61 protein-coding genes (2 of these 61 cut by a window edge) are annotated in these 55,433 nt (G+C 60.8%); 41 read left to right on the top strand and 20 right to left on the bottom strand.

Features of this window, described 5'->3' with window-relative positions; translation table 11 throughout:
* The 24 genes from MU848_RS07690 to MU848_RS07575 form a co-directional block, all read left to right on the top strand.
* Positions 1-349: the 3' portion of a terminase gene (locus tag MU848_RS07690; protein WP_247231079.1), read on the top strand. The gene continues 140 nt to the left of window position 1, outside the view; the window shows 349 of its 489 coding nt (coding positions 141-489); the start codon falls outside the window, past its left edge; it ends in the stop codon at positions 347-349.
* The gene (locus tag MU848_RS07685) at positions 315-2,309 is read left to right on the top strand and encodes a phage terminase large subunit family protein (protein WP_247231078.1); all 1,995 of its coding nucleotides are present in this window, start codon (positions 315-317) and stop codon (positions 2,307-2,309) included. The genes MU848_RS07690 and MU848_RS07685 overlap by 35 nt, the downstream gene beginning before the upstream one ends.
* Before the next feature lies 1 nt (position 2,310).
* Positions 2,311-2,529, top strand: coding sequence for a phage head-tail joining protein (locus MU848_RS07680; RefSeq protein ID WP_247231077.1), 219 nt, complete (start codon positions 2,311-2,313; stop codon positions 2,527-2,529).
* On the top strand, positions 2,529-4,043 hold the full coding sequence (locus MU848_RS07675; protein ID WP_247231076.1) for a phage portal protein: 1,515 nt from the start codon (positions 2,529-2,531) through the stop codon (positions 4,041-4,043). Before MU848_RS07680 ends, MU848_RS07675 begins: the two co-directional genes overlap by 1 nt.
* Positions 4,040-6,211, top strand: a complete 2,172-nt coding sequence (locus tag MU848_RS07670) for a ClpP-like prohead protease/major capsid protein fusion protein (protein WP_247231075.1) — start codon at positions 4,040-4,042, stop codon at positions 6,209-6,211. Before MU848_RS07675 ends, MU848_RS07670 begins: the two co-directional genes overlap by 4 nt.
* 72 nt (positions 6,212-6,283) lie before the next feature.
* On the top strand, positions 6,284-6,514 hold the full coding sequence (locus MU848_RS07665) for a hypothetical protein (RefSeq protein WP_247231074.1): 231 nt from the start codon (positions 6,284-6,286) through the stop codon (positions 6,512-6,514).
* Positions 6,515-6,520: 6 nt separating this feature from the next.
* On the top strand, positions 6,521-6,859 hold the full coding sequence (locus MU848_RS07660) for a DUF2190 family protein (protein ID WP_247231073.1): 339 nt from the start codon (positions 6,521-6,523) through the stop codon (positions 6,857-6,859).
* Between the two features lie 51 nt (positions 6,860-6,910).
* Positions 6,911-7,147: a hypothetical protein gene (locus MU848_RS07655; protein WP_247231072.1), complete on the top strand. Its 237-nt coding sequence runs from the start codon at positions 6,911-6,913 to the stop codon at positions 7,145-7,147.
* A 3-nt stretch (positions 7,148-7,150) separates the two neighbouring features.
* On the top strand, positions 7,151-7,453 hold the full coding sequence (locus tag MU848_RS07650) for a hypothetical protein (protein WP_247231071.1): 303 nt from the start codon (positions 7,151-7,153) through the stop codon (positions 7,451-7,453).
* 2 nt (positions 7,454-7,455) lie between these two features.
* Positions 7,456-7,878 (top strand): hypothetical protein, encoded by a 423-nt coding sequence (locus tag MU848_RS07645; RefSeq protein WP_247231070.1) that lies wholly within the window; start codon positions 7,456-7,458, stop codon positions 7,876-7,878.
* 19 nt (positions 7,879-7,897) lie between these two features.
* Entirely contained in the window at positions 7,898-9,130 is a 1,233-nt protein-coding gene (locus MU848_RS07640) for a hypothetical protein (RefSeq protein ID WP_247231069.1), read from the top strand.
* Between the two features lie 7 nt (positions 9,131-9,137).
* Positions 9,138-9,848: a hypothetical protein gene (locus MU848_RS07635; RefSeq protein ID WP_247231068.1), complete on the top strand. Its 711-nt coding sequence runs from the start codon at positions 9,138-9,140 to the stop codon at positions 9,846-9,848.
* 123 nt (positions 9,849-9,971) lie between these two features.
* Positions 9,972-10,640 (top strand): DUF6441 family protein, encoded by a 669-nt coding sequence (locus tag MU848_RS07630; RefSeq protein ID WP_247231067.1) that lies wholly within the window; start codon positions 9,972-9,974, stop codon positions 10,638-10,640.
* A 28-nt stretch (positions 10,641-10,668) separates the two neighbouring features.
* Entirely contained in the window at positions 10,669-11,157 is a 489-nt protein-coding gene (locus MU848_RS07625; RefSeq protein WP_247231066.1) for a hypothetical protein, read from the top strand.
* A 164-nt stretch (positions 11,158-11,321) separates the two neighbouring features.
* Positions 11,322-14,963 carry a phage tail length tape measure family protein gene (locus MU848_RS07620; protein ID WP_247231065.1) on the top strand — a complete coding sequence of 1,214 codons (3,642 nt, stop codon included), beginning with the start codon at positions 11,322-11,324 and terminating at the stop codon, positions 14,961-14,963.
* A gap of 9 nt (positions 14,964-14,972) precedes the next feature.
* Positions 14,973-15,335, top strand: coding sequence for a hypothetical protein (locus MU848_RS07615; protein ID WP_247231064.1), 363 nt, complete (start codon positions 14,973-14,975; stop codon positions 15,333-15,335).
* The gene (locus MU848_RS07610) at positions 15,332-16,138 is read left to right on the top strand and encodes a hypothetical protein (RefSeq protein WP_247231063.1); all 807 of its coding nucleotides are present in this window, start codon (positions 15,332-15,334) and stop codon (positions 16,136-16,138) included. Before MU848_RS07615 ends, MU848_RS07610 begins: the two co-directional genes overlap by 4 nt.
* Entirely contained in the window at positions 16,135-21,030 is a 4,896-nt protein-coding gene (locus tag MU848_RS07605; protein WP_247231062.1) for a hypothetical protein, read from the top strand. The genes MU848_RS07610 and MU848_RS07605 overlap by 4 nt, the downstream gene beginning before the upstream one ends.
* Positions 21,027-21,494, top strand: coding sequence for a hypothetical protein (locus tag MU848_RS07600; RefSeq protein WP_247231061.1), 468 nt, complete (start codon positions 21,027-21,029; stop codon positions 21,492-21,494). The genes MU848_RS07605 and MU848_RS07600 overlap by 4 nt, the downstream gene beginning before the upstream one ends.
* Positions 21,495-21,513: 19 nt before the next feature.
* A complete protein-coding gene (locus MU848_RS07595; protein WP_247231060.1) occupies positions 21,514-21,912 on the top strand; it encodes a hypothetical protein in 399 nt (132 codons plus the stop codon).
* A gap of 19 nt (positions 21,913-21,931) precedes the next feature.
* The gene (locus MU848_RS07590; protein ID WP_247231059.1) at positions 21,932-22,486 is read left to right on the top strand and encodes a hypothetical protein; all 555 of its coding nucleotides are present in this window, start codon (positions 21,932-21,934) and stop codon (positions 22,484-22,486) included.
* A 26-nt stretch (positions 22,487-22,512) separates the two neighbouring features.
* Complete coding sequence (locus tag MU848_RS07585) at positions 22,513-22,893, top strand: hypothetical protein (RefSeq protein ID WP_247231058.1); 381 nt, start codon at positions 22,513-22,515, stop codon at positions 22,891-22,893.
* A 69-nt stretch (positions 22,894-22,962) separates the two neighbouring features.
* Positions 22,963-23,478: a TIGR02594 family protein gene (locus MU848_RS07580; protein ID WP_247231057.1), complete on the top strand. Its 516-nt coding sequence runs from the start codon at positions 22,963-22,965 to the stop codon at positions 23,476-23,478.
* The gene (locus tag MU848_RS07575) at positions 23,475-24,020 is read left to right on the top strand and encodes a hypothetical protein (RefSeq protein WP_247231056.1); all 546 of its coding nucleotides are present in this window, start codon (positions 23,475-23,477) and stop codon (positions 24,018-24,020) included. The genes MU848_RS07580 and MU848_RS07575 overlap by 4 nt, the downstream gene beginning before the upstream one ends.
* Here the strand turns inward: MU848_RS07575 and MU848_RS07570 are convergent.
* Genes MU848_RS07570 through MU848_RS07560 form a run of 3 tightly spaced genes read right to left on the bottom strand, consistent with a single transcriptional unit; the run spans position 24,001 to position 24,865 of the window.
* Complete coding sequence (locus MU848_RS07570) at positions 24,001-24,330, bottom strand: hypothetical protein (RefSeq protein ID WP_247231055.1); 330 nt, start codon at positions 24,328-24,330, stop codon at positions 24,001-24,003. The genes MU848_RS07575 and MU848_RS07570 overlap by 20 nt on opposite strands.
* 40 nt (positions 24,331-24,370) lie before the next feature.
* On the bottom strand, positions 24,371-24,565 hold the full coding sequence (locus MU848_RS07565) for a hypothetical protein (RefSeq protein WP_247231054.1): 195 nt from the start codon (positions 24,563-24,565) through the stop codon (positions 24,371-24,373).
* A gap of 12 nt (positions 24,566-24,577) precedes the next feature.
* Entirely contained in the window at positions 24,578-24,865 is a 288-nt protein-coding gene (locus MU848_RS07560; RefSeq protein ID WP_247231053.1) for a hypothetical protein, read from the bottom strand.
* A gap of 95 nt (positions 24,866-24,960) precedes the next feature.
* Between MU848_RS07560 and MU848_RS07555 the strand changes: the two genes are divergently transcribed.
* Positions 24,961-25,620, top strand: a complete 660-nt coding sequence (locus tag MU848_RS07555; protein ID WP_247231052.1) for an SOS response-associated peptidase family protein — start codon at positions 24,961-24,963, stop codon at positions 25,618-25,620.
* 159 nt (positions 25,621-25,779) lie between these two features.
* Here the strand turns inward: MU848_RS07555 and MU848_RS07550 are convergent, their stop codons facing one another.
* Positions 25,780-25,965 (bottom strand): hypothetical protein, encoded by a 186-nt coding sequence (locus tag MU848_RS07550; RefSeq protein ID WP_247231051.1) that lies wholly within the window; start codon positions 25,963-25,965, stop codon positions 25,780-25,782.
* The gene (locus MU848_RS19000) at positions 25,962-26,087 is read right to left on the bottom strand and encodes a hypothetical protein (protein WP_281494317.1); all 126 of its coding nucleotides are present in this window, start codon (positions 26,085-26,087) and stop codon (positions 25,962-25,964) included. Before MU848_RS19000 ends, MU848_RS07550 begins: the two co-directional genes overlap by 4 nt.
* A 440-nt stretch (positions 26,088-26,527) precedes the next feature.
* Between MU848_RS19000 and MU848_RS18995 the strand changes: the two genes are divergently transcribed.
* Positions 26,528-26,659, top strand: coding sequence for a hypothetical protein (locus MU848_RS18995; RefSeq protein ID WP_281494316.1), 132 nt, complete (start codon positions 26,528-26,530; stop codon positions 26,657-26,659).
* Positions 26,660-26,682: 23 nt separating this feature from the next.
* Here the strand turns inward: MU848_RS18995 and MU848_RS07545 are convergent, their stop codons facing one another.
* Entirely contained in the window at positions 26,683-27,687 is a 1,005-nt protein-coding gene (locus MU848_RS07545; RefSeq protein ID WP_247231050.1) for an ATP-dependent DNA ligase, read from the bottom strand.
* Between the two features lie 612 nt (positions 27,688-28,299).
* On the opposite strand from MU848_RS07545, the gene MU848_RS07540 reads away from it, so the two are divergent.
* A complete protein-coding gene (locus MU848_RS07540) occupies positions 28,300-28,704 on the top strand; it encodes a hypothetical protein (protein WP_247231049.1) in 405 nt (134 codons plus the stop codon).
* Here MU848_RS07540 and MU848_RS07535 read toward each other — a convergent pair.
* The 8 genes from MU848_RS07535 to gatC all read right to left on the bottom strand — a co-directional run bounded on the left by MU848_RS07535 (position 28,701) and on the right by gatC (position 36,478).
* Positions 28,701-28,955 (bottom strand): hypothetical protein, encoded by a 255-nt coding sequence (locus MU848_RS07535; RefSeq protein ID WP_247231048.1) that lies wholly within the window; start codon positions 28,953-28,955, stop codon positions 28,701-28,703. The two genes, MU848_RS07540 and MU848_RS07535, sit on opposite strands and share 4 nt — an antisense overlap.
* 263 nt (positions 28,956-29,218) lie before the next feature.
* Positions 29,219-29,884, bottom strand: a complete 666-nt coding sequence (gene npdG, locus MU848_RS07530) for an NADPH-dependent F420 reductase (RefSeq protein WP_247231047.1) — start codon at positions 29,882-29,884, stop codon at positions 29,219-29,221.
* A 158-nt stretch (positions 29,885-30,042) separates the two neighbouring features.
* Entirely contained in the window at positions 30,043-30,756 is a 714-nt protein-coding gene (locus tag MU848_RS07525) for a TetR/AcrR family transcriptional regulator (RefSeq protein WP_247231046.1), read from the bottom strand.
* Between the two features lie 103 nt (positions 30,757-30,859).
* A complete protein-coding gene (locus MU848_RS07520; protein WP_247231045.1) occupies positions 30,860-32,059 on the bottom strand; it encodes a serine hydrolase domain-containing protein in 1,200 nt (399 codons plus the stop codon).
* Between the two features lie 75 nt (positions 32,060-32,134).
* Complete coding sequence (locus MU848_RS07515; RefSeq protein ID WP_247231044.1) at positions 32,135-33,007, bottom strand: hypothetical protein; 873 nt, start codon at positions 33,005-33,007, stop codon at positions 32,135-32,137.
* A 73-nt stretch (positions 33,008-33,080) separates the two neighbouring features.
* Positions 33,081-34,583: an Asp-tRNA(Asn)/Glu-tRNA(Gln) amidotransferase subunit GatB gene (gene gatB / locus MU848_RS07510; protein WP_247231043.1), complete on the bottom strand. Its 1,503-nt coding sequence runs from the start codon at positions 34,581-34,583 to the stop codon at positions 33,081-33,083.
* 123 nt (positions 34,584-34,706) lie between these two features.
* Positions 34,707-36,191 carry an Asp-tRNA(Asn)/Glu-tRNA(Gln) amidotransferase subunit GatA gene (gene gatA, locus MU848_RS07505; protein WP_247231042.1) on the bottom strand — a complete coding sequence of 495 codons (1,485 nt, stop codon included), beginning with the start codon at positions 36,189-36,191 and terminating at the stop codon, positions 34,707-34,709.
* Positions 36,191-36,478 carry an Asp-tRNA(Asn)/Glu-tRNA(Gln) amidotransferase subunit GatC gene (gatC, locus tag MU848_RS07500; RefSeq protein ID WP_201514091.1) on the bottom strand — a complete coding sequence of 96 codons (288 nt, stop codon included), beginning with the start codon at positions 36,476-36,478 and terminating at the stop codon, positions 36,191-36,193. The genes gatA and gatC overlap by 1 nt, the downstream gene beginning before the upstream one ends.
* Before the next feature lie 126 nt (positions 36,479-36,604).
* On the opposite strand from gatC, the gene MU848_RS07495 reads away from it, so the two are divergent.
* Positions 36,605-37,723, top strand: a complete 1,119-nt coding sequence (locus MU848_RS07495; protein WP_247231041.1) for a DUF3089 domain-containing protein — start codon at positions 36,605-36,607, stop codon at positions 37,721-37,723.
* 5 nt (positions 37,724-37,728) lie between these two features.
* Positions 37,729-38,193, top strand: a complete 465-nt coding sequence (gene ruvX / locus MU848_RS07490) for a Holliday junction resolvase RuvX (RefSeq protein WP_097092785.1) — start codon at positions 37,729-37,731, stop codon at positions 38,191-38,193.
* On the opposite strand, the gene MU848_RS07485 is transcribed toward ruvX, so the two are convergent.
* Entirely contained in the window at positions 38,190-38,594 is a 405-nt protein-coding gene (locus MU848_RS07485) for a MerR family transcriptional regulator (protein ID WP_247231040.1), read from the bottom strand. The genes ruvX and MU848_RS07485 overlap by 4 nt on opposite strands.
* A gap of 71 nt (positions 38,595-38,665) precedes the next feature.
* On the opposite strand from MU848_RS07485, the gene MU848_RS07480 reads away from it, so the two are divergent.
* Positions 38,666-39,427, top strand: coding sequence for a MauE/DoxX family redox-associated membrane protein (locus MU848_RS07480; protein WP_247231039.1), 762 nt, complete (start codon positions 38,666-38,668; stop codon positions 39,425-39,427).
* A gap of 27 nt (positions 39,428-39,454) precedes the next feature.
* Here MU848_RS07480 and serB read toward each other — a convergent pair whose 3' ends face one another.
* Positions 39,455-40,333: a phosphoserine phosphatase SerB gene (gene serB / locus MU848_RS07475; protein ID WP_247231038.1), complete on the bottom strand. Its 879-nt coding sequence runs from the start codon at positions 40,331-40,333 to the stop codon at positions 39,455-39,457.
* On the opposite strand from serB, the gene miaA reads away from it, so the two are divergent.
* From miaA to MU848_RS07445, 6 genes are all read left to right on the top strand, one after another.
* Complete coding sequence (gene miaA / locus MU848_RS07470; RefSeq protein ID WP_247231037.1) at positions 40,332-41,276, top strand: tRNA (adenosine(37)-N6)-dimethylallyltransferase MiaA; 945 nt, start codon at positions 40,332-40,334, stop codon at positions 41,274-41,276. The two genes, serB and miaA, sit on opposite strands and share 2 nt — an antisense overlap.
* Before the next feature lie 101 nt (positions 41,277-41,377).
* Complete coding sequence (locus MU848_RS07465) at positions 41,378-43,126, top strand: acetolactate synthase 3 large subunit (protein ID WP_247231036.1); 1,749 nt, start codon at positions 41,378-41,380, stop codon at positions 43,124-43,126.
* Positions 43,123-43,473: a hypothetical protein gene (locus tag MU848_RS07460; protein ID WP_097091646.1), complete on the top strand. Its 351-nt coding sequence runs from the start codon at positions 43,123-43,125 to the stop codon at positions 43,471-43,473. The genes MU848_RS07465 and MU848_RS07460 overlap by 4 nt, the downstream gene beginning before the upstream one ends.
* Entirely contained in the window at positions 43,473-43,988 is a 516-nt protein-coding gene (ilvN, locus tag MU848_RS07455; protein ID WP_066523989.1) for an acetolactate synthase small subunit, read from the top strand. The genes MU848_RS07460 and ilvN overlap by 1 nt, the downstream gene beginning before the upstream one ends.
* A 208-nt stretch (positions 43,989-44,196) precedes the next feature.
* Positions 44,197-45,216, top strand: coding sequence for a ketol-acid reductoisomerase (ilvC, locus tag MU848_RS07450; protein WP_247231035.1), 1,020 nt, complete (start codon positions 44,197-44,199; stop codon positions 45,214-45,216).
* Positions 45,217-45,410: 194 nt separating this feature from the next.
* The gene (locus MU848_RS07445) at positions 45,411-46,034 is read left to right on the top strand and encodes a YceI family protein (protein WP_247231034.1); all 624 of its coding nucleotides are present in this window, start codon (positions 45,411-45,413) and stop codon (positions 46,032-46,034) included.
* 77 nt (positions 46,035-46,111) lie between these two features.
* Here the strand turns inward: MU848_RS07445 and MU848_RS07440 are convergent, their stop codons facing one another.
* Positions 46,112-46,675 (bottom strand): DUF1993 domain-containing protein, encoded by a 564-nt coding sequence (locus MU848_RS07440; protein WP_247231033.1) that lies wholly within the window; start codon positions 46,673-46,675, stop codon positions 46,112-46,114.
* A gap of 266 nt (positions 46,676-46,941) precedes the next feature.
* On the opposite strand from MU848_RS07440, the gene leuA reads away from it, so the two are divergent.
* The gene (leuA, locus tag MU848_RS07435) at positions 46,942-48,612 is read left to right on the top strand and encodes a 2-isopropylmalate synthase (protein WP_247231032.1); all 1,671 of its coding nucleotides are present in this window, start codon (positions 46,942-46,944) and stop codon (positions 48,610-48,612) included.
* Between the two features lie 39 nt (positions 48,613-48,651).
* Here the strand turns inward: leuA and MU848_RS07430 are convergent, their stop codons facing one another.
* Positions 48,652-49,068 (bottom strand): VOC family protein, encoded by a 417-nt coding sequence (locus tag MU848_RS07430; protein ID WP_247231031.1) that lies wholly within the window; start codon positions 49,066-49,068, stop codon positions 48,652-48,654.
* A gap of 62 nt (positions 49,069-49,130) precedes the next feature.
* Between MU848_RS07430 and trmFO the strand changes: the two genes are divergently transcribed.
* Positions 49,131-50,483, top strand: a complete 1,353-nt coding sequence (gene trmFO, locus MU848_RS07425) for a methylenetetrahydrofolate--tRNA-(uracil(54)-C(5))-methyltransferase (FADH(2)-oxidizing) TrmFO (RefSeq protein WP_247231030.1) — start codon at positions 49,131-49,133, stop codon at positions 50,481-50,483.
* An 11-nt stretch (positions 50,484-50,494) separates the two neighbouring features.
* On the opposite strand, the gene MU848_RS07420 is transcribed toward trmFO, so the two are convergent.
* The gene (locus MU848_RS07420) at positions 50,495-50,959 is read right to left on the bottom strand and encodes an EF-hand domain-containing protein (protein WP_097091650.1); all 465 of its coding nucleotides are present in this window, start codon (positions 50,957-50,959) and stop codon (positions 50,495-50,497) included.
* A gap of 820 nt (positions 50,960-51,779) precedes the next feature.
* On the opposite strand from MU848_RS07420, the gene MU848_RS07410 reads away from it, so the two are divergent.
* From MU848_RS07410 to MU848_RS07400, 3 genes are read left to right on the top strand one after another with little or no spacing between them, the layout of a single operon-like run.
* Positions 51,780-54,074, top strand: a complete 2,295-nt coding sequence (locus MU848_RS07410) for a TadE/TadG family type IV pilus assembly protein (RefSeq protein ID WP_247231028.1) — start codon at positions 51,780-51,782, stop codon at positions 54,072-54,074.
* Positions 54,075-54,084: 10 nt separating this feature from the next.
* Positions 54,085-54,693 carry a TadE/TadG family type IV pilus assembly protein gene (locus tag MU848_RS07405; RefSeq protein WP_247231027.1) on the top strand — a complete coding sequence of 203 codons (609 nt, stop codon included), beginning with the start codon at positions 54,085-54,087 and terminating at the stop codon, positions 54,691-54,693.
* Positions 54,693-55,412 carry a TadE/TadG family type IV pilus assembly protein gene (locus tag MU848_RS07400; protein ID WP_247231715.1) on the top strand — a complete coding sequence of 240 codons (720 nt, stop codon included), beginning with the start codon at positions 54,693-54,695 and terminating at the stop codon, positions 55,410-55,412. The genes MU848_RS07405 and MU848_RS07400 overlap by 1 nt, the downstream gene beginning before the upstream one ends.
* 7 nt (positions 55,413-55,419) lie before the next feature.
* Here the strand turns inward: MU848_RS07400 and MU848_RS07395 are convergent, their stop codons facing one another.
* Positions 55,420-55,433 carry the end of a pyruvate dehydrogenase complex E1 component subunit beta gene (locus MU848_RS07395; RefSeq protein ID WP_247231026.1) on the bottom strand. Its footprint extends 1,372 nt past the window's final position, so only the last 14 of its 1,386 coding nucleotides appear in the window; the start codon falls outside the window, past its right edge — the gene reads right to left on this strand; its stop codon occupies positions 55,420-55,422.

The following is a 55,433-nucleotide window of genomic DNA, read 5'->3' as shown; positions in this document are numbered from 1 at the left end:
CGTCAACATCAAGATCGGCCGACATGATCCTGACAGTCTGGATCTCGAAGCTGAGCGCGCCCGCCTGGCCAAGGAGCAGGCCGACGCAAAAGCGATGGACAACGCCGAGCGCCGAAAGGAACTGGCGTCCCGCACGGACATGATCGCCGCCGGAGCCGGAGTGATCATCATGGCGGTTGCCCGCCTTCAGCAGGTTGGTGCGCAAGTCGCCCAGGGCGACACGAAGCTGCGCAAGAGAATCGAAACCGCAATCAACGACGTGCTGACCGACCTGAGCATGACGCGCATCGAGGAGGCGGTAGGCGGGGGCTTGGATGACGACGACGCCCCCGGAGACGAAGACGACTGAGGTTCTGAGGGTCGCCAGCGTTGATGGCGCGATGGTTGCCCAACAATGGGTAGCCGCCTTCGCACCAAAGATCAGGCCGCCGCTGTCGCAGTTCATGTGCGATCATGCACGGTCAGACGACGGCGCTAAAATTCGTCCGTTCCCCTTTCAGGCGGACATGGCGGACAGTTTCACCGACCCGGAGACGGCGCAGGTGTCGGTCCGGAAGAGCAGCCGCATCGGCTACTCGACCATCCTGCAGAGCTTCGTAGCCTGGCGCATCAAGTACGATCCAGCTCGCACGCTGATTTATCAGCCGACGATCGATGACGCGGAGAAGTTCAGCCGCGACGATCTGGACCCTGTACTGCAATGGCCCATCGTACGCACGGTCGCCACCTTTAAGCCGCGTCACTCGGACAACCAAATCCGGGCCAAGCGCTACAAAGGCGGCTGGATACAGATCAAGGGTGCGAACAGCCCCAAGGAGTTCCGCCGCGTCACTTCCGACGACGTGTTCCTTGAGGAATGTGATGGCTATCCCTGGGCGTCCAAAGAGGAAGGCGACCCCGCCCGGCTGGCGTTCAAGCGCAACCTGACATCACCGCGCAGGTTCAGCGCCGCTGGGTCAACGCCTAAGGTTAAGGGCTTCAGCCGTATAGACGCCCTGTTCGAGCAGGGCAGTCAAGAGTTTCGCTATGTCCCCTGCCCACACTGCGGGCACATGCAGACGCTGGTGTTTGGCGACGGCACTGGGCCCGGAATTCGCTGGGAACCGAAGGAGAACCCTACCCGCGCTTGGTACAGGTGCGAAAATGGCTGCGACATCGAAGAGGCTGAAAAGCCTTGGATGGATGAAAATGGCGAATGGCGCGCCCATAATCCCGACGCCTTCCCGCGGCACCGCTCATTTCACATCTGGGCCGCTTACAGTCAGCATCCAGGCGCGGCATGGCTCGAAATCGCGCGCGAGTTCATGGAGGTGCGCAAGGATCCGAACCTGCTGCGCACCTTCGTCAACCAGGTGCTTGGCGAAGCCTGGGCGGAGCGCGGTGAAGCGCCTGAATGGCAGCGGCTATACGACCGGCGCGAGACGGACATGCAGCTTGGAACACCGCCATCATGGGCCGGGCTGCTGATAGGCGCGGCAGACGTGCAGCGCGGCGGCGGCGGCCGCATCGACATGGATATATGGGCATTCGGCCCCGGCAAGAAGCGTGCATTTGTTGAGCGGGTCGAGGTGTTTGGTCCGATTGCCGACAAGAAGACTTGGGCAAAGCTCGATCAGGAGATTGCCCGAGAGTGGCAGTCCGAAGACGGGCGCTCCATGCGGCTGGCGCGGGTCGCAATCGACTCGGGCGACGGTGAGAACACGATGGAGGTGTATGCCTGGGCCCGACGGCATCCAGGCTTCGCCATGGCGGTGAAAGGGCGCGAGAGCATCGCGGCGCAGCAGGCCATCGGCGCTCCCAGCTGGCAGGACGTCACGGTCAACGGCCGGAAGATGAAGCGTGGCGTGAGGCTGTGGAACATCGGCACGTCCATGCTGAAAATGGAGCTTTATGGCCAGCTTGGGCTAGAGAAGCCGGTTGACGGCGAGGAATATCCGGACGGGTACATCTATCTGCCAAACGGGACGCCGGACGAGTGGATCAAGCAGCTCGTCGCCGAAGAATTGAAATTCATCAAGATGCGCAACGGCGGCGTTCGCCGGGAATGGCATAAGACCAGGGACCGGAACGAGGCCCTCGATAACGCCATCTACGCTCGTGCGGTGGCGGTCAGTCTGGGCGTTGATCAGTGGAAGGTTCGGCAGTGGCAGCGCGCTTTGGGCCAGATGACGGCCCCTCGCGACGACGTTGAGCCGGAACCAATAGCTGAACAACCGGCCGAGAGCATTGAGTTCGCGCGACCGGCCTCGAAACCAGCGCGCAAGCAAAAGCAACGTCGCGAGAACCCGTACACCAGCAGGAGGCGGTAACATGACAACATGGACCCAGGCCGACCTCATCGCGGTGAGGAAGGCGATAGCGAGCGGCGTCCGCTCCGTGACGTTCGCAGATGGGCGGAAAACCGAATATCACTCGCTCGACCAGCTGCTCGCTGCCGAGAAGGTCATCGACACTCAGCTGCAAATGCAGGCGCAGGCCGTCAGCGGTGTTCTGCGTCGGCGCACTCCTTACTTCCGTAGCGGTCTCTGATGGGGATCTTTGATCGCCTGCTCGGGCGGGCTGGCACTGACGGGACAAAGTCGCTGCCTGCGCCGCGCCAGAAAATCCGCCGTGGGCCCCGTGCAGAATATGATGGCGCGACGGTTGGGCGGCGCTCTGCGGGCTGGCGGCGAACCAAGCTGGATGCCAATGGCGAGCTATCGCCCGCGGTTCAAATTGCCCTCCGGGGCATCGCGCGCGATCTGGACCGCAACAACCCCTGGGCGCATTCTGCCGCCAACAAGATTGCTGAGCACATCGTCGGGACTGGCATCACCTTCCAGGTCTACCGCGATGGGAAGGTGGATGACGCGCTCAATCAATTGGCTCGTCGTCATTTCGACACAACTGCATGCGACGCCAGCGGGCGTCACGATCTTTACGGGCTTCAACTACAGGCTGCGCGCACCATCGTAGTGAGCGGTGGCGCGCTGCTTCGCCGCCGCTGGCGGCGGCGGGCCGATCGCCTTCCGCTGCCCATGCAGCTGCAGCTGGTTGAGCCAGATTATATCGACATGTCGAAGCATGGACCCATGCCGTCCGCACCAGGCGTAAACGGCGGCTTCTTCGTGCACGGCATTCAGTTCAGCCCGCTTGGCCGTCGCGAGGGGTACTGGCTCTATAATGGGCATCCCGGAGCGACGCGGCCGAGTGATACCGGTTCGACCTTCGTGGCTGACAGGGACGTTGCCCATGTGTTCCGCGCCGACCGGCCGGAGCAGGAGCATGGCGCAACCTGGTTCGCCCCCATTATTCTCCGCCTCAAGGACTTCGGCGACTATGAAGACGCCCAGCTCACCAGGCAGAAGATCGCTTCTGCGTTCGCTGGGTTTGTAAAGGGCGACATCGACGGGCAGTTTCCGGGCATCGGCACCGATGACGAGGGTGACCCGCAAGATCGTGAGCCGCTCGACTTCGTTGATTCCGGCACGATCCAGTACCTGCGACCCGGAGAGGAAATCACCTTCCCGAACCCGCCGTCCGTCGATGGCTACATGGATTATTCACGCGTTTCGCAGCGCGCGATCGCTGCGGGTCTTGGCGTACCGTATGAAATTCTGACTGGCGACCTGTCGCAGGTGAGCTTCATATCCGGACGGCTGGGGCGGCTCACCTTCAACCGGTCACTCGCCACTTGGCAGTGGTTGATGTTCATTCCGCAATTCTGCGCCGCGGTGGAGCGCTTCTTCCTCGATGCAGCCGAGATGGCGGGGCACGACATCAGCGGCGTGTCGATGCGCTGGACGCCGCCGAAGCAGGAGATGCTCGACCCGGCGAGCGAGGTGCCAGCTAACCGCGACGCTGTGCGGTCCGGGCAGAAGACGATGAGCCAAGTCATTCGCGAAAATGGCGACGATCCAGACACATTCTTTGACGAGCTCGCCCAAGATCTGGCGCGCCTCGACCGACTTAAGATCGTGCTCGACAGCGACCCGCGCAAAGTCACTGCCGCTGGCAACGCGGTGCAAATTCCCAACGCGGACCAGAGGAAACCCGCAAAATGACGGACATCCTGATCTACGGCATCGTGGGAGATGAGTGGGATGGCCTTGATGCCAAGACCATCTTCGGCCTGATCGCTGGCGGCGACGACGACCTCGTCGTCCGCATCAACTCACCTGGCGGATACGTTATGGAAGGCCTGGCGATCTTCAACGCACTGGTTGGTGCGAAAGCTGCCGGTCGCAAAGTTTCGGTCCACATCGATGGCCTGGCGGCGTCGATGGCATCGGTCATCGCGATGGCCGGTGACGAGATCATCATGGCGGACAACGCTTTGATGATGATCCACAATCCATGGGATGTGGCCGTTGGCGACGCGCGTGAACTCCGCGCCGCCGCTGATAAGCTCGACGTAATCCGTGATCAGCTGGTCCGCATCTATTCAGGTCAGACCGGCCTCTCAGCTGACGAGCTCGTTCCGATGCTCGACGCTGAGACCTGGCTGACGTCCGAGCAGGCCCTCGAGCAAAAATTCATCACGTCCGTGTCGGAGGCCTCAAGCGCCGCCGCCTGCGACGTCGCAGCATTCGGGTTCAAACATGTGCCCGATAGCCCGCTCATCTCCGCAATGGCGATGGCGCGCAACCCCCGGACGGCGCCCGCGCCTAAGACCAAGGAAAACACCATGAACCTTTATCAGACCCGCGCGGCGCTGGTTGCCGCGATTGCCGCTTTCCAGAAGGATGGCGGGACGCAGGAAGAGATCGACAAGATCCGCAATTCAGCGGTTGCGCTCGACGCCAAGGATGCCCTGCCCGCCACTGGCGCGCTTGCGCTGTCCGCGTCCGGCTCGAGTGTCGCCACCCCGCCCGCGACCGGGCTTAGCGCAAGCGACGTGCAGGCTGCCGTTGCGGCGGAGCGCACCCGCACCAGCGGCATCCGCGCTCTGGGCAAGAAGCACGGCATGGACGACGCCTTTATCGAAGAACTGATCGCGGGCGATACCACTCTCGACGCTGCGCGCGAGAAGATCCTCGATAAGTTGGCGGACGCAGGCGACGGCGCGAACATCGGTCACAACAGCCCGATGCGCGTGACGCAGGATGCCCGTGACAAGTTCGTTGAGGGCGCGACCAACTGGATTCTCGTCAAGGCTGGCGTTGCAAACCTGGTGGAAAAGGCCGCAGCGCTGCGCGGTGAAACCGTTAAGATCGATCCGGGCGAGTTCCGGGGCGTTCGCAACGTGGATCTGGCACGCGAAGCCCTGTCCAACATGGGTATCAATGTTGCTTCACGTGATCCCGAGGTGATCGTGCGCGAAGCTATGACTGCCCGTGGTGCAGTCATCACGCAGACGACCGGCGATTTCCCGATCCTGTTCGAAAACGCGATCCACCGCACGCTTCAGGCATCCTATGCGATAACGCCGGATACCTGGTCGCGGTTCGCAGGCACTGGGTCTGTGACGGATTTCCGTCCGCACACTCGCTACCTGCGCGGCAGCTTCGGCGCGCTGGACAACGTCAACGAGGCTGGCGAGTTCAAGAACAAGCCGATCCCGGATCTTGCCAAGGAGCAGATCAGCGCGACGACCAAGGGCAACATCATTAATCTGAGCAGGCAGGCGATCGTCAACGACGACATGCAGGTCTTCTCGGGCCTTGCCGTCGACCTTGGCCGCGCGGCGAAGCTGACCATTGAGATCGATGTTTACGCGCTGCTCAATTCCAATCCAACCATGAACGATGGCGTGGCGCTGTTCCATGCCAGCCATGGCAACCTCGCTGGCAGCGGCGCCGCTCCCTCCGTTGTGGCATTCGACGCGATTGACGTTGCAATGTCGCAGCAGAAGGATGTGAGCGGCAACGAGTTCCTCGAGATTTCGCCTTCTGTCCTGCTCGTTCCGCGCGGCCTGCGGGGTGCTGCCGTCACGATCAATGGCAGTGAATATGACCCGGACGCAGCGAACAAGCTGCAGAAACCGAACATCGTAAAGGGGCTCTTCAGCGACATCGTTGCCTCGCCACGTCTGACCGGCACCGCCTACTATGCATTCGCGGATCCGCAGGTCGCGCCCGCCATCGAAGTGGTGTTTCTGAACGGCGTAACCGAGCCCTTCACCGACAGCCAGGAAGGCTGGCGCGTGGACGGCGTCGAATGGAAGGTCCGTCACGATTACGGCGTCGGCGCCGTAAACTGGCGCTCCGCTTACAAGCAGCCTGGGGCCTGATCGCATAGCGGTCTGATCGACTGACAAGGCGGGGCTCGCGCGCCCTTCCTGTTTCCACGAAGGAGAACATCCATGAAGTTCGTGAAGCTTCGGACGTCCGCTCATGTGAACGGCGTCCTGCGGCACCCCGATGAAGGTGTGCTGCACGTCACCAATGAAGATGCCGAGCGCCTGTTCGAAAACGAAACGGCTGACGACGTCAGCGACGATTTCGACAGCGAGCAGGAAAAGGCCGCACCCAAGGACAGCATCACCAGCGAAAAGGCGGCTGCAAAGCCTTCGGCTGGCGCGAAGAAGGAGTAAGCGTCAATGGCACGCAATTTTGTTCAGCCGGGTGATACGCTCACCTTCACCGCCCCTTATGCAGTCGCAAGCGGCGCAGGCATGCTCGTCGGTGCGGTCTTTGCTGTCGCTCTTAACGCGGCCGCCAATGGCGCCCCCGTCGAAGGCAGGGTCAACGGCGTTTGGGAGCTTCCCAAGGCTACCGGCGAGAGCTGGGTCGCCTATACGACCAAGGTATACTGGGACAACACCAACAAACGTCTGACCAGTACCGCTACGAGCAACACTTATGTTGGCGTCGCAGTACAGAACCAAGCCTCTGCTGACACGGTTGGCCGGGCAAAGCTGAACGGCACGGTCGCCTAGTAACTCTCACCAGCGGCAGCGCCGAGAAACGCTGCCGCCATGGAGACCTTCATGCGCAAGATCATCCTTCATGCCGCGACCCTCGATCGGCACGGCAATTATCGCGACGCCGGATCCGAGTTGACGGTCGGTGCCGACGACAATGATGAAACCGATATCACCACGTCCAAGGCGGACGAGCTGCTCGATTGCGGCCGAGCGGTTACGCTGACTGAAGCAGCGGAGCAGGCGAAGGCCGAACCGGTCGAGCCCGCTGCCCCCGCGTCCACCCGCAAGGCCAAGGCCTGATCGATGCGCGCGGAAGAGGCGGGCGCGCTTGCCGCTGTCCGCGCGCTCTATGAAGAGCCCGTCGCCTATACAGGCGCGGGCCTGGCTGGTGATATAATCGGCGCGATACCGTCGGAAGATCGCGCCCCGGCATTCCAAGGCGCGGGTTCGACCCTCCGCACACTCAGTTTCGAAATCGCCTACGCCACGCTGCCCTCTCGTCCTCGCAAAGGCGACGAGATCACATGGAAGGGCAAGGCCTATTCCGTCGACGACATCACCGAACGCGATGACATCGAGGCATGGGAACTCGGAGTGCAGCTATGACTGTGCGAGAGACCATCTTCGCCGAAATTGAGCGGCGGCTCAACGACATCGCGGGCATTCAACTAGTCGAGCGCATGCCGAGCGGAGACCCCGACGCTTTCCCGTGCCTGTCCATCTTCGATGGCAATCAGGAAGTGGTCGAAGAAGGTTCCGCCCATACTCGCCACAGCCTGACGGTGATGCTCGAGGGCTTTGTTGAAGGCGCGAGTGGTGCAAATGTCCATGCCGCGTTGAGCGCTCTTTACGCTGATGCTGTGGTTGCACTTATCACAGAGCCGCCGTTGGGCGGCCTCGCCGAAACGATTTCTGAGGCTGGCATGCGCGTCAGCGTCGCGGAGCTCGCGAGCAAACGCCGCTTGGGCTTCGGCCTCGACATCCAAATCGAATTTTCAACCCAACGCGGAAACCCGGCGATGCCGGCCTGACACTTAGAGGAGCTTTATCATGCCCGATCCGGTAATCCGGCCGCGCAACGGCATTCTGCTGATTGCGCTACAGTCTGCGGAGGGCTCGCCCGCCACGCCGTCGGCCGCCACCGACGCCGTTCCGTTCGAAGATGGAAGTGTAAGCTTCAATTCGCCCTACCAGACTGAGCAGTCGAACGAGGCGAGCGGATCTCTTGTTTCCGCTGCCCCGCTCGTCGTTGGTCAGCCTGCTACGATCAGCTTCCGTAGCCGCCTGAAGGGCGCGGGTGCCGGCGCCACCTATTCCGTGTCGGTCAAGCCGCCGCTTCACGCCGCACTCCAGGCGGCTGGCATGCGCGGCCAGTTCACCGCAGCAGTCTCCGCCGCCGCGCTTACGGCGGGCACGACGAACAGCGGCACCCTCGGCACGGGCTTTGCGACCACCGCCCAGCAATATCGCGGTATGCCGCTGATCCTGTCTGGTGGACCTGGTGCAGGCCGGATGCCGCTCATCACCGACTATTCTGCCGCAAAGGTGGCGCTGCTAAGCGACCTCTACGGTACCGCGCTCAGCACCTCGACGCTGGCCGCTCTACCCGCCAACTGGTCCTATGCTGGAACGTCGCCTGCCGACAATTCCGCCCGCGCGACAGACCATCCTGCCGCGACCATCTACTGGTATGAAGACGGCAACCTTTACCAGTGGGTTGATTGTCGCGCGACAGTCGATTTCGACGGCAACTCGGCACGCCCGGGCATGGCCGCATTCTCCTTCACTGGCGTGTTCATGGGCCGTTCGGCGGCAGCAGTTCCGGCAGCGACGATCGCCAACCATTCCGCTCCTCTGCTGGTGCAAGGCGCAGGCCTCCCTCCCGCCATGCAGGTCAATCGCCGCGGGCTCGCCATCAGCCGGTGGTCTCTGACCACTGGCGGCAACATCGAAAGCCCTGAAGATCCCAACACCAGCTTCGGCTATGCTGCCGGTCAGATTGGAGGGCGGACACCGGTGTTCGAAGCGGACCCGCTGGCAACGCTCGTCAGCACCCGGGATGTGCTCGCTGAGATTGCCGCTTTCAATCAGTATCCGATCGCGCTGCAGTTCGGATCGACAGCCGGCAACCGTGTTTCCTTGCTTGTGCCGGTGGCGCAGCCGATCGAAGCATCGCCCACCGACCGTGGTTCATTCCGTGCGGAAACCACGCGTTGGCAAGGCACCAGCCCCGGCAAGGACGCTTATGGTCGCGACGGTGACCGCATCATCACCTTCTCCTGAGGCGTCCATGATCCCGACAGATACGATAACAGGGCATCCCTATGTGCCCAGCTGGCGCAAGAACGAAGATAAAGCTCCGCGCTACTTCTTCCGTGCCGCCAGCGTAATCGAGCGCGCCCAGATGGAGGCTGAACTTTCTGGTCAGCATGCCGCTGGGCGTGTTTACCCGTTCGAGGTGATTGCTGCCTTCCGTAATGGCCTTCTCGCCCTTCTCAGCGACGAGCCGGGCATCGACACGCTGCTGGAGCTGGTCGAGACCGAGGCGAAGGGTGAGACGCTTGCGGATGAGGACCGTCAGGCTCTGATCCAGGCTCGATCAGTGCTTGCACAGCATTGGCCTGAATATCGCGAACTGATCGCGCAGCAGGAGCGACGCAAGGAGATCGCGCCCATTGTGGTGTTCAGGCGCTTTTGCACCGGCTGGGAAAACGTCGACGCTCCATGGTCTCTCGGTAAGGATCGACAGATCCCGGAAGCTGTGCTCGCGCAGATCGACCCCATGGAAATGATGGGTGCCGGAAATTTCGGCTACGGCTTGCTCTACGGCGCCACCGATGACCGGACTTTTCAGCAGCCCTCGCAGTCCGACGCCGACCCCTCGACTTCGTCGAGCGACATGTCGAGGGCGGATGGGACATCGACGGCGAACGATGGCCAGAAAACCCCAGACTCAAAATCGAAGCGGAAGTCTTCGCAGCGGTCGACCTCTGGTTCCTGACGCAGCGCTATGCCGGGCCGTTCGGCGGGGCCACCCTGCCCTGCGCTGGAGCACCTGGCGACCAACCCGCGGCTCTGATGGACGCTTTTTCTTCGCTGGAGAGGCTAACCCAGGACAAAAGTGATGGGTAAGAACGGGTTCTCCATTGACGTCGCATCCCTCCGCTCCGCTCGCGAGCAGACGATGCGGCGGGTTTTGGCGGCTGGCGCGGATGCTGTTCGATCAACAACGCGCGAGCTGGAGCAGGATCTGGAGACGCTGGTCCGCAGTGCCGTGCCCGGCAACCTGTGGCGGGCACTCAAGTCCGACGCCTTCCCGCGCACCGGTATCGCCCGCAATCCTGCTGGCACGGTCTACATCAATGGCGGCACTCGCACGAAGGGAGCATTTTCCTTCTTCACCACACCTGGCCGCGTCGTAGGCCGCGACGGCTTCTATTTGGCTATACCCACCGCCGCGGCTGGCTCTCGCGGCAGGAACCGAAACCTTAGTCCCGGCGAGTGGGAGCGCCGAACCGGCATCCGGCTGCGTTTCGTGTATCGCCCCGGACGCGCTTCGCTACTTGTGGCTGATGAGGGGACGCTAAATGGCCGTACCGGCACCTTCCGGCCAATCACGCGCAAGAGAACCCAGGCGGATGAGCGGCGAGGGTTTACAAGGGGTGCTACGACGACGCCGATTTTTGTGCTGATCCCTTCAGTGGCGTATGCGAACCGGGTGGCGATGCAACCGGTGATCGATGCAGCTGGAGCCAAATTGAGCGGCGAGGTAGCGAAGCGTCTGTCGCTCTGATAGGTCACCCCTCTCATGGGAGGGAAAGATGATCGCTATTTTCTTGGCTGCTTCGATAGCGCAGGTAGGCACCTTCACGGTCGGAGAGACTAAGGATGAAATGACCGATGCGCTGCAGGCGGGCGCGTTCATCGAAAATGACCAAGGCAGATTGTCCATCTTTTGCAACAAGGAGGATGGCAAGAATGTGAGGGTGATGATCGATCCAATAGAACGGATCGAAGGGCCGGGAACGATCTTTACCACCTTGTTGTATTTGAGGTTCGACGACGGCAAGCCAGAAATTGAGACTTGGAACGACGACGCGGACTTCATGTTTATTCGCCAGAAAAAGCCGGTATATAAATTCGCATCCAAGTTGAGCAAGGCCAGCCGGCTGCGTGTTCGAATTAGTGGTGTCGGGAAGGACATCGATCTAGATTTTCCGATTATTCAGGCGCGCGAAGCTCTGACTTACGTCTCCAAAAAGTGTGATGACCCTGGACTTCTGCGCGCACTACAGGGTTCACCCGGATAATCGCAAAACTCACCTAACAGATTGCATGTAACTACCAAGGCTGCCGACTTCGGCGGCCTTTTTGCTGCGAGGTTTTTATGGCCAGTCGTACTTCAGACATAGTCGCGCGCCTCGCTCTTAATGCAGAATCGTTCTCGGCGGAAAATGCTCGCGCGTTTGGTGAGATGGAACAGCGTGCGGCTAATTCTGCGGCACGCCTCAAATCGTCCTTCGACAGCAGCTTCAACGAAATTCAGAACATGGCGAAGCGCGCTCTGACGCTTCCACGAACCGACACGGGCGCACTCAATCTTGATCCATCCGCTGCTCGTGCTGCCGCCTCCGCCGCGCAGAATGAAGCGCAGGCTCTGCGCGAGATCGCGACCGCGGCTCGCAGCGCTGCAGCGGCCACTGGAGATACCACTCAGGAGACCCGGCTGTATCTACAGGCTGCCAGCGCGGCCGCCGTTGAAGCCGAGCAGAATGCCCGATCTCTGTCGCAGCAGGCCACCGCCCTTGATCGACTGCAGGCTGAGCTGAACCAGACCAGCAGTGCGACGCGCGCACTGAACCAGAACCAGTCGAGAATGGACGCCGCTGCTCGCAACAATCAGCTCGCTATGCGTAACCTCGGCTTTCAGGTCTCTGACGTGGGCGCCTCCCTGGCGTCAGGCAGCAGCTTGTTTGTCGTGTTCGGGCAGCAGATTGGACAGGTCGGCGGCGCACTTTCCGACATGACGGGCAAAGCTGGCGCGCTCGGTCGGTTCCTCACCAACCCTTGGGTCGCGGCACTCACGACGGCGGCAATCGTCGTCGGCGTTTTCTATGACAAGATGAACGAGGGCAACAAAGCCTTCGAGGCTGCCCAGCTGGGCGCCGACGGCCTGTCGCAGGCGCAGAGCGTGCTCGGCAACATGTTCGACCTGACGTCGGGAAAGCTTGAGAAGCAGAACGCACTGCTCATTCTCAACGCCAGGCTTACAGCGGCCAACCTGCGTGCGGAGGCGATCGCCGACCGGGCCAAGGGTGACATGGTCATTTCGGGATCGGGCAGCGTCGACTGGCTGACGAAGGCGAGGGGTGTGGCGGGGTCAATTCTTCCCGGCGCGATCGGCAGCTGGGCAGCTGGCTCGTCCAACTATTATGGGGCGCTTGATCGCGGGAAAGAAGCTCAACGCTATTTTCAAGCTGTTCGGGATGCCAAGACGGACGCGGAGAAGCGGGCTGCAGGTGAGCGTGCGATCGCCTTCAGCGAGCGAACTGATTTTACCGGCCTTTCGATCGATAGAAAGCAGTTTCAAGAAGGCGTCACGGGCGTCGTTGCTGGCGAGGCAAAGGAGGCTGTCGCCAAGCTGATTGATGAAAGCCTGGACGACAAGAAGCTTGCAGCTGATCTGCGACGCGAGGGGCGCGCCCGTAAGCCGCGGGACAATAGCAAGGCCGTTGCGGCTCTTGGTGAGTACGGCCGCGATGCTGCCGACCGTATTGCTGATATCACATCGCGGTTCGGCGCTGATCCGTCCCGGATGCAGCAGGCGGAGAAGGCCGTCCGTGATCTTGACGACATCATTGACGACCTCAGTCGCCGCAAGCCCCCCAACTTCGAAGAGACCATAAAATCGGCTGAGCAGGCGAAGATTGTCGTTCAGCAATCCCTTGATCGCCCCTTCCGAGACCTGGTTGACCGTGCCCGTGAGCGTGAGCAGGTCGACGCGCTCATCATTCAGGGGCGCTACGCTGAGGCAGACGCCCTGCAGCAGGTGCTAGCGCTCGAGCGCCAGATGGGCCCGCTGAATGAGCAGCAGCTGGCGAAAGTGCTGGAAATCGCAAAGGCAGACGAACAGCGAGCGCGGGCGCTGGAGGATCAGCGGCGTCAGGTTGGCCTTTATGTCCAAGCGATCGGTGACGTTCAGAACGCCACCGAGAAACTTCTGAGTGGTGGCAGCATCGCTGACTTCGGCAAGAACCTTCTGGGCAGTTTCAAGTCCCTGCAGGCGCGGATTATTTCGGAAGGCATCTTCGGCGGCCTCGACCGGGAGATCGAAGACAGGATTACCGGCCGCACTGACGTGAGAGAGGGTAACGCCTTCCTCGCGCAACAGTCCCGTTCCACAGGTGATGAGATCAAGCTGCTCGGCCAGGCTGTTGCTGCAGCCCGTGGCGAGATTGCTGGCGGCAACATCGTCTCCGGGGGATCAGCTTCGCTCCAAGGCGGAATGAAGGCGCTGTTTGATAGCGACGACTTCCTTGCTGAGTTGCGGGCGGAACAGTCGGAGGCGACTGGCGAACCCGTCAATGGAGACGAGGAGATCATCGTCACCGCGCGCAAGCAGACGGAAGCTGCAAACGACAACACCAAAGCGCTGATGAGTTCGACTGAGACCTTCAACATGATCGGCTCGTCGATCGTGTCCCGGCTAAAGTCGTTCGGCATCGACATCCCGGATGCCATCGGAAAGAAGTTCGGTGACGTGCTGCAAGGTGCTTCCCTCGGCATGGTCGGCGGATCTCTTGCCGCTAGCGTGATGGGCGGCAAGCAGAACTCGCTGCTGTCGGGGGTCGGCGGCGTGCTGGGCAAGGAATTGCTGGGCGGCGCGCTCAGCAAGGGTCTCGGCTCGCTCGCCAGCGGGGCGCTGGGCAAGACGCTCGGCGCGTTGGGTGGCCCATTGGGCGGCATCATCGGCGGGGCGCTCGGTGGTATCGTCGGTGGCCTGTTCAAGCCTGCGCCAAAATACGGCACGGCCAGGCTGCAGATGAACCAGTATGGAGAATTGGAAGGCGGCTCTGCCTCCGGCAACGATGGCGCGTCCAAGCGCGCCGCCTCTGGCCTCGCCAGCAGCGTTGCCGATGGCCTCATGGGCATCGCTGACCAGTTGGGCGCGAAGATTACCAATGTCCCGACCAACATCGTGCTCGGCACCTTCGACGGCAAGTACCGCGTCAACACCGAAGGGCGCGGCGGCAAGATGGACTTCAAGGGCAACAGCGCCAAGGGGCTCCACAACTTCGGTGATGATCAGCAGGCAGCGATCGAGTTCGCCATTCAGAAGTCGATCGAGGGCTCGGTTATCACCGGCATCAGCAAGGCGACCGAAAATATCCTGAAGTCGGGGCAGGATCTCGATCGCGCCATGCAGAAAGCGCTAATGATCGAGAATATCCCCAAGGAACTGCAGCGCCGCCTGGATCCTGTCGGTTACGCGATCGACGAAGTGAACCGGAAATGGGAGCGCACGGTGGATGCCTTGCGCGAGGGTGGTGCCACCGCCGAGCAGATGGCCGATGCGCAGAAGCTCTACAACATGGAAATGGCGGAGGCGAAGGAGAACGCAGGCGAAGCGTCGCAGAGCCTGAAGGACTTCATCAAGTCGATGAATATGGGCTCTTCTTCACCCCTGTCGCTTCGGGATCAGGAGGAAAACGCTCGCAAGGTGCTGGATCCGTATCTGGGCCAAATCGCGCGTGGCGAGACGATCGACCAGGACAAGTACCTGTCGGCCGCGCAAACGTTCCTGGATATCGAGCGGCAGCTCTATGGATCGACCGCAAAATATTTCGAAGCGTTCGACATGATCCAAGGGGCGACCGGCAGCGCCATTTCAAAGATCGACAATGCTGCGCCGATCCGCACCACGTCCGACCCCTTCAACGAAACGACGGCGAAGGCAAGTCAGGCCACAGCCGCGAACACCGCCAACACGAACACGCTGCTCGAAAAGAACAACGCGCTGATGGAGCAGGTTCTGAAGAAGCTGGAAGCGAACGCAAGCGCTTTCACGTCGGCAGACGCAAGGTTCGTGAATGGTCGCTGGGTTGCATCGAGCTAGGGAAGAGTCATGACTGCATTGCCTGCTGACATAGCGTTGGCGATCCGGCCAGCGGCGATCGCCGATGCCAGCGACGCGGCGACCAAGGCCCGCTTCGCTGGCGCCCGTGACAATCTCGACAGCCCGTCGCAGGGCTTCTTCGACAGTACAGCGGATGCCCTCGACGTGCTCACGACGCGCTTCTCTCTGCTGGGAGCAGTGCGGAGGCGCTTTGCCGTCGAGGTGCAGGATGCCCTGTTGATCAACATCGAGCAGGGCGTCCCGAATTTTCGCCTCGTAGACGATGAGCAGTTCGTCGACGGCGCGACGCTCTGCGCACGTATCGAGGTCGACCTGGAAAATGAAACGACCAGCATGGTGCTATTCGGATGAGCAATGCGATTATTGTCAAACCACTGCCATGGGCGAGCATCTCGGCCAGCTCTACCGCAGCGGGGTATGACCCGGCGTACACGGGCAACGATCATATGGGCGTCGTTTGGAAGACGGAAGCGGGAGCCGCCACGCGCACCATCACGGTCGACATGGGCGCTGATGTCCGGATTGATGCCGCGCTGCTGCTGGGATGCACCGGGGCGAGCGCTGCCTGGACGCTGAAGGTTCAGGCAGCAACGGCAGCTCAAGGGTCAAGCTTCAGTCAGCTTTCTTATGACAGCGGCGACGCTCCGTTTTTGGCGGGAAGTGTCGCGCCCACATCAAATCGGGGGCGCGCTTTGTGGCTGCCCTCTTCTCCCGCCGCTATTCCGTCCGCCCGTTACTGGCGTTTTGTCATCAGCGGTCTAGGCGCTGCGGCCGTCACAGTGGGAAGATTGATCCTGGGCCGCAGGATCCAGCTCGCGCGCAATTTCCAGTTTGGGGCGGCATTCGGCGTTCGTGATCTCAGTACCCTCGACTTTTCCCAATATGGGGTGCTTCTGCGCAGGCGCGGCGTGAAGCTGCGCACGGTCGGCATCTCCTTTGGGCATACTCGACGTGACGAGGTCGAGGCGAAAGTGCAGCCGCTGATCGAGGAAGTCGGGAATAGCGAGCCGATCGCCTTGATCACGGATCCTGACGCCCATGAGCAGCGACAGAACCGCATCTATTTCGGCCCGCTGGTCGGTGACTTGAGCACAATCTGGAACAAGCCGGATGGCTTTGAATGGCGCGCTAGTCTGGTGAGTCTCAACGCATGATCGGCTATTTTTGCCAGATTGATGCCTCGATCGGGGGCGTCGCGACAACCGTGCGCCTCGCTAGCCATGATGATGAGCGCCTGTGCCACCTGGGCGGCTTCACCTGGTGGCCCGCAATCGCGAGCCTTCCGCAGCTGCGCTATGAGCTCTTCGATGGGGAGTTCTCAGGCCAGCTGTCTTCCCCGACCGGCTCGCTGGCCGTGCAGATGGATGCCATTCCGGTCCTGCCCGCGCTCGCGCTGCATGGAGCGAAGTTCAAGATGTGGCGCGGCGAGATTGGCGCTGCCAGCAACGCTTATGTGCCGATCTTCGACGGCCTCATTCGCGCGCAGCCCGCCATCGACAATGGCGTCGCCTCCATCGACATCGGCGTGGACGACAAGTGGCTGGATGAGCCCTTCCTCGCCACTTACGCGGGCACGGGCGGTGCGGAAGGCAGCATAGATCTGAAGGGTGCTGTAAAGCCCCGGCTGTTCGGCGCTCCGCGCTTCGTTGAGGCCGTGCTGGTCGATCCGGTCGACACTATCTTCCAGTTGCATGACGGGTCGATGCAGGGTGTCGAACTGGCTTTTGACCAGCTGTCGCGCTTCGCCGCAGCAAAGGCGAATGTTGCGACGTTCGCGCAGCTGAAGGCGCTGAGCCTGTCGGCCGGTGAGTGGGCGACGTGCTTGGCGCAGGGCTTCGTTCGCCTCGGCGCGCCCCCAGCGGGGCAGGTCGTCTTCCACGCCCAAGGCGACAATGTTGCGGGCTGGGTTCGCCGCACCGGCGCGATCGTCACGCGCATCGCACAGATGATGGGCGCAGGCGGCAAGATCGCTACCACAACGCTGAGCGCGATCGACGCGGCCATTCAGCGTAACGTGTCGGTCGCGGTAACGAGCCAGACGACGCCGCGCGAACTGATCCAGAGGATGGCGGCGGCGATAAACTGCACGGCCGTGGTCAGCTGGCTCGGCAAGTTGGTGATCGTGCCGGTTGGCCTTGGCACGCCGACCGTGGACCTGGTGTCGGATGGGTCGGCGCTGCCGCCCGTGCGCAGCGTTCGCCAGCTGGCGGCCGATCCGCCCTTCTGGCGCATGGCGATGACGGCGGCAGTGACCAACCGCGTCCACAGCTTCAGCGAGATCGCCTTCACGGGCACGCTGACCCCGACCGGCGACTATGATCCGACGCGGGTCTATCGCGAGGGCGACATCGTGACGCTGCTGGACAAATCCAGCTGGCTGTTCATCGATCCGACGCCGACCGCGAACAGCTATCCGTCGGACAGCAATACCGACTGGCAGAAGCTGGACTCCGCTATCAGCGCCACGAACATCACATATGCCGACGGCGCGACGATCCAGAGCCTGCGCCCGGGCGAAGCTGGCGCGAACCAGACTGAGACGCGGGTTGCCTCTGCCATTGCGGGGCAAGGCGGCCTTGCCACGCGCGGTGATGTCTATTTCGGGTCGGGCTACATCCTGGAGGGCGCAGGGGGCGCGCAGGCGACGTTGAACGCCTTCAAGACGGCGCTGGGCACCGCCAGTGGCATCGTTGGGCAAGGTCCTTTCGCGACACTGGCGCAGCTGGTGTTCGGCTCACCGCTGCTGTCAGGCTTTGGCAGCCTGGCGGGTCTCAACAGCATCTTCTTCGGGTCACCCAACCTGCTGGAGAGCAGCGGTGGCTCGCAGGCGACGCTGGCGAACTTCAAGACGTCTTCAGGAATTGCAAGCGGCATCGCGGGACAAGGCGCCCTCGCGACCAAGAACAACGTCGCATGGACAACGGAGCTTACGGGAACTCCCGCGAACATCGCGGCGCTCACTGGCGCGGAGAATATCAAGAATACCGACATCACCATTACATCGCAGGGCACACTGGCCGGTGTGGGCACGGCGGGCGTCCAGGTCGCGAACGTGCAGGCAGCGTTTGCGGCCCGGCGCGCATGGGATTTCGGGAACGGTACAACCCAAGGCGTGCTCGCTAACAACGCAACCCTGTCGGTCAATTCCTACGGGGTGATGACCGTCACGCCAACCACCGCCGATCCTTATATTCGCCTTCCACTTAACCTGCCGGGTAAGTCGGTCAGCGTCGTTAGGGCGCGGGTGCGGTTGGTCTCCGGGGCGGCGGGAACGTGGGATGGCACGGGCTATTACACGACATCAGGGCATGGGCACAGCGGCAGCTATCGCAAAGTGCACCAGAATCCAGGGTTGGTGGCGGGCCAATGGGTTGTCCTCGAATGGGATATGAGCGCGCTGACGGCGGGCGGAACGGATTATCTCGATAATAATATCATCGAGTTCCGCTTTGACGTTGAGCAGTCGACTAACGTCTACGAAATCGACTGGATTGCTGTCGGGCAATATGCGGTCGACCCGGTAGCAGTGCGGGGCATAACCGACAATGCTGACCAGACCAGCGGGAACACTGCTGCTGCGATCACCGGTCAAGGATCGCTCGCGACGCTGAGCAGTCTTGCCTACGGGTCGTCATTCCTTACCGGTTTCGGCGGCCTTGCGGGCCTGACCAGCATCTTCTTTGGGTCACCGAACCTGCTGGAATCCAGCGGCGGCGCGCAAGCTACCCTAGCGAATTTCAAGACGTCCAGCGGCACGGCGGCGGGTATTGCGGGCCAAGGGTGGGGTGCGACGGCTTCTGCTGCACAAGCATCGAATGCTGAAGTCGCACTGGGAAGCAACCAGACCGTCAACAGTAGGTTTGCGCGGGGCTCCTATGGTTGGCACTTCGGGAACATCCAGGGTGGGACCCAAGGCTTCACCAAGGTTAGCGGTGTCAACTTTGGCTCCTATTTCGGCCTCCGCGATGTTGCCTACACAAGGGTAAATAACGGAACGACGCCATGGAGCGCGAGCTCCTATGTGGACCACTCGCCGCTCGGAAAGTGGGGTGCCAATCTCCCCGCCTTGAACAAAGACTATTATATGCCGGTGAAGGCTGGTGACCGGATCTTTGTATCCGCTCTGGTCGGCCGTCATCGCTGCGACAGCCAAGTCTTTGCCATTCTTCTCAATAATGATGGAACCCTCGCACATGCGCCCGCCTTCAACGGCGGTCGGGATGGCGGCGGCTTAAATGGTGATCCTAACACCTTCGACCGCATTGGCGGTTTCTACAACATCCCCCAAAATTCCACTGCCACCTATGCCTGTGTGATGGTTCGCATGAAGGGTGATGGGGTCAGCACGGGCGGGGACGCTTTCATATTCTTTACCGAAACCTTCCTGACCAAAGTTCCTGCTGGGCAGGTAGCATGGCCCGAATATACCGATGGGCCAGCAGACAAGCTGGCCGACCAGACGAGCGGAAACACGGCCGCCGCGATCGCCGGGCAGGGCGCGCTCGCAACAAAGAGTTCGGTCGCATATGGGAGCGAAATCGCTGGGCTGCCTGTCTCGCTCCAGCCAAGCAATCTGTTCAACGGCAATGAGATCAACTTCGCCTACATCTCCCAGCCTGGAGTTGCAAAGCTGTCCGACCGGTGGCCGCAAGAAGGTGGGGCCAATAAGACCGAAACGCGAACGGCCGCAGCAATCAGCGGCCAGGGCTGGGGCGCTACCGCATCTGCCGCTCAAGCGGAGAACGCCCAAGTGCGTTTGGGTAAGAATAGCGTGGTTAACAGCCGCTTCATGCGCGGGACGCACATGTGGCGACGGCCGACGCAGACAGAGGGGGCTGGGAACATCCCTGTTGAGGGGGGCGTAAACCTCGCAGGCTGGTATGGTGATCGCGACGTCGCTTGGATGCGCGTTCAAACCACCAGTGCGGTTAGCAGCGGATATTATGCCGATTATGTGCCGAGAGGCCGATGGAGTGGAGAGAACAATCTTTCGCCCGTAAATTACATGCCTGTGAAGGTTAGCGACCGCATTTTCTTCTCTGCCTTGATTGGTCGTCACCGCTGCGATGTTCAACTGTATTGCCTCGTCTTCAACCGCAACGGCGATCTTGTCCAAGGGCCAAGCACCTGGGGCGGACGTTCTGGCGGGGGAGCCAACGGATCAGCGTCCAACTTCGATCGCGTGGGTGCATTCGCGGATATCGTGGCGGGTGACGCAGCATATGCCTGCATAATGATCCGCCTGCAGGGCAACGGCGGCGCTGAACCTTACGTGTTCTTCACAGAGACCATGCTCTGCCAGGTCGCGCCCGGTCAAACGGCTTGGCCCGATTATAATGACGGCCCGATGGACAACCTGTCGGACCAAACCGGCTCCAACACTGCCGCTGCGATCTCCGGCCAAGGCGCGTTCGCCACTGCGCCGCAGATCGGCAGCTGGAACGTCGGAAGCTACTTCAATTTCAGCGCCTTCAAGCTGGATTACTCCATCACGAGGGCTGACGGCACAACCGTCGTTACCGAGAATATGTCGCTGACGGCCTTGGGGATCGCAGCCGGCTTCAGCGGCCAAGGCGCGCTTGCGACATTGGGCAGCGTCGGCACCAGTCGCATCGATCCTTCGTCCGTCGTTGTTCCCTACAATCAGACGGCCGGTGATATGACGGTTGGGGCCGGTTCAACGATAATCGAGATGCCAGGCTTCTTCACGGTCGGTGATGGCTCGGGTGGCACCGCCATCATCGATTTCACTTGTTCGGTTCGCAGCTTGGTCGACGACCGCCAAGTGATGTTCAACCTGCTGGTGGACACAGGCTCCGGGTATCAGGGCGTCGCGGACACCTATGTCGGTACACGTTCGGATAGCGGGGTGGGCACCGACTTCAAGCTCACCGCGCAGCTGAAGAAGGGGATCAATGCTTCGCAAGTTAGATGCGCCGTCAATTGCCAAGTGCAAGGCTACAACACCGGAGGTGACGGCAATACCGCGAGCGGCACCTGTGTGGTTCGCCAACCCACTTTGGTTATCACCGGAGGAAAGCGGTGAGCAAGTTTGCCTATTTCAATGAATATGGCGACTGCCTCCATGTGATCGAGGCAGCCGAGCTTCCTCCTGGGGGCGTTGCGGTGCCGGATGACACTATACCCAGCAACATATGGCTCAATCCAGAGACGGGCGAGATATTGCCGCGTGAAGATTGCCCACCTCTGTTTGCTGATAGCTATGATGTTGGAGACGAGATCGACTTCTCGGTTCCGGCCGGAGCGGTTGCTCTCGTCAATGGCGAAAAGGTCAAAGGCGTCCGCGTGTTCGACACACCACAGAAGGTCGCCGTTCATATCGTCGGACGCTATCATCTGATCAAGGTCATCAAGATCGTGAGCTACGTCGAGCAGCGGGCTCAAGCCTATCCCTCAATCGCAGACCAGCTCGACAAGCTTTATCACGAAGGGATCGACGCCTGGCGGGCGGAGATCGCCGCAGTGAAGGCGCAGTTTCCCAAAGTCTAACATCGAAGGAGAATATCCAATGCCTATGCCGGTGCTCGACAGCATCCAGGCAGCCCTGGCGGCTGTCAGTCATTTCCTGATCACCGAAGGCGCAGCGCTGCCGTCCGACCTGCGCGACGCTCTGATCGAGTCCAGCGGGCGGCCTTCGCCGGTCGATCGGATCGTGGAAGTTGGAGAGACCCTCTATGCCAACGCCAGCCTTTTGTCCGATGATGGAAAGCTTCTTTGCGCAGCACTGGTGTCCTTTGCCACGCTCAACGGCTGGCACGGCCTGGCCGAAGATAATCGCGGCGGGCGGATGGCGATGGCCATGCGGCGCGAGACCGGCGAAGAGCCCCCGGCTGGCCTGACCTGGCCTGACGCGGAGAGCGACCCCGCGCCCAAGGGGGCGCCAGTGGTGGCGGATGCCGAAGGCTGAGGCCGCGAGGGGAACAGCGATGATCAGCACCATCATCATGTCGGCCGCGACCAGCGCCGCCGCCGAGGCAGTCCGCTCTGGACCGGGTACGACCGCCCCGCCCAGCTTCAACGAAGACCCGTCGCTGTTCCTCTTCAACCTGTTCATCATGACGGCAGCGACGTTTCTTGGCGCGATGATGGTGGGCAAGCAGGCAAGCCGCATTTGGGGCCAGCGCTTCCATGATCACCCGCTGGATCCGGTGACGCTCTTTCGCACGATTACCCTTCTGGCAGCGTTCGGTCTGACCATCCGCTGCGGTGCCGCTGCGATGGAGCTTTGGGGCTGGAATCCGGATGATCCTTCCACGACCGCCCGCGTGCTGATGGCGAAGCGCTGGCTTGATCCGATCGGGGTAGGATGCGGCTTCCTGTGGATGGGTCTCGCTATCCTTGGTGAGCCGGGAATTGAGCATCAGCTGCGCAAGGCCCCGCTGCCAGTGGACATGTGGTCGCGGTGGCCAGCACTTGCGCGGGCAACGGCAATCATAGGGCTGAGCTTCATCGCCGCTCTGGCAGCAGTATGTCTCCGGTGAGACTGATATGGGGGGCTTCGGCAGCCGTGACCGGCACACTTTTCTCGCAGCAGCCCGTCGTCTGGTGGATCGCGGGCTATCCCTTTCCTGCTGGGCCCATGGTGGTCTGCATTTGTGCGGTCATCATCACCCGGGTCGTCATCGGCCTTCAATCAAAAGGGAAAGCGCAGCTGGCGCTTGACCTGTCCATCATGGCGCTCTGCGTCCTGATTTCGGTCCTGTGGGTGCAGGCGCATCAACTAGACATGCTGGCCGCAGGCATCACCGGCATGGGCATAGCCGCGATCGGAACCGGCATCATTGGCATGGCCAAAGGCTTTGTGGCCGCGCGCATCAAGGCAGCGATGCAGGCCTTTGGTGAAACGCTGATCGGCGGCGGGGATAAGGGCCCACCGGCTCAGCGCTGACCATCCCCATTTCTAGGGATTGACGATCGACAGGGCGCTTTCGGGCGCCCTTTTTCATGGGAGAATGATATGGGTTCGACCGAACCTGCGTGGTTGCTTGCCGCGCGGCGGCTACTCGGCACGCGTGAGGCGGCCGGGGCAGCCAACAACGGCACAATCCTTGGTTGGGCAAAACTGCTTGGCCTGAAGGTGCTGGGCATCGCCTACAATGCAGACAGCGTTCCTTGGTGCGGTCTGTTTGTCGCCCATTGCCTGAAGGCGGCGGGCATCGACCTGTCGAATATGAAGGTAGCAGTGCGGGCGAAGGCTTGGGCGACTTGGGGAGCGAACCTCGGCGCCAGTGTGCTCGCTCCTGGTGCAATCCTCGTCTTCGATCGCGAGGGCGGCGGGCACGTTGCCTTCTACGTCGGAGAGGATGCCACTCACTACCATGTGCTTGGCGGCAATCAGGGCGATAAGGTCAGCATCATGCGGCTGGCAAAGGGCCGCTGCATCGCCCGCCGCTGGCCTCGTGGCGTGCCGGTGCTTGGCCGCCCGGTCTATCTCAGCGCCTCTGGCGTGCCAGTGTCGGGGAACGAGGCATGACCCAGACGGCACTCCTCCGCCGCTACTGGTGGGCCATCCCCATCGTCGTGCTGCTTGCGGCCAACTCCATCCTGTTCCTGGTGTTGAACTCCCGCACCGCCGATCGCGATCAATGGCGAGATCGGGCTACGGCTGAAGAACGTGCCCATAAGCAGACCGTCGCCAACTATCGGGCCGCCTCCGCCGAAGCCCAGCGGCAAGCACAGGCCAATGTCGCCCGCGTGAAGGCCGACCAGGCCGCAATTACCGAAAGGACCGTCAATGACTATCAGGATCGCCTTGCCGATGTTGATGCTCGCCATGAGCGCGTGCGCGCGCAACTTGCCGCCCGCACCGATCTCCGCAGTTCCGACGCAGCTCCAATGTCCATCGCCAGCGACGCCACCTGCCGAGCTTATGCAGGGACAGATTGTGACGGACTTCTTGCCAAGCTCCGGATAGCCGAGCGGCAGGCGTGGAACTTGGTCGCGCTCCGCAGATGGGCCCAAGAGCAGGCGGCGGTGAAGGTGGAGCCGGTGCCAATCACCCCCGGAAGCGATTGACGACCCGCTTCCATTCGCGTTCGTCGGGCATCGGCAGATCGATCAGCCTGCCCGTGTACGGCCTGATCGCATCCAGCCTTCGCGGTCTCACCTTTTTCCCAGTGTATTGTCGGCAGACGCGGCACCACATCCTCGATCGAGCACTTCTGAAATCGTCAGGCCAGCCCTTGCGGTGAAAATGCCACCAGATACCGTGCGGCTGGAACGCAGCGAAATGACCGCAGCCGCACCCCACCTTGACGGCATAGCGCCAGGCTGCCGCTTCAAACAGACAGGTGGGAACCTTCAGACCATCGAAATAGCGGGACACTCATCCCTCCACTCTGCATGCTGGCACCCAAATTCGGCGCTCACTGATCCCAATTCACGTTCGCCCGAGCGAGCGCGGCAGCTTGGGTGTTGTACCCCTCTGAGACCAGGTCATTGATCATGTCCTGAACTTCTCGAGGGTGCATCGGATCTCCGCGTTCGATCTGCTTCATCATGGCATTATATTCGCGCAGGACAGGGTCTCGGCCGCGCCGCGCGATCTCAATCTGGTCCATCGGCTTGCGCCCTCACATGACAAAGGCGCGGTCTTCGCCATCAACGAAGCTGCGAAACTCTTCCGCTGCCTCAATCATCTCGGCCTCGGTAGGAACGGTCAGCCCGCGCGATATCGCGAGGTCGACCGCCGCGCGGGCAGCGTCGACGTGCGAGAAAAACCCCTCACCTTGCCGCTCATGGGTCGAGTGGGATTGAGGCTCAGCCCGCCGCACGGCCACGAACCATTTACCGTCGCCAAACTCCAGATCCACGTCCGGATGCGATGAGCCGATGGATTGGGGTTGCCGTTCCTGCTGCATTTTCCGTCCTCCGATTCGATGCCCGATTGTAGAACGAAATGAGAACAAACGGGAGTCCGGTTGACTCTCGGCTCGCCGCTTCTCACCTTCTGGTCATGTGCAATCGAGCTGAACGCGGCGACACGCAGAAGGTGCTGAACCTTTTCAAGGCCAAGCGTGGCGCGCGGTTCAATGAAGGCCCTCTCCAGATCCATCCGGCGCAGCCGGGCACCGTGATCCGCGTCGAGAATGGAGAGCGGGTGTTGGAGCAGATGACCTGGGGCTTTCCGCTCATCCAGAAGAGCAAGAAGACCGGCAAGCCGCTGAAGCCCAAGCCGGTGAACAACGCCCGCTTCGACAAGCTGCATACTTATTTCTGGAAGTGGGCCGCCGAGAAGCCTGAGAACCGCTGCCTCATTCCGACGGCCCGATACTGTGAGGCGTGCGGCGAACCCGGCTGCATGACCGAGACCTGGCTATCTGTGAAGGACCAGCCCATCTTCGCCTGGGCCGGGCTTTGGGCAAACAGCGATGAGTGGGGCAGCGTCTTCACCGGCGTGATGACGGACAACGCCCCGGACCTGATCGACATCCACGATCGCTCGCCCGTGATCATCGATCCAGAGGATTGGGATTTTTGGCTCACCGCGCCGCTTGAGGAGCTATACCGGTTTGACCGGCCGTACCCCGCCGATCGGCTTCGCGTAGAGCATACCACTACGCCTTGGTTCCAGCGCCGCGCCTCGCCATCAGCACCAACTGATCTGCTAATTTGAAGGCGATGCTCGGTCGGCTTGCGCCTCGGGATCAGGTGACGTCAGAGTGGTGTAACCGACCATCGCCAGGACCGCAGCAACAGCAGCAACGATAATCCAAAGGAAGCGCTTCGCATTCCTCGACCGTCTTCGCTCGTCATCTTCTGGCCGGTACAGCATCTAGCAGCCCGCCTGTCGTTCCGGATTCATCACCTCAGAGACGGCGTCATAACTTTCCTGCAGCTCCACCTTCTGCCCGTCAGAAAAGACGACCAGCGTGCCATCATCGCAAGGCTGGAAATAATCCACCTGCTCCATGTTTATGCTGATCGGATTTCCGTCGTTGAGGGTGAACTCCGCGATCATTGATATCCACCTTCGTCTTCTCTTTTTTCAGCGGCGTCTTTTTGGGCCCTCTCCAGATCGCTTTTCTGCTGCTCGTCCTGCGGCTTCTGCTTCTGGTCGTCGTTCGCTGGTTCTTTGGGCATGTCCGCCTCCTATGTGAAATGAGCGAACAACCGGGTCGGTCGCGATGTTCCGCCCGCACGACCGGAAGATAATATCGCTAAAACCGAATGTTATTCTGAACTGGTAAAGTAGGTTGGTGACTATCAGGCGTCCCTATATCTTTGGGCATATGGAATTGCCCTGTCACCAATGGCTCTATTCCCCGGCAGGTTTCCTGCATTGCGACCCTAACTGGCCCCGTTCCGAAAGGACGGGGCTTTTTGGTCGGGGTGCAACTGCCGCTCCGATCAAAATAGCGATCACAGATAATACTATCGATAATTAGCGCGGAACTGGGGAGCAGGGTATTGCAGCCTCGCTGGGCCGGGTTGAGGTTTGGGTCGCAAACGAAGCTTGTCTCGGTCCAGCACCCGCGAGCCGCCCACGTACGAAGTGTAAATTAATGAACCGGTATCGGCTCATGCCCCGGCTCATCGTGGTACAGCACATCGCCCAGCCTTCGACAATCGATTGCCTGCCCGCATTCAGGGCAGAGGATGAAGTGCTGGGCCTCGTTCTCAAGATCGGGTGCCGTGCACGGAATGGCGTTTAGCGCCTCGCGTGAAAGGCCGTTAATCATAGCAGCTCCAGCACAGTTGCATGGCGAAGCTTTTCCTCGCCTCGGAGATGGCGCACGCGGGCCTGCAGCTTGGGCTCCATCCACTGAGCAGCTTTGCGCTTTTCTGTTTTGAGCGGGGGGCTGTCCCGGTGCAGCTGCTCGGCCATGCCCCAGAAACGCTCTCGCTCCTTCGCGGTGAGGGTCAGCATGGCGCCGCCAACATATTCCAGTCCGTGCGGAGTCTCGCGCGCGCAGAGGGCCGTGGTGGGCCCGACACCCTGCTCCGTACCCACGATGACGAAATGATCCTCGGTGAACGCCTTCACCTTCAACCATGAAGTGACGTATCCGCTGCGATACCGGCTGTCGGCCTGCTTCGAAACGATGCCCTCCAGCCCCAGCGCTTCGGCATGATGGAAGAACTCGGGGCCGTGCCCAACGATGTGATCACTGAACTGGATCGGGAACGTAGGGTCGTGCTCGCCGATGATTTTGCGCAGCCGCTCGCGCCGGACAAGCAGTGGTTCGCGGCGGATGTCCATGCCGTCCACCATCAGCAGATCGAAGGCGTAGAAGACAAGGCGCTCAGGCGCAGACGTGATGGCGCTGCGAACCGCGTGAAAGTCGGAACGGCCAGCCTCGCTCTGCACGATGATCTCGCCATCGAGCAGCGCGACTCGACCGGGCAGCGCCTGAGCCCGATCTAGGATCAGCCGGTATTTATCACTCCAGTCGTGGCCATTGCGGGTGAATGCTCGGCTGTCCGCGCCATTCAGCAGCAGCTCGGTGCGGTACCCATCATATTTGATCTCGTGGATCCAATCATCACCTTCGGGGGCAGCGTCAACCAAGGTCGGCTGCATGGTAGGGACGAACCCAATTCGAGGGATAGATTGCTCCAGCATGGGAGTCGGCGACTCCTGTTGATCGAGTCGAGTTCCACACCGCTCAAAAAGCCCCACCTCACTGAAAGGAAGGCAGGGCAAGTTTGGGTCGCACTGCAGGCGAACCTGCGGACTCATGACTCTTGGCATACGGTTTCGTTGCAAGATGAAACGATTTGGAGTGGATTAAGAATGATTGCGGCGGAGCTGAGACTCTGCAGGTACAAAGTGGTATGCTGCCGTATCGCTCCGCTGGCTGACAGATAGCCGCTGTCGCCGCTAATGAGGCTTACCATGCGCCCTGAAACACGAACCGCCTATCACAATCGCCGATCCTATGAGGAACATGCCGACGCGGTTCTTTTTGCCGGATGGATCACAGGACCATTTCATCGCCGATCCGCCAGAATGCACCGTGAGCTTGCTCGAGAAACGTGCGCTCAGTTGCTCTGACGATGATCGGCTGCCATCTGAGCGCGAGATAGCCATTTTGCGCACTTCGGGATGAGCGATAACCTGCTAGAGCGCGGCTCAAGGCGTTAGCCCGACAGCTGGCGTGTTCACGGCCCCGGCGCTCTTGCAGCGTTCGGGGCCGACTAAACCGGTGCTGGTCAGACATCTTTCAGCGAAGCCCTTCGCCAGAAGGCCTCCATCGCCCCACTTCGCCACATACTGAGCGTGCCCCAGTTGGATCTGCTCACAGTCTCGAACGGTGTTGCACAGAGAGTACGCCGACTCTATGTTCCCCACATGTTCTCGCAACAATCTGCCCTCGCCGTGATCGGCGCTGACCTCCCGACAGCACGGGCATCCAATCGCCGGGCTGAGATCGCGAAGTGCAACCCGGGTGACGTGCTCCAGATCAGGCGCGAGGCTGGCCGGCGCGGAGGGTGCCGCATGGTTGGCGTCTATTCGCCGCGCGGCATCCAGATTGGTTACCTGGTCCCGCAGCAGGCGGAGCAGACAGCCGGCCTAGTCGCTGTGGCTCGGGCGATCTTCCAGCGTCCTGACACATTCGGCGCAGTGGCCCGAATCAATTTCGACGGCCGAGCGCCCACCCTGCCTCAGCCGAAACCCAAGCCTAGGCGCGATCCCCCTCCCCAGCCGCCAGCCGATGAGTTCTGCGATATCTTCCCGGCGCGGGCGGCTGGCTAAGCCCCTTCCTTCAGCATGGCGTCGATCATGGATTGCCATATTGTCCCGACCTTGATCGATGGTGTGAACGGCAAATCCGCCGTCCAGCCAGCGCGTTCCATGCTCTCGCTCGGCTCCCGTATCGCGCTAAGGACTGCGCGCACCTCCGGCAGATAGTCCTGCCACAATGGCTTACCGTCCATGGTCGCGCCAGGCGGGTTCCCAGCTAGTTCGCAAAGGGCGCGGGCGGCACGTTCCAGAGGACTTGACATGATGCGCTTTCCTCAAAAGATCAGTGGGTCGGCGGTTCATATCCTGCGAGAGCCGCCATTTCGACAATCTCCGCAACGCCGCAGTATAGCGTCAGGGAACAAACCGTGTAACATGTCGAAACAATCGTTGAAAAATAACGGTTTTCTACTGACTTTTAATCAGTAGGTCGCTGGTTCGAATCCAGCAGGGCTCACCACCTTCCACCGGCAGCTGAATGCTGCATGGGTCGGTGGAAAGCAGTGAACCGCGCATATCCGCTGTTTCAGACGCCCGTGATGCGTATGCCCGAGCCCGGCACCTTATATTTGCGATTGAGTGCGATGAGGACGGAGGTAAGCCCCTCCGCGACCACCGAATTGCAAAGCGGGCCAGCGTTCCAGGCGCGCAGGCCGATTTCCTGCGCCAATGCCACCACCTGATCGGCAGCGTCCGTGTCGTCGGCGCAAACCAGGACGTCGCATTCGACATCTTCGTCCAGCTTGGTCAGGTGATGAGCACTGATATTCTGGAAGGCAGATACGACGCGAACGCCCTCGCCCAGCATCTTCTGCACCGCTTCCACAGCTGATCCACCATTGGGAAGCTGGACCCGGCTGACCTTTGGCGGCACGAGGGGCACGGTCACGTCGATCAGGATCTTGCCTTCAAGCGCGCCAGCGACCTCCTGCACGGTGGACTGCTGCGCGGCGTAGGGTACGGCGAGGACGATGATCTCACCCTGTGCAGCGGCTTCGGCGTTGGCTGCGCCTGTCACGCTGTTGCCCCCGAGCAGCTCGTTCATTTGCGCGGCGGATTCCCTGGCACGTTCGACCGTGCGGCTGCCGATAACGACCTTGTGCCCCTTATGCGCCCAGCGGAGCGCGAGCCCGCCACCTTCCTTGCCGGTTCCGCCGAGGACGGCGATGGTCGCCAGTTGCTCATTCTGCATCAGCTATACTCTCCTGTTCATGACGATGCGGGGATGCATCTTGTGATCTTCGCCGGCGCTCGCCTGCGGTCCGTTTGGAGTTGCCGTAGCGTGGAGAAGGTGCAGAGAAAAGCCTGGTTAGGGCTAGGCGCGCTGCGAAAGGCAGGTCGGTCAAGCGCTTACGCCGCCATAGCCTTGTCCGCATGAGGCACGGGTATGGCCTGAGCGCCGCGCTCGGCAATCGCCTTGAGCAACGTCTCCACTTCCTTGCGCGCATTGCCTTTCAGGGCACCGGCGACGCAGCCCAGATAGCTGCTGACGAGCCGGGCCGTCACCTCATCATCGGCGATGCGGGCTTGGGCCCATTCGTTGATCGTCGCGAACTCGAACCGCACCAGATCATCGACCAGCTGATCGACATCGACCCATGGCTGGAGCTGCTTTTTCGCCGCGAGAAGCTCGATCCACCGGCGATTATGGTGGACGGCAGGCGCATGGATGGCGCTCCAAATTTCCGGATCGACGTCGGAGCTGAAATAGAGCGACATGACGGCCTTGACGTAATTCCGCAGTTTCCGGTTACGCTGAAGGATGGAGATCATGCGCTCAATATTATGTTCCATCGTGCCGGGCGGGCTGATGTAGGAGAGCTTGCTGACATATTCGTCGAAATATTCCTGGATGGCCGCCGCGATCATCCGTTCACGGGTCTGAAAAGCATTGTAGAGGGTCCGTTTGGCGACCCCGGCGCGGTGGCCGATCTCATTCATGCTGAAGGCCGTAATGCCCTGCTCAGCGATCAGCTTTCGCGTCTCCGCCAAGATCCGCTTGCGTCGTTCGATGATGGCTGGGCTCGAATAAATTTGTGGCCGGTCGCCTACATCATTCAACATCGGCTCTCCTTGCCGCTCAACAGCTTGTCGGTTCTGCACCTTAGCCGCAATGCATGCGAGTGCAAATTTCAAACTGGGGCTAAAGTTGATTTTGAGATTTTGATCAGCCGAAAGGAGTGACGATCGCCCCCCGCACTGCGTCACGCAACTGTCGGCGGATTGGATAGACGTTGGAAGGCAAATGCTGCGTCATGAGCAATCCGATGATCTTCTCGCGCGGATCGATGAAGAAGAAGGTCGAGAACACCCCGCCCCAGAAATATTCTCCGGTGGTGAGATCAGTGGCGAAGCCAAGCCCGAAACCTATTCCGGCATAGTCCGCCTCGCTGAACATGGAAGAAGAGTGTTGAGCGAGATCGCCTGCGCCCGGAAGATGATTGGCGTGCATGGCAGCGACCGTCTCAGCCTTTAGCAAGCGGACTCCGTCCAATTCACCACCGCGCAAAAGCATGCGTGCAAACCGGTGATAATCATGCGCGGTCGAGATCAGACCTCCGCCGCCGGATCGGAACCTCAGATTTCGCCGCCATCCGCTTCGAGCGCCTCTATCATAGAGCGATAACCGCTCATCTGGTCCCAACTGCCAGGCGTCGGTCATCCGATCCACCTTGTCTTCGGGCAACTCGAAGAATGTGTCGCTCATCCCTAGCGGCTGGAAGATGTGTCGATCGAAGAAACTGGCGAGGTCGAGACTGCTCAACCTTTCGACGATCACGCCCAAGACGTCCGTTGCCACCGAATAATTCCAGCGTTCACCCGGAGAAAATTCCAGTGGCAGCTGCGAGAGGGCGGCGACGAAGTCTGCGGAACTGCGCTTCTGCTGAAATTCGTCCAGGCTAAGCCGGCGATATTCCGCATCGATCGCCGTCTGCCGTTGGAGGCCATAGGTAAGCCCCGAGGTATGACGCAGCAGATCGATCATGCGCATCGGCTGCTTCAGCGCCTCCCGACCCAAGCCGACGGAGAGATTTTCAAATTCGGGGAGGATGTTCGTTACCGGATCGTCGAGCGCGACCAATCCCTGCTCCACCAACATCATGAAGGCGACCGAAGTGATGGGCTTCGTCATCGATGCGATGCGGAACAGCGAGTCGGGACGGAGGGGTTCTCCACTGGCGCGGGCGATGCCGCTGATGTGGGACAGCAAAACCCGTTCTTCACGCGACACAAGCAGGCGCAAGTGCGGCAGCTTGCCCGTGGTCACATATTGAAGGTGCAGCGAGTTGGCGAGCTGTTCCAATCGGCTGGGGTCCATGCCCGCCGCTTTTGCTGCCGCCGCGTCAATCTGCGTCGTCGCCTGCATTCCGCCTCCAATGTCCTGCCCCCTCCTGCCGCTAAAGCAGCTACAGGCCCAGGACAATGGCGGGAACCCTGTTCGTCAGGGATGGATGGCGAAGTCGAAAATGCGCGCAGAGCCCGTGCCGTTACCCCACATGCCAGGGCCAGCACCCGCGCTGACCGAATAGATGAAGCCATATTCGCCCGTGGGAAGATCGGCCGACGGCGTTACCTTGAACACGCCCGGCGTCACTTGTTCATAGTCGAACGGGATGCGGTCCTTGTCCATCACCCCTGCCTTTGCTCCGGCCAGGTTCATGCTGCCAACACGTGTCTCGCGCCGATCCTTCTTCACATCGAAGCGGATGAGGCTGAATTCATTGGGAGAGGTGATGGCGCTGGCAGGGCCCGATAGCCATAGTGACGCGCCACCGGCCTGAGACAGACCGCGGGTCGCCTCATCGAAATAGAAATAGAAGGTCGGCCGCGCTCGGCCCGTGCGGACCCGCGCCGTAATGTTCGGAATGACTGCCTTGATGCTGAGAGAAGCGATACCGCCGGTGAAGGCGTAGCCCAATATACCGCCGGTCTTGCTCTGATTCGAGGTGGTCGGATCGATCCGCACCATGCGGGCATCATTCGCCAGGTAAACGCCGGACGGATGCGGCACCAGGGGATCGGGTGAGTCCGCCGAGAATGCCGCCTTGGAAGATACCGCGCCTTGCGAGCCTGCGTCGATCATCGCCGCGATGACCGGACCGGACACGCCACGCTTTTTCAATGTGATCAGATCGTCCGTAGATAAGGCGTAATGGGCAGCCGATGCCTTGATCTTCGCGATCACGGCATCATCACCCAACCCCGCCTGGACAAGGGACACGACCATGTCATTGGTCAATGTTTCCGCCCGAACGGCCGACGGCGCGCCAGCGGCGAGCAGCACCAATCCCGCGAGGAAGCCGCCAGTCTTCATATGTCACCCCCTGTGGAGGGAAAGCGCCCCCGCTTTCACCTACCAGCAAGAGGTTTAGACAGCGGGCACCGCTTTAGGCAAGCGCCTTGCGGACCAGTTCATTGACGACCTGAGGATTTGCCTTGCCCTGCATGGCCTTCATCGTCTGTCCGACGAAGAAGCCGAACAGCGCTTCCTTGCCCGCCCTGTACTGCTCGACCTTGTCACCATTATCAGCCAGCACCTTGGCGACCGCTGCTTCGATCGCGCCGGTGTCGCTGGTCTGCTTCAGGCCCTTTTCCTCGACGATCCGGGGCGCACGCTCGCCGGTTTCGAGCATGATTTCGAACACCTGCTTGGCGATTGTTCCGCTGATCGTACCGTCGGCGACGAGGGCGAGCAGCTCCGCGCCCTCTTCCGGGCCGACGGGGCTATCTTCGAGGTTCTTGCCCAGACGATTGAGCGCACCATAAAGCTCCGACAGCAGCCAGTTGGCGGAGGCCTTGGCGACTTCGCCCTCGCTCTTCTTCTGGATGCGCGCGCCTTCGGCGAGCAGTGCTTCGAACCAGCGCGCCGTGTCGGCGTCAGCGGTCAGGGTTGCGGCATTATAGGCGGAAAGGCCCAGTTGCTCCTCATAGCGGCGGCGCTTCGCGTCGGGCAGTTCGGGCAGCGACTGGCGGCATTCCTCCAGGAAGGCGTCGTCCAGCTCAAGCGGCAGCAAGTCGGGGTCCGGGAAATAGCGATAGTCATGCGCGTCTTCCTTCGACCGCATGGACCGCGTTTCATTCTTGTCCGGATCGTAGAGGCGGGTTTCCTGCACCACCTTGCCACCAGCCTCCAGCACATCGACCTGACGATTGGCCTCATGCTCAACCACCGCCATGACGAAGCGGACCGAGTTCACATTCTTCGTCTCGGTACGGGTGCCGAATTCATGCCCCGGCTTGCGTACGGAGACATTGACGTCCGCACGCATCGAACCCTGATCCATATTGCCATCACAAGACCCGACATAGCGCAGGATCGTCCGCAGCTTCGACAGATAGGCTCCAGCCTCGGCAGGCGAGCGCATGTCGGGTTTCGACACGATCTCCATCAGCGCCACGCCAGAGCGGTTGAGGTCGACATAGGAGCGGGTCGGATGCTGATCATGCATCAACTTGCCCGCATCCTGCTCGACATGGATGCGTTCGATGCCGATCGTCTTCGTGCTGCTGTCAGGGTTCTTCTCGTCCAGCGTGATCTCGATCTGCCCCTCACCTACCAGCGGGTGGTAAAGCTGGCTGATCTGATAGCCCTGCGGCAAGTCGGCGTAGAAATAGTTCTTGCGGTCGAAGCGCGACCATTTGTTGATCTTTGCATCGATGGCCATGCCGGTGCGTACCGCCTGACGGATGCACTCCCGATTGGGTACGGGGAGCATGCCTGGCATCGCCGCGTCGACCAGGCTTACCTGCGTATTCGGCTCCGCACCGAAAGCGGTCGCCGCGCCGGAAAAGAGCTTCGCCTGGCTCGTCACCTGCGCATGGACTTCGAGGCCGATCACGACCTCCCACTCGCCGGTTGCGCCCTGAATGCGATAGGTTGATTCAGTCATTTTCTACACCGCCATCCCAGCGAATTTTTCATGTCGTCGTCCCAGCGGAGGCTGGGATCTTTCCAACTGTCGTGCCACGCCGCCTGAGATCCCAGCTTGCGCTGGGATGACGACGACATGAGCTTACCACCACTTCTCCGGCCGAGCCGTGAAGCCCGCGCGCTCTTCGATAGCCAGGCCTGCGTTCAGCACCGTCTGCTCGTCCAGTGCCTTGCCGATGATCTGGAGACCGAGCGGCAAGCCTTGCGCGTCCAGCCCGCCCGGCACTGCCATGGCTGGCAGCCCGGCCAAAGAAGCCGGCACGGTGAAGACGTCGTTCAGATACATGGCCAGCGGATCAGCCTGCTTCTCACCCAAGGCGAAGGAGGCGCTCGGTGCGGTCGGCGTCAGCAGCAGATCGCACTTTTCAAAAGCCTGCTCGAAGTCGCGCGCGATCAGCGCCCGAACCTTCTGCGCCTGCGTGTAATAGGCATCGTAGAAGCCCGCCGACAGCACATAGGTGCCGATCATGATGCGGCGCTTAACCTCTGGACCGAACCCGGCAGCGCGAGTGGCCGCATACATGTCCTGCAGCCCCGCGCCATCGGGCAGGTCGCGCTGGCCATAACGCACGCCGTCATAGCGGGCGAGGTTGGAGGAAGCCTCGGCAGGCGCGATGATATAGTAAGTCGGCAGCGCATATTTGCTATGCGGCAGCGACACTTCCACTATCTCGGCGCCCGCGTCCTTCAGCCATTCGATGCCGCGATCCCAAAGCGCCGCGATCTCTTCATTCAGGCCATCGGGGCGATATTCCTTGGGGATGCCGACCTTCTTGCCCTTGAGATCGCTCGAAAGATTAGCCTCCCACTGCGGCACGGCCAGATCGAGCGAGGTCGAATCCTTAGGATCGAAGCCCGCCATCGTTTCGAGCAGGATCGCATTGTCGCGCACCGTCCGCGCCATCGGCCCGGCCTGATCGAGCGAGCTTGCGAATGCCACGATGCCCCAGCGAGAGCAGCGGCCATAGGTCGGCTTGATGCCGCTGATGCCGGTGAAGGCGGCAGGCTGACGGATCGAGCCGCCCGTATCGGTGCCCGTCGCCGCGGGGGAAAGCCGGGCCGCGACGGCGGAAGACGAGCCGCCCGAAGAGCCACCTGGCGCCAGCGCGGCATTGTCGCCGCCGCCGCGCCGCCAGGGCGAGATCACATTGCCGAAATAGCTGGTTTCGTTGGACGATCCCATCGCGAACTGGTCAAGGTTGAGCTTGCCCAGCATGCCCGCGCCCGCATCCCACAGCTTCTTCGAAACGGTGGACTCATAGGTCGGCTTGAAGCCTTCCAGCATGTGGCTCGCGGCCGTCGTCTGCACGCCTTCGGTGCAGAACAGGTCCTTCATGCCGATCGGTACGCCTGACAGCGGCTTCAGCGCCTCGCCCGCCGCTTTAGCCTTGTCGGCCACATCGGCTGCTTCCAGCGCCTTTTCCGGGGTCTCGACGATGAAGGCATTCAGCGCTCTAGCCGCCGCGACATTGGCGTTGAACGCGTCGGCCACTTCACGCGCCGAAAAGTCGCCAGCGCGGAAGCCGTCCCGGATTTCGGCCACTGTAAGATCAGTGAGATTGCTCATTATTCAATCACCTTCGGCACCGCGAAAAAGCCATGTTCAGCCTGTGGCGCGTTCGCCAGCACCCTGTCACGAACATCGCCATCGGTAACGGCATCGTCCCGCAGGCGCAGCTTGTTGGGGATAACGGCAGTCATCGGCTCCACGCCGGTCACGTCCACCTCGCCCAATTGCTCCACCCAGCCGAGGATGTTGTTGAGTTCAGGCACCATGGCTTCGGCTTCGGCGTCAGTCACCGAAATGCGCGACAGGCTGGCGATCTTCTTTACGGTCTGAAGGTCTATTGACATGGCGCCGCCGCTACCACCCGCTCACGTCCGCTTCAAGTCCGCACTTGCGCGTGAGGATCGGCTGCGCCAGACAGGCGCCGCCCGACGCAGCCTATGGAGCCCTGCCGGCCGAAGGAGAGCAAAGCATTGGCCCGCAAGTTCCTCTATGTCGTCGCCAGCCTGATCGTGCTGGTTCTCGCGGCGCTGCTGGTCTATCGCATCTGGGGCATGGAACTGATCCGCGCGGTGATGGTGCCGCGCGAGGCCTTCACTCCCATCGCTCCGCTCCCGGCGAACGCCTATGAGGATGCGAAAATGTGGATATCCCGCCCGGATATCCGGCATGACAATCCCGCGTTGTGGAAACCGGCCGGGCAAAAGGATGAACCGATGCCGCAAAAGGCGGCGGTCTTTTTCATTCACCCCACGTCCTACATCACTGCTTTTAGCAGCGCGCACTGGAACATGCGGCTGGACGACAAGGATGCTTTGGCGACCGCCCGCCGGTTCGTGCAAGGGCAGGCGAGCGCCTTCAATGCGGTCGGCAATGTCTGGGTGCCGCGCTACCGGCAGGCGAATTACGGCGCATTCCTCACCGGCAAGCCCGCAGGTGAGCAGGCTTTGGCCGCCGCGTACAGAGACGTTTCCCAAGCTTTTGCCGCTTTCCTGAAGGCAAATCCGGCTGGTCCGATCATTCTCGCAGGGCATAGCCAGGGTTCGCGCCATTTGCTCCAGCTGCTCCATGACCAAGTGGCAGGCAAGCCGGTGGCTTCCCGTGTCGCTGCGGTCTACGCAGTGGGCTGGCCCGTCTCTGTGGAGGCTGACTTGCCCGCCCTCGGCCTGCCCGCATGTGCGCGGAGCGATCAGGCGCGCTGCATCCTCAGCTGGCAAAGCTATGCGGAGCCCGCTGATCCTTCGCCGATGATCGAGAGTTTCGAGGGCAAGGCGGGGTTCAATGGAAGGCCGCGCAAGGACACCCATATGCTCTGCACCAATCCGATAACAGGCACCTTCAACGGGGCTGCCCCGGCCAGCGCCAATCAGGGAACGCTAGACAGCCGAGAAGAAGGAAAGCCAGCCCGCTTGCTCAAGGGCGTCGTACCGGCGCGGTGCGAGAGCAGGGGCATATTGATGATCGGTGAGCCGATCGACATGGGGCCTTTCACCCTTCCGGGCAATAATTACCATGTCTACGACTATAGCCTTTTCTGGGGCGACGTGCGCGAAGACGCCCGCCGCCGCCTGGCGAATTTCGCAAAGTCGTGAGTGTGCTGCTTACCACCGATCGCGCGGCATTTCGTGAGGCCCTGCCCCAAGGCGGGCGATTGCTCGGCATGGATGTCGGCACGAAGACGATCGGCCTCGCGCTTTGCGACGCTGGCTGGTCGATCGCCAGTCCGGCACACACCGTTTCGCGCGGCAAATTCAGCAAGGACAAGATAGCGCTGGCTGCGTTCATCGACCAGCAGCAGGTGAAGGGTGTCGTCATCGGCCTTCCCCTCAACCTCGACGGCAGCGAAAGCCCGCGCAGTCAGGCCAGCCGCGCCTTTGCGCGCAACATCGCCGACTTGAGGCTGCCGATACTGCTGTGGGACGAGCGATGGTCGACCCAGGCCGTCACGCGGACGCTGCTGGAGGCAGATGCAAGCCGGGCGCGGCGGGGCGAACTGGTCGACAAGCTGGCTGCAAGCTACATCCTGCAAGGCGCGATCGATGGATTGATGGCGGGCTTTTAACCGGGTCCGTCAAACGCGGAGATGATCGGGCATGGCCCATGGTCAGAGGCGTTGCATGCGCTCGACAGCCTGCGGAGCGAGTCTCGTGCCGCTTGAAGTTCGGCTATCTTGCGGTCAAGCGCCGCCAGCCTCTCGGCCGCCAGTTCCCTCGCGCGCTTTCGGTCCTGCCCCGCATCCAGCTGCAAAAGCTCGCCGATCTGCTCCAATGTGAAGCCTGCCGCCTGCGCTGACCTGATGAACTTCAATCGGCGCACATCCTCATCTTCATAGCGCCTTATGCCGGACGTCGGACCGCGCGCGCCGCGCTCCGGCATCTCCAGCAAACCGCGCCGTTGGTAAAAGCGCACCGTCTCGACGCCAACGCCGCCTGCGCGCGCCAGACCAGAAATCGTCATCGACATGCTTGACTCCGGACCATGGTACGGAACCCATATGGGGTGGAGAGTAAAACTCTCCAAGTGAAAGAGATGTCATGAGCCCCAATGCCGCCACGGCCACCCACCCCCGAAAAGCAGTCCTCTATCGCATGGTGATGCCGGGCCACACCTGTCCCTACGGCCTGAAGGCGCGTTGGCTGCTGCGGCACAAGGGATATGAGGTGGAGGATCACTGGCTCACGAGCCGGGAGCAGACCGACGCCTTCAAACGCGAGCATGACGTCAAGACGACGCCCCAGATCTTCATCGAAGGCAAGCGGATTGGCGGCCATGACGACCTCCGGCGCTTTTTCGGCATGAAAGTCGCCAACCCGTCAGATACCAGCTATGTGCCCGTGATCGCCGTCTTTGCTGTGGGCGCCTTGCTGGCGCTCGCGGTAAGTTGGTTAACCGCGATGCCGCTGGTCAGCGTCATGACGGTGGAGAGCTTCATCGCAATCACCATGATGCTTCTCGCCATGCTGAAGCTTCAGGATGTCGACCGGTTCGCGACCATGTTCCTGAACTACGACCTGCTGGCCCGCCGCTATGTGCCATATGGCAAGGCCTATCCCTTCCTGGAACTGGGTGCGGGCGTGCTGATGTTGACCGGTCTGTTCCATTGGCTTTCGATATCGGTAGCGCTGTTCATCGGCGGCATCGGCACGGCATCGGTTTTCAAGGCCGTCTATATCGACAAGCGCGAATTGAAATGCGCCTGCGTCGGCGGCAGCAGCAATGTCCCATTGGGTTTCGTGTCGCTCACCGAAAATCTGATGATGGTGTCGATGGCGTTGTGGATGCTGGCGCGCCTTTGAGGCTGGCGGCAAGCGGCGCGCGGATGGTCAGGCTTCCACCCAATGGGCTGACGCAATGCCCTGGGCATAGAGCAGCACGGACAGGTCCCCATGGACGATTTCGGCATGCGCCGCCTCGCGGGTCTTGGGCTTGGCATGATAGGCGACGCCCAGTCCTGCCCCCTGGATCATCGGTATGTCGTTAGCACCATCACCGACCGCGAGCGTCAGCGTCCGGTCGATGCCTGCTGCTATCGCCGCCTCCAGTTCCTGCAGCTTCCGGGAAGCGTCGACGATCGGCAACGTCACTGTTCCGGCCAAGGCGCCGTCGGCGATCTCGAGAACATTGGCTACCGCGTGATCAAAGCCGATTTCCTCGGCAACGGGACCCGTGAAGCGGGTGAAGCCGCCAGAAACCAGCAGGGTTTGAGCCCCCCTCGCCTTCATGGTGCGGACAAGGGCGCGCGCGCCGGGCATGATCTTGACCCGCTCCGCGCGACATCGATCGATCGCCTCATCCGCCAGCCCCTTCAGAAGCGCGACGCGCTCATGCAACGCGCCCGCAAAGTCCAGTTCGCCCCGCATCGCACGTTCGGTGATTTCGGCGATCTGCGGCTTGATCCCGGCATAGTCTGCGAGCTCGTCAATACATTCCACAGTGATCATGGTGGAATCCATGTCGGCGATCAGCAGCTTCTTCTCACGCCCTTCGGCAGGCTGAACGATCACGTCCACCTTGTCGCCAATTCCGGTCAAGACCGCGCGCGCGGCCACGGGATCGCTGCCGAAGAAGACGTCGGCAGCCTTGTCCTCGTCCAGCCACTTGCTATCCACCGGCGCGCAACCCGCCGTGGCGAGCCGGGCGACGGCTTCCGCAATATCCTCCTGACTCAAGGCAGCACTTGCCACTAAGGTCGCGACGAACATGGACACTCCTGAAACATCGAAGGGCGAATCCCGCCCGCGCGTCGCGCTTATTGCCGGACCCACCGCCAGCGGCAAGAGCGCGCTGGCGGTTCGGCTGGCTCAATCCGCCAATGGGATCGTCATCAATGCCGACGCTAGCCAGGTCTACGCCGATCTGCACATCCTGTCTGCGAGGCCAAGCGCCGAAGACATGGGGGGTGTGCCGCATCGCCTTTTTGGCCATATCGACGGAGCGGAAGCGTGCACCGCAGCCCGCTGGGCGGCTGAAGCCAGCACCGAAATCGAAAAAGCACATGCGGGTGGGCGCCTGCCGATCCTTGTGGGGGGCACCGGGCTTTATCTGCGCACGTTGCTCGACGGGATTGCGCCGGTCCCGGAGATCGATCCGGACATTCGCTCCTTCGTTCGCTCCATGGCCGTCGCCGATGCTCACGCCGCGCTGACGATCGAAGATCCGGCGGCTGCCGCACGGCTGGCACCGGCCGACAGCACAAGGGTTGCGCGCGCACTGGAAGTGGTGCGTTCGACGGGGAAACCGCTTGGCTTCTGGCAGCAGCACAAGAGAGGAGGAATTGGGGAGCGCATTGATCTTGCCCCCCTTATCTTGCTCCCCCCACGCGACTGGCTGATCGCGCGCTGCGACCGCAGGTTCGAGCAGATGGTGCATATGGGCGCGGTGCAGGAAGTCGAGGCCCTGCTTGCCCGCGACCTGCCCGCCGACCTGCCGGTGATGCGCGCCATCGGAGTTCCTGAGATCAGGGGCTGGTTGCAGGGCGAGATGGACCGCGAGACCATGCTGGAGAAGGGGCGTATCGCCACTCGCCAGTACGCCAAACGCCAATATACCTGGTTTTCTCGCCAACCTCCGCCGGCTTGGGCGATCGAACAGCGGAAGATTGATGACCAAATAGCCGAAGAACTTGTAATAAAGTTGCTCATATAGGTATTGACTTGCCATTTTATGTCGAATAGAGGCACCCACCTTGCCAATGCTCCTCTTGCAGGGCAGAGGGCGCAACCTGCATCCAGTGGAAGGATTTCATCGTGGCCGAAAAGAGCGGCGCGGACATTTTGGTTGAGTGCCTGATCGACCTGGGGGTCGAAGTCGTGTTCGGTTATCCGGGCGGCGCGGTGCTGCCTATTTATGACGCACTTTTTGACCATCCCAAGATCCGCCACGTCCTTGTTCGCCATGAACAGGGCGCGACCCATATGGCGGAAGGTTACGCCCGTTCCACCGGCAAGCCAGGCGTCGTGCTTGTCACCTCCGGCCCCGGCGCGACCAATGCCGTCACCGGCATCACAGACGCGCTGATGGACTCCATCCCGATGATCGTCATCACCGGGCAGGTGCCGACGCAATTGATCGGCACCGACGCGTTCCAGGAAGCGGACACGGTCGGCATCACGCGCCATTGTTCCAAGCACAATTATCTGGTCAAGGACCCGGCCAAGCTGGCGAGCGTCGTCCATGAGGCGTTCCATATCGCCACCACCGGTCGACCCGGCCCTGTCGTCGTGGACATCCCCAAGAACGTCCAGATCGCGACCGCGCCCTATGCCAAGCCGCTGGGTTTCGAACATGCGAGCTACAAGCCGCAGACGCAGGCTGATCCTTCGGCGATCGCACAAGCTGTCGAGATGCTGGCAAAGGCCGAGCGCCCGATCTTCTACACCGGCGGCGGCGTCATCAACTCCGGCACCAAAGCGTCCGCCCTGCTTCGTGAACTGGCGGAACTGACCGGCGCGCCCGTTACCTCGACCCTCATGGGCTTGGGCGCTTTCCCTGCTTCCTCGCCCCAATGGTTGGGCATGCTGGGCATGCACGGCACCTATGAAGCCAATTGGGCGATGAACAAGGCGGACCTGATCGTCTGCGTCGGGGCACGTTTCGACGATCGCGTGACGGGCCGCCTCGACGCCTTCGCGCCGAACAGCAAGAAAATCCACATCGACATCGACCGCAGCTCGATCAACAAGACGGTCGAGGTCGATCTGCCCATCGTCGCGGATGTAGGCAATGCGCTGACGGACATGATCACCGGCTGGAAGACGCATGGCCACAAGGCGGCGGACCTTTCCGAATGGTGGGCCCGGATCGAAGGCTGGCGCGCCCGCAACAGCCTGGCCTATCCCGAAAGCCGCGAAGAGATCATGCCGCAGGAGGCGATCGCCGAACTCTACCGCGCTTCCACGTCGGCCAAGGACGTCATCATCACAACCGAAGTCGGCCAGCACCAGATGTGGGCGGCCCAGCATTTCGGCTTTGAAGCGCCCAACAAGTGGCTGACCTCTGGCGGCCTTGGCACCATGGGTTACGGCTTCCCGGCCGCCATCGGCGCGCAGGTTGGCAATCCCGACAGCCTGGTGGTCTGCGTGGCGGGCGATGCCTCGATCCAGATGAACATCCAGGAAATGGGCACCGCGACGCAATACCGGCTGCCGGTCAAGGTGCTCATCCTCAACAATGAATATATGGGCATGGTGCGCCAGTGGCAGGAACTGACCTATGAAAGCCGCTATTCCAACAGCTATTCGGACAGCCTGCCCGACTTTGTGAAGCTGGCGGAAGCCTATGGCTGGACCGGCATCCGCATCGAGGGGCCGCAGGAACTGGCGGCGGGCATGCGTCAGATGATCGACACGCCCGGCCCGGTGATCGTGGATTGCCGCGTGGCGAAGCTTTCCAACTGCTTCCCGATGATCCCGTCGGGCGCGGCGCATACCGACATGCTGCTCGATCCCAACCAGATCGCGGGCATCATGTCGGACGAGGCAAAGGCGCTGGTGTGACGCAGCATCTGAAGCTCCGCATCCATGTGAGCGAACCCTTCGACTTTGAACGGATCAGCGGCACGGCCGAGCTGAAAGGCTGGACCGTGGATCACGCTGACCCGGAAAATGAAGCGTGGGAAGTGCATCTGGACGAGGGCTTCGATTTTCACGAACGCCATATCGGCCGCCTGCTGGTCAGCCCTCGCTATGTCGGCGAACATCTGACCCGCATGTTCGACGCGATCGCGGGCTTCCCCGTCCGCCTCGCCCATCGGGATGACGGCAGCTGGCACTATGCCTTCACGGGAATGATCTCCCAGCGCCACGAGCGCAAAGAAGAACCGGATAACGGAACGAGCATCTGATGCACATTCAGGAAGAATATAGCGAACGGCACGTCCTGTCGCTGACGGTCACCAACGAAGCGGGCATCCTCGCGCGCATTGCCGGCCTGTTCACCGCGCGCGGCTATAATATCGACAGCCTGACCGTGGCGGACATCACGCCCGATCATGCGATCAGCCGCATCACGATCGTCACCAATGGCCCGCCCAAGGTGATCGACCAGATCATCGCGCAGCTCGACCGGCTGGTGCCGGTTCACAAGGTGACGGACCTTACCGCCAACGGCCCCTTCGTCGAGCGCGAACTGGCGCTGGTCAAGGTTTCGGGCACCGGTGAGGATCGGATCGAAGCGCTGCGCCTCGCCGATGTCTTCCGCGCCAAGGTGGTGGACACGACGATCGAAAGCTTCATCTTCGAGATCACGGGCACGACCGACAAGATCGACAATTTCGTCGGCCTGATGCGCCAGATCGGCCTTGTTGAAGTCGGCCGCACCGGCGTAGTCGGCCTGATCCGCGGCAAAGAGCCGAACTGATAGAATTTCCCTCTCCCCTGCAAGGGAGAGGGCAGCGACACTTGGCGGCTGGCCGCCTAGTCGCAGCGGGAGAGGGGCCAGCGCCCTCACGGGAGCAAAGCCCCCTCTCCAACTCCATCTAGGCCCGGCTGCGCCGAGCCAAGATTTCGTATCCTCTCCCCGTGCCGGAGAGAGGAAAAGTGGCGACGGTATTGAGGGAATAGGAAACATGAAGGTTTATTACGATCGCGACGCCGACATCGGCCTTATCAAGGGCAAGAAGGTCGCCATCCTGGGCTACGGCTCGCAGGGTCACGCCCACGCCCAGAACCTGCGCGACAGCGGCGTGGCGGAAGTCGCCATCGCTCTGCGCCCCGGCTCGGCCTCGGCCAAGAAGGCTGAAGGCGCGGGCTTCAAGGTCCTGCCCAACGCCGAAGCCGCAGCATGGGCCGACGTCCTCATGATCCTGGCCCCCGACGAGCATCAGGCCGCGATCTATGCCGACGACATTCATGCGAACCTTAAGCCTGGCGCGGCGCTCGCCTTCGCCCATGGCCTGAACGTCCATTTCGGCCTGATCGAACCGCGCAAGGACGTGGACGTGATCATGATCGCGCCCAAGGGCCCCGGTCACACCGTCCGCAGCGAATATCAGCGCGGCGGCGGCGTTCCCTGCCTGATCGCCATCGCGCAGGACGCGACGGGCAACGCGCATGACATCGCCCTGTCCTACGCTTCGGGCGTCGGCGGCGGCCGCAGCGGCATCATCGAAACCAACTTCCGCGAGGAATGCGAAACCGACCTGTTCGGTGAGCAGGCCGTGCTGTGCGGTGGCGCGACCGCGCTCGTCCAGGCTGGTTTCGAAACGCTGGTCGAGGCTGGCTACGCGCCGGAAATGGCCTATTTCGAATGCCTCCACGAACTGAAGCTGATCGTCGACCTGATGTATGAAGGCGGCATCGCCAACATGCGCTACTCGATCTCGAACACCGCCGAATATGGCGACATCAAGACCGGACCGCGCATCATCACCGAAGAAACGAAGAAGGAAATGAAGCGCGTCCTCGCCGACATCCAGTCGGGCCGCTTCGTCAAGGACTTCGTGCTCGACAACCGCGCTGGCCAGCCCGAACTGAAGGCGAGCCGCATCGCCGCCCAGCGCCACCAGATCGAGGAAACCGGCGCCAAGCTGCGCGCGATGATGCCCTGGATCGGCGCGAACAAGCTGGTCGACAAGGAAAAGAACTAAACTTTTCAGCTTCTTCACGGCGCAAGCTGGGATCTCTGAGCTATTTTGGAGATTTCAGCCTGCGCAGGAATGAAGGAAGAAGCAGACAGCGCGGAATTCATATCGGTAACGCTCCGTTTCCGATTACGGCTATGGAACAATCAAGGGACGCCGCTATGGTAGCGCGTCCCTTGAACGCTTCTGGAGACCTGTCCATGCGCAAGTTCGTGATTTCAGCCGTTGCCCTGGCCGCCCTGACCGGCACGGCCCTCATCGCCCAGCAGATGCCCCCCGCCCCTGGCGCCAAAGACCCGTCTCGCGTCAGCGGAGGCACCTATCAGGTTGATCCTGGGCACACTCAGGTGGCGTTCGCCTATGACCATATGGGCTTTTCGAACAATTTCGGTCTGATCGCGCAGCCGACCGGTACGCTGACGCTATATCCAAAAAATGTCGCGGCGTCGAAGGTGTCGATCGACGTGCCCATCGCCAATCTGCGCACGGGCGTGGCCGCGTTGGACGAGCATTTGATGAAGGCGGACTTTTTCGACGCCGCTAAATTTCCAAAAGCGACGTTCGTTTCGACGAGCGTGAAGCCGGACGGCACCACCAGTGCCGAGATCACCGGCAATCTTACCATCAAGGGCGTGACGAAGCCGGTGACGCTAAACGCCGACTTTTACGGGGCGGGCAAAGCCCCAGCCATGGCTGGCGGTAAGGAAAATGTCGGCTTCGTGGCGACGACCACCGTCAAGCGCAGTGATTTCAACATGGGGTATGGCGTCCCCATGGTCGGCGACAGCGTCGAACTGAAGATCGTCGCAGCGTTCCAGAAATAGTAGCTGGTCGGGGTGTCGAGCTGCCACACTCGCCACCCCGATCGCTTGCCGAGAGGTGCGGGGATTGTCGCCGGATTTCAATCCGTAGGCAGCGTACCCGGCCGCGCATAAGCGAACATGTGCGTGACATAATCCGCTTTGCCGATGTCGACGCCCTGATTGCGCAGGATCGCATAGGCGATCATCAAGTGGAAGTAGAATTGAGGCAGCGCCCAGTCGCGGGCATATTGCTCCGCCGTCAGGTCGAAGGTCAGCCCTATCGGCAGGGCATGTTCGATCGGCCTCTGCTCATCGCCGTCAAGGGCCCCTGCCGGCAAAGCTTCAATGAGCGCGATCGTCTCATCGATCCTCGCCTTTGCATCCGCGATCGAACCAGGGTTGTCCCCGGCATTGCGGCCTTCGTCCAACAGAGCTTGTAGCGATGGAGGAAACTGCTCGCCCATAAGGCGGCAGACCCCTTCCCGTGCCTGCACGCAGGCAAAGCGGACTTGCGTGGACAATGGAAACATGTCGGACGCCAGCTTTGCCGACAGCAGCCGTTCCGCCTCCTCCCCCATCTGCTCCTGGGCCTTGGAAAGCCAAGCGGACAGAGTGGCAAGCATCTGTTTATAGGTAGGAACGAGTAAGCTGTTGAGTGACATGGCGATACCTTGATTGCATTCGAGGCGTGTTAACCCGATCTCTTACGACAACAAAAGCTGGACGAGCGCCATCGAAAAGGGTTAAGGCCGATCCATCATGCAGCGCGCGCTTCTTCCCCTGCTACGACTTACACGCCCTTAGGCGTGGTTTTTGTGCTGCTCTTCGCTTGAATGACGCAGCGATACGCCTAAGGGCATAATCAAGCAGATAGTCGTTTCACCGGGCCCGCATCGCGCCGCCCGTTTGCATAAAGAAGTAGCTTCCCATGATGCTGACCGACCCTTCGCAGAAATACCGCCCCTTCCCGCAGGTGGATCTGCCCAATCGCCAATGGCCCAGCGCCGTCATCACCTCCCCGCCGCGCTGGCTGTCGACCGACATGCGCGATGGCAACCAGTCGCTGATCGACCCCATGAACGCGGAGAAGAAGCGCCGCTTCTTCGACCTACTGATCAAGGTCGGCGTCAAGGAGATCGAGGTCGGTTTCCCCAGCGCGGGCGCGACCGAGTTCGACTTCATTTCCGGCTTGGTTCGCGAAGGCGCGATCCCCGACGATGTCTTTCCGCAGGTTCTGACGCAGGCCCGCGAAGACCTGATCGCGACCACCTTTGAATCCTTGACCGGTGCGAAGAAGGCGATCGTTCACGTCTATAACGCCGTCTCTCCGGCGTGGCGCAACATCGTGTTCCAGATGGACCGTCCGCAGATCAAGGACATCGCGATCAACGCGGCCAAGCTGCTGCGCGACAATGCAGCCAAGCAACCGGACACAGATTGGCATTTCGAATATTCGCCGGAAACCTTCTCGACGGCCGAGCTGGATTTCAGCCTGGAATGTTGTGAAGCGGTGATGGAGATCCTGCAGCCGACGCCTGAGCGCCCGCTGATCCTGAACTTGCCCGCGACGGTAGAGGCCGCGACGCCCAACATCTATGCCGACCAGATCGAATGGATGTGCCGAAACATTTCAAAGCGCGACAGCGTCGTCATTTCGCTCCACACCCATAATGACCGGGGAACCGGCGTCGCTGCGGCCGAGCTGGGCCTGATGGCGGGGGCGGATCGTGTCGAAGGCTGTCTGTTCGGCAATGGCGAGCGCACCGGCAATTGCGACCTGGTGACGGTCGCGCTCAACATGTACACGCAGGGTGTCAATCCAGGGCTGGACTTCTCCGACATCGATGAGGTCATCCAGACCGTCGAATATTGCAACCAGCTGCCGGTCCACCCGCGTCATCCCTATGCGGGCGAACTGGTCTTCACGGCTTTTTCGGGCTCGCATCAGGATGCGATCAAGAAGGGCTTTGCCTTTCAGGAAACGCGCAACGACCAGATTTGGGACGTGCCCTATCTGCCCATCGACCCCAAGGATCTGGGCCGGGACTATGAAGCCGTGATCCGCGTCAACTCTCAGTCCGGGAAGGGCGGCGTCGCCTGGGTCCTGCAGCAGGACAAGGGACTGAAGCTGCCCAAGCGCATGCAGGCGGATTTCTCGAAGGTCGTGCAAGCGCTGGCCGACCAGAGCAGCCGCGAACTGAACGCGTCCGACATCTGGACCGCGTTCGAGGATCATTACCGCCTCTCCGGCGACCAGCCCTACAGGCTGATCGACTATAATGAGACCGGCCATGCGGGCGACCGCATCTTTACCGGCAAGATCGCGCACAAAGGCGGCGAACGGTCCATTTCCGGGCGCGGGAATGGCCTGATCTCTTCGGTGCTGGCGGCTCTGCGTGACGATCTGGGCGTCGATCTGGAGGTCGCAGATTACAGCGAACATGCGATCGGCGCGGGAACGGACGTTGCCGCGGCAGCCTATGTCGAATGCCGCACGCCGGATGGCCGCACTATATTCGGCATCGGCACCGATACCGACGTGGCGACCGCATCGGTTCAGGCGGTGCTTTCCGCCGCGAACAGCGTGGCTGGGTACTGATGCACAAGGGCAGGCAGCAGCCGATAAACGCTGCCTGCCCTAGGACAGTTCGTCGGACGCGCTGAGATCGACCTCAGCATGACATACGGCTTCCACATTGATGCCGTCTGGATCGAGGATGAAAGCCGCATAATAGCTCGGGCCATAATGGGGCCTGAGGCCGGGGCCGCCATGATCTCGCCCGCCGGCCCTGAGCCCCGCTGCGTGGAAGGCGTGCACCTGCGCCCGGTTTTCGACGCGGAACGCGATGTGCGTACCCTCCCCCACCGCCTCGTTGTCGCCGATCCAGAAGAAGGGATCATCGTCCCGGCCGTAGCCATGCGCCTCGCCGCCGCTCGGATTGTCCGCAGCCGGGATGGCCATCAAATGCTGCAAGCCTATCGCCCCAAGAAGTTGGTCGTAAAACTCGCGGGATCGTCCAGCGTCACTGACCGCGATACCGATATGATCGATCATTTTACGCTCTCCTTTTGTTGCTGATTGACCTACAGGCCGTGCATCAACGCATGGACGGGAAAATGGACGAAGCGACGGGCCACCAGGTACATATTATCGGCGGCGGATTGGCGGGGTCGGAAGCGGCCTGGCAACTGGCGCAGGCGGGCGTGAAGGTGCGCCTGTCCGAAATGCGAGGCACTGGCGACATGACCCCGGCGCATCAGACCGATGGCCTTGCGGAGCTGGTCTGCTCCAACAGCTTCCGTTCCGACGATGCGGACAAGAATGCGGTAGGCCTGTTGCATCAGGAAATGCGGCGGCTTGGCTCCCTCATCATGGCGCAGGCGGAACCCGCGAAGGTCCCCGCCGGGTCGGCTCTGGCCGTCGACAGGCATGTCTTTTCCGAAGGCGTGACGCGCGCGCTTGCCGACCATCCCAATGTCGAAATCGTGCGTGAACGGATCGACAAGCTGCCAATCGAGGGCATGACGATCGTCGCGACAGGGCCGCTCACCGCCCCGACGCTGGCCGCCAGTATCGGCGAGGCGGCAGGCATGGATCATCTCGCTTTTTTCGATGCGATTGCGCCGGTGGTGCATTTCGACAGCATCGACATGGATAAATGCTGGATGGCGAACCGCTGGGACAAGATCGGCCCCGGCGGTGGAGAGGGCAAGGACTATATCAACTGCCCAATGAACAAGGATCAATATCAGGCCTTCGTCCAGGGACTGCTCGACGGGGAGAAGACCGAGTTCAAGGAGTGGGAGACGAACACGCCCTATTTCGAAGGCTGCATGCCTATCGAGGTCATGGCGTCCCGCGGCCCGGAGACTTTGCGGCACGGCCCGATGAAGCCAATGGGGTTGGACGATCCGCGCACAGGCCGCTGGCCCTATGCCGTCGTTCAACTGCGGCAGGACAACGCGTCAGGCACGTTGTGGAACATGGTCGGCTTTCAGACGAAGCTCAAACATGGTGCCCAGGTTGAATTGTTCCGCACAATTCCGGGGCTGGAAAAGGCGGAATTCGCTCGGCTTGGAGGTCTGCACCGCAATACTTTCATCCAGAGTCCCAAGCTGCTCGACACGACCCTGCGATTGAAAAGTGCGCCGCACATCCGGTTTGCCGGACAGATGACCGGGTGTGAAGGCTATGTCGAAAGCGCCGCAATCGGGCTGCTTGCCGGACGCTTCGCTGCTGCTGAGTTACTCAACCAGCGCATCGCACCGCCGCCTGCCGACACGGCGCTCGGCGCGCTGCTGGGGCATGTCACCGGCAATGTGGCGACGGCCGATTATCAGCCGATGAACGTGAATTTCGGCCTGTTCCCGCCGCTCGAGGACGTGAAGAAGAAGCAGCGCAAGGAGGCCTATACCGCCCGCGCGCGATCGTCCTTATCGCAATGGGTCGACGCGTTTGAGATGAACTGACGCCGCGCCGATCAGCACCGGCATTTCGTTGGCGCCTTCCGCTTGGGCGCCGTCGTCGCGAACTCTGCTGGCGTCAGCTTGCCGTCCGCATTCGCATCCGCTCCGGCAAAGCGATCTGACGTCGCGACGGCCCATTCCTCGAAGGAAAGCAGGTTATCCTTGTCCTTGTCGAGCGCTTTGAAGGCCTTGACCCGGCTGCCCAGCATCTCGACGCGAGTGATAAAGCCGTCCCGGTTGCGGTCATAACGGGCAAAACGCTTCTGCTCCCGGCTCTGCGGGCTCGCCTCTCCCGGCGAAGGGGGCGCTTTGCCCACCGCATTGGGATCCCCTTCCGGCAATGCTTCCAATGCAGGAGGAGGCGGTGGCGCCATCACGGCTTCCGGGACAGGCCGAGTGGTTGCGCGCCCCTGCCACCAAAAAAGTCCCCCCGCCACCAGCAGCAACGCCGCCGCAGCGCCCGCCATTATACGTGCCACGAAAATTCCCTCATCTTTCAGTCAGCATCAGCCATATCAGCCGCATGTAAAGCCGGAGCGTCAGCCCTTTGGGGGACGGTCGTCCTTGAACAATGTCGCTTCGCGCCAAGCTGTAGGCCAAACGCATGGGTCGCCATAGCCTCGGCCACCGCGGAGAGGTGGGTAGAAGCCGCTCCTTACCAAGAATGAGCGTTTGGGTCGCTAATCCTGGGTCAGTGACATGCCCTGCCAGATCCCACAACGCCCACACGGCCCCGGCATCGATCAACCAATTCGGGACCTCCGCGTCCCCTGCAAGAGCGTGGAACAAGCCGCCGCCTCTACCCGTCGCATAGTCGCCAAGGCTTTGCCGATCCAGCGCCTGCTCTACAATCAGCACCTCCCACCCATCCAGCATATCTAGCAGCCCAGGAGACCCAACAGCATCGGAACTTCGCAATGCGTCGAGAATGGGCTCGCCCTGCCCCTTGGTCGCGTGAGGATCGGAGATAGCCTCGTGCCACCAAGCCAAGCGCATTTGACCGATCAGCGGCTCCCTAGTCGTGCGAGCAATCTGAGCTAGACGCGTGTCGAAAGCCCACAGCAACTTATGCCGTGCCAACTCGCCTCCAGCCTGCGTCGCGAGCAACGTGGACAAGGGAGATAGCTCAATCATGTCGCGTCTGATGACGAGAGCCGGCTGGCACACGAACGAAATAGATCATCAGTTAGAGCCATTTTAACCAGACATCTCGTAACAGCGGCAACCAATGTGAGTGCATGAAACACGCTGGTTTGTTCCGTCAATGGTAGCCAGCATTAATTTGGGTGAAATATGGGCGTGGGTTCAAGCGATTACTCGGGCTTCATGTCCCGGTTGGCACATGACCAGAATGGCAACATCCTGGCAATGACCGCTGCGGCAGTCATTCCGATGATGGGATTGGTCGGCGGCTCGCTAGATGCCGCGCGGCTTTACACAGTCAAATCCCGGCTGCAGGCAGCGTGCGATGCTGGAGCTCTCGCTGGCCGGCGTGTCATGGGGTCGGGGAGATGGACCGACAATAATGGGCGCCCGAACACCACAGCGATCAGCACATTCGATCTAAACTTTGCTTCGAACTTCTTTGGCTCGGAAAACCGCACGCGCACCTTCACGGAAGCCGATGGGACGGTGACTGGATCCGCTTCAGCGGATGTGCCCATGACACTTATGCGAATTTTCGGCATCCCTACGAAGACTGTAAATGTCTCATGCGAAGGCCAAATGCGCATCCCGAATACGGACGTTATGTTCGTTCTCGATAATTCAGGGTCCATGAAGGAAACAATACCAGGAGATGCCACAGGCCTAAGAAAGATGGCCGGTCTGCAGCTCGCCATTCGGTGCTTCTACGAAGCTCTTTCGCGTGAGAATATCACAGATGTGAGTGCAGAACAGTGCGGCGCTACCAGCGACCCTACCGGAGACCTCTCATCCCAAGTGCAGTTGCGATTTGGCTTTGTTAATTATGACAATATGGTGAATGTAGGCCGGCTGTTGCCGAACGATTATTTTGTTGATCGTTGGACGTATCAATCCCGAGAGGCCACCACCGAAAATGTACACACTTGGACAGCTGGTACGCCTGCGACTCCCGACTGGACGCCAACATCATCGACCCCTGATAAATATTCGAACCCTGCGTTGTTCAGCAGCAGCTGGTCTGTAGTATCGGGACTGACAGTGACTCTGGCGGACGGTTCAACGTTGCCAAAGCAAGCGACACAAGCCGGGAATGAAACAGCTTGTGCCGCTCTAAACACATATGGCAGCTTTGACCGCTTGGTCGGTGTGCAGGAAACCTATGGCGGGTGGAAATCCATCACCTACACGCCGACGAATAATGATCCTCCAGTGTTCCCAGCTGTTCGCCAAGATCTCAGCGCCACTGGCGATAGAACGGCGACGGTAACACTCGCACTGCGATACAAATATTTCAATAATGGCTGCTGGATGCAGAAAGCAAATTTTTCCGGTACCAGTAATGACGCTAAATGGACGCAAACAGGCAGCGGCACGTCCCAGCGTACTATAAATTGGGCAACCCAGACGCGAATAGCTGGTTGGACGTACAAACCTCGCGAGTTTGATATTTCGGGGTTAAAGACAGCCACCGTATGGCCCAGAACCGTAGCTTTGGATGTAGGCGAAACATCCCGTACGGTCAAATTATCGGGCTCGAGTACAGACACAACAATTAAAATTCCTGCCACCATAGCAGCCCGGTGGGAAGGCTGCATTGAAGAGCGCAAAACCTTCAAAAATGTAGATGGCAACCCGGCTGACGACTGGTTGAATTACCCGTCTTCTCCTTCAGACGCCATTGACATGGATATCGATATCGTGCCGTCGACATGGAACGATGATACCCGCTGGAAACCAATACTTCACAATATAGTATGGGGCCGCAAAGAAACGCTCACCGATACCACATGGAGCGGCAACTACACTACCGCTTGGGTATCCGCGGCGCCTTCAATTTCCGGCCCCGTGAACACAACAAATGTCGGAAACAACAGCGGTTGCGTGACGGCATCCAGGAAACTGCAAAGTTATGATGGCCGCAACGGTAACCAGTCAGCCTCAGATTTCAGTGATTATGTTAGTACCATCGCACCTCATTACAACACCTACCATGATATCGGCCTGCTTTGGGGAGCACGTCTGATGTCCCCTACCGGCATTTTCAGAAGCGAAAATGAAACGACTTCCGGCGGTGCGCAAATTCAACGCCACATGATCTTTATGACCGATGGCGCAACAGCGAATGAGCAAAATAATTATGCGAGTTATGGCCTTGAATGGTGGGATCGGCGACAGGTAGATCCCAGCGGGCTCACTGAATCTCAGTATGAAGCTAAACTTGTGGCAAACAATAATGCTCGCTCAAACGCCCTTTGCACCGCAATCAAAAACAAAAATATCACATTATGGGTGATCTATTACGGTACGTCGGACACTGCCACCAAAACGCGACTAACCAATTGCGCAACCAGCGCCACCTACTTTTTTGAGGCAAAAAACACGCTGTCATTGATAGCGAAGTTCCGCGAGATCGCGGACCGCATATCAAACCTCCGGTTGACCCAATAGGGCTATGCTCATGAAGATGCTGAAACGCTTACACCGCGATCAAGAAGGCGTAGCTGCAGTCGAATTTGGCTTAGTGGCGTCAACCTTCCTTGTGCTCCTAATGGGGGGATTCGATCTTGGTCACACCCTGTACATGCAGGCAATCCTTCAAGGGACGGTTCAGAAAGCAGGACGCGATCTAACGCTTGCGTCTGCTTCGGCAGTCACTCAGCAGAACACGGTAGATATGCGGGTGCGTAACGCTGTGCGGAACATCAATAACAGCCTGGCCGATAGCGACATCGACATAGACCGAACTTACTATAGCAACTTCGCCAAGGCACAGGCGGCGCAGCCTGAAGATGCGAATGGCGACGGCGTTTGCAGTCCGGGAGAGGTTTGGATCGACCGAAATTTCAACAATGTCTATGATTCAAAAGGCGGTGCCGGGGGTCAGGGCGGAGCAAAGGACGTGGTGGTTTACTCCGTAACTGTAACCTACCCTCGCCTATTTCCAGTAGCTACCCTGATCGGCCTTTCAGAAAACGTAAAGTTGAACGCCACCACAGTGTTGGCAAATCAGCCTTATGGTGATCAGGAAAACCTTTCTGGCTCCCTGGACCCGAAGGACTGCGCGTGATGCAGGAAGGAATATGGAAAGTCATGCGAGTTCTTGCACGGCTTTGCCGGGACCGCACCGGGCTGGCGCTGGTGGAATTCGCCTATGCGACGCCTGTCTTGCTCATTCTGATCACTGGCGGAGCTGAGCTGGCAAACTACTCCATCACTTCCATGCGCCTGTCAGCTCTTGCACTACAAGTGGCAGACAACGCATCCCGGATTGGTGAAGGCGACCCGATGGCAGCAAAAAAGGTGTCCGAAGCTCAAGTAAATGACTTGCTGCAAGGGGCACTGGCCCAAGGCGGAAATCTGAATATCAGCGGAAGCTATTCGGAAAAGCAGGCGAGCGGATCGTTCGTGACGAAGAACAAGGCACGCATCGTGATTTCCAGTCTGGAGCCTGATCCGGACACGTCACACCCGGATAGGAATTACATCCATTGGCAGCGCTGCTATGGCCAAGCGATTGACTATTCGCCGCGATACGGCCGTCAAGGAGACGACAATCTTACTGGCATGGGCCCCACTGGACGTCAGGTTTACGCACCACCCGGCTCAGCAGTGATTTTCGTCGAAATTCATTATCGCTATGAACCGCTATTTCCGGTCCTGCGTCCCGGCATGTTTGGCGCGATGAATTATGGTGACATGAACACGGTGGCCGCGATGATGGTTCGCGACGACCGTGACATGTCTCAGCTGTACAACAACGAGATGGTGACACCATCCACTTGTTGAGAGAGCCTCACCGATAACACA

Origin of the sequence: Sphingobium agri (assembly GCF_023051225.1) — a bacterium.
GTDB classification, from domain to species: Bacteria; Pseudomonadota; Alphaproteobacteria; order Sphingomonadales; family Sphingomonadaceae; genus Sphingobium; species Sphingobium agri.
This window is presented reverse-complemented; position numbering and strand designations above follow the sequence as displayed.

Excerpts from the sequence above, each read along its gene's own strand:
- MU848_RS07670 (WP_247231075.1), top strand. The coding sequence starts at position 4,040 with ATGACGGACATCCTGATCTACGGCATCGTGGGAGATGAGTGGGATGGC.
- leuA (WP_247231032.1), top strand. The coding sequence starts at position 46,942 with ATGATGCTGACCGACCCTTCGCAGAAATACCGCCCCTTCCCGCAGGTG.
- MU848_RS07485 (WP_247231040.1), bottom strand. The coding sequence starts at position 38,594 with ATGTCGATGACGATTTCTGGTCTGGCGCGCGCAGGCGGCGTTGGCGTC.
- MU848_RS07445 (WP_247231034.1), top strand. The coding sequence starts at position 45,411 with ATGCGCAAGTTCGTGATTTCAGCCGTTGCCCTGGCCGCCCTGACCGGC.
- MU848_RS07520 (WP_247231045.1), bottom strand. The coding sequence starts at position 32,059 with ATGCAGGCGACGACGCAGATTGACGCGGCGGCAGCAAAAGCGGCGGGC.
- MU848_RS07615 (WP_247231064.1), top strand. The coding sequence starts at position 14,973 with ATGACTGCATTGCCTGCTGACATAGCGTTGGCGATCCGGCCAGCGGCG.
- MU848_RS07605 (WP_247231062.1), top strand. The coding sequence starts at position 16,135 with ATGATCGGCTATTTTTGCCAGATTGATGCCTCGATCGGGGGCGTCGCG.
- MU848_RS07630 (WP_247231067.1), top strand. The coding sequence starts at position 9,972 with ATGGGTAAGAACGGGTTCTCCATTGACGTCGCATCCCTCCGCTCCGCT.
- gatC (WP_201514091.1), bottom strand. The coding sequence starts at position 36,478 with ATGTCAATAGACCTTCAGACCGTAAAGAAGATCGCCAGCCTGTCGCGC.
- MU848_RS19000 (WP_281494317.1), bottom strand. The coding sequence starts at position 26,087 with ATGCCCAAAGAACCAGCGAACGACGACCAGAAGCAGAAGCCGCAGGAC.
- MU848_RS07555 (WP_247231052.1), top strand. The coding sequence starts at position 24,961 with ATGTGCAATCGAGCTGAACGCGGCGACACGCAGAAGGTGCTGAACCTT.
- MU848_RS07675 (WP_247231076.1), top strand. The coding sequence starts at position 2,529 with ATGGGGATCTTTGATCGCCTGCTCGGGCGGGCTGGCACTGACGGGACA.
- MU848_RS07590 (WP_247231059.1), top strand. The coding sequence starts at position 21,932 with ATGATCAGCACCATCATCATGTCGGCCGCGACCAGCGCCGCCGCCGAG.
- miaA (WP_247231037.1), top strand. The coding sequence starts at position 40,332 with ATGGACACTCCTGAAACATCGAAGGGCGAATCCCGCCCGCGCGTCGCG.
- MU848_RS07580 (WP_247231057.1), top strand. The coding sequence starts at position 22,963 with ATGGGTTCGACCGAACCTGCGTGGTTGCTTGCCGCGCGGCGGCTACTC.
- MU848_RS07660 (WP_247231073.1), top strand. The coding sequence starts at position 6,521 with ATGGCACGCAATTTTGTTCAGCCGGGTGATACGCTCACCTTCACCGCC.
- gatB (WP_247231043.1), bottom strand. The coding sequence starts at position 34,583 with ATGACTGAATCAACCTATCGCATTCAGGGCGCAACCGGCGAGTGGGAG.
- serB (WP_247231038.1), bottom strand. The coding sequence starts at position 40,333 with ATGTTCGTCGCGACCTTAGTGGCAAGTGCTGCCTTGAGTCAGGAGGAT.
- MU848_RS07610 (WP_247231063.1), top strand. The coding sequence starts at position 15,332 with ATGAGCAATGCGATTATTGTCAAACCACTGCCATGGGCGAGCATCTCG.
- MU848_RS07535 (WP_247231048.1), bottom strand. The coding sequence starts at position 28,955 with ATGTCAAGTCCTCTGGAACGTGCCGCCCGCGCCCTTTGCGAACTAGCT.
- MU848_RS07440 (WP_247231033.1), bottom strand. The coding sequence starts at position 46,675 with ATGTCACTCAACAGCTTACTCGTTCCTACCTATAAACAGATGCTTGCC.
- MU848_RS18995 (WP_281494316.1), top strand. The coding sequence starts at position 26,528 with ATGCCCCGGCTCATCGTGGTACAGCACATCGCCCAGCCTTCGACAATC.
- MU848_RS07575 (WP_247231056.1), top strand. The coding sequence starts at position 23,475 with ATGACCCAGACGGCACTCCTCCGCCGCTACTGGTGGGCCATCCCCATC.
- npdG (WP_247231047.1), bottom strand. The coding sequence starts at position 29,884 with ATGCAGAATGAGCAACTGGCGACCATCGCCGTCCTCGGCGGAACCGGC.
- MU848_RS07565 (WP_247231054.1), bottom strand. The coding sequence starts at position 24,565 with ATGGACCAGATTGAGATCGCGCGGCGCGGCCGAGACCCTGTCCTGCGC.
- MU848_RS07525 (WP_247231046.1), bottom strand. The coding sequence starts at position 30,756 with ATGTTGAATGATGTAGGCGACCGGCCACAAATTTATTCGAGCCCAGCC.
- MU848_RS07430 (WP_247231031.1), bottom strand. The coding sequence starts at position 49,068 with ATGATCGATCATATCGGTATCGCGGTCAGTGACGCTGGACGATCCCGC.
- MU848_RS07635 (WP_247231068.1), top strand. The coding sequence starts at position 9,138 with ATGATCCCGACAGATACGATAACAGGGCATCCCTATGTGCCCAGCTGG.
- MU848_RS07550 (WP_247231051.1), bottom strand. The coding sequence starts at position 25,965 with ATGATCGCGGAGTTCACCCTCAACGACGGAAATCCGATCAGCATAAAC.
- MU848_RS07595 (WP_247231060.1), top strand. The coding sequence starts at position 21,514 with ATGCCTATGCCGGTGCTCGACAGCATCCAGGCAGCCCTGGCGGCTGTC.
- MU848_RS07480 (WP_247231039.1), top strand. The coding sequence starts at position 38,666 with ATGAGCCCCAATGCCGCCACGGCCACCCACCCCCGAAAAGCAGTCCTC.
- ilvC (WP_247231035.1), top strand. The coding sequence starts at position 44,197 with ATGAAGGTTTATTACGATCGCGACGCCGACATCGGCCTTATCAAGGGC.
- MU848_RS07620 (WP_247231065.1), top strand. The coding sequence starts at position 11,322 with ATGGAACAGCGTGCGGCTAATTCTGCGGCACGCCTCAAATCGTCCTTC.
- MU848_RS07685 (WP_247231078.1), top strand. The coding sequence starts at position 315 with ATGACGACGACGCCCCCGGAGACGAAGACGACTGAGGTTCTGAGGGTC.
- ilvN (WP_066523989.1), top strand. The coding sequence starts at position 43,473 with ATGCACATTCAGGAAGAATATAGCGAACGGCACGTCCTGTCGCTGACG.
- MU848_RS07545 (WP_247231050.1), bottom strand. The coding sequence starts at position 27,687 with ATGAGTCCGCAGGTTCGCCTGCAGTGCGACCCAAACTTGCCCTGCCTT.
- MU848_RS07650 (WP_247231071.1), top strand. The coding sequence starts at position 7,151 with ATGCGCGCGGAAGAGGCGGGCGCGCTTGCCGCTGTCCGCGCGCTCTAT.
- MU848_RS07640 (WP_247231069.1), top strand. The coding sequence starts at position 7,898 with ATGCCCGATCCGGTAATCCGGCCGCGCAACGGCATTCTGCTGATTGCG.
- MU848_RS07560 (WP_247231053.1), bottom strand. The coding sequence starts at position 24,865 with ATGCAGCAGGAACGGCAACCCCAATCCATCGGCTCATCGCATCCGGAC.
- MU848_RS07400 (WP_247231715.1), top strand. The coding sequence starts at position 54,693 with ATGCAGGAAGGAATATGGAAAGTCATGCGAGTTCTTGCACGGCTTTGC.
- MU848_RS07665 (WP_247231074.1), top strand. The coding sequence starts at position 6,284 with ATGAAGTTCGTGAAGCTTCGGACGTCCGCTCATGTGAACGGCGTCCTG.
- MU848_RS07515 (WP_247231044.1), bottom strand. The coding sequence starts at position 33,007 with ATGAAGACTGGCGGCTTCCTCGCGGGATTGGTGCTGCTCGCCGCTGGC.
- MU848_RS07655 (WP_247231072.1), top strand. The coding sequence starts at position 6,911 with ATGCGCAAGATCATCCTTCATGCCGCGACCCTCGATCGGCACGGCAAT.
- trmFO (WP_247231030.1), top strand. The coding sequence starts at position 49,131 with ATGGACGAAGCGACGGGCCACCAGGTACATATTATCGGCGGCGGATTG.
- MU848_RS07625 (WP_247231066.1), top strand. The coding sequence starts at position 10,669 with ATGATCGCTATTTTCTTGGCTGCTTCGATAGCGCAGGTAGGCACCTTC.
- MU848_RS07540 (WP_247231049.1), top strand. The coding sequence starts at position 28,300 with ATGTTCTCGCAACAATCTGCCCTCGCCGTGATCGGCGCTGACCTCCCG.
- MU848_RS07680 (WP_247231077.1), top strand. The coding sequence starts at position 2,311 with ATGACAACATGGACCCAGGCCGACCTCATCGCGGTGAGGAAGGCGATA.
- gatA (WP_247231042.1), bottom strand. The coding sequence starts at position 36,191 with ATGAGCAATCTCACTGATCTTACAGTGGCCGAAATCCGGGACGGCTTC.
- MU848_RS07405 (WP_247231027.1), top strand. The coding sequence starts at position 54,085 with ATGAAGATGCTGAAACGCTTACACCGCGATCAAGAAGGCGTAGCTGCA.